The sequence below is a fragment of the Streptococcus sp. HMSC061D10 genome (assembly GCF_001808865.1).
Lineage (GTDB): Bacteria > Bacillota > Bacilli > Lactobacillales > Streptococcaceae > Streptococcus.
Map to the genome: position 1 here is coordinate 192,286 of NZ_KV795009.1, position 50,475 is coordinate 242,760.

The following is a 50,475-nucleotide window of genomic DNA, read 5'->3' on the forward strand; positions in this document are numbered from 1 at the left end:
TTTGCTCTTTGATTTTCATTGAGTATTAATCGATAAAAACTTATGGTTTTGCTTTAAAGTCCGGGTCTTTTAGGCTTTGAACACTGGCATTGATCACAGCACCGATAATTAATATCTTGGCAATAATTATAAACCAGAACATCATGACAACAACGATGATGGAACTAAAAAATCGAACGTCGACTAGATAGTTAACATAATTGTTGAAATAGGCTGCAAAGATGTTTAATAAAGCAATCGTCGTAACTAGTACAAAGAGACTTCCAGGTATGACGTAGCGAATCTTACTTACTTTAACATTTGGTAGGAAATAATAGAGCATGATTACGATTGCAAAAAGAAAGGCATAAATCAGCGGCCCCGTAAAATCTTGTAGATAAGAAAACAGAGCACTCTCAGATTTCCAGTAGTTTTTAAGCAAGTCCAATAACATATGGCCGAACATACTGAGGAATAAGGCAAGGGCAAAGAGAATTTGAAGGCCAAAGCTAACCAGGAGACTCATCAGCTGGTGTGAGATAATTCCTCTATTTTTTGCAACTCCATAGGCTTTATTAAAGGCCTTCTGAAGAAAATTCATGGATTTGGAGAAAGTCCAAAGAGCTGATAAGATAGCAAAACTTAGTAAACCTGTTGATGGTTGAGTCAGAACTTCTCTGACAATTTTTGCAACAACTTCATAGATTGTATCTGGTAAAAATTCCTTGATTGTTAATAGAAAGTTTGAGATGGGAATTTGAAAGTAGGGTAAGATATTGACCACTATCATGAGTAAAGGGAAGATTGAAATCAACCAATAGTAGGCAACAGCAACGCTAGTTAACTCACTATCGGAGGCTTGATAGTAGTGCAAAAAAGCTTTTAATAAGGGTCTATCAGTCAGCTGTTTCCACAACTTTTTCATTTTACAATCCTCCAGTTTTTCTCTTGTTTTCTATAGACTTTAATTTCTTCGAACTAATTCCATCATATCATAAGGTAGTGTGTTGGCTGCTTCTTTTAGAGAATAGGTTTCTAGGTTGTTTACATTTTGTCGTAATTTTTTGGCATACTGGGCTGAGATGAGTTTTTGTTTTTCGTATTCAAAGATAGACTTACGTTCTAGATAGTAGCCTCTCAACATTTCATCGATGTTATTGGGTTTGATACGATTGATAACCCGTTCTACAAAGGCACCACTGGTAATATGACTGGTTTCACGGAGACGCGATTCCTGCATGAAGCTGATCAGAGAACTCTTATAAATCCCTTTGAGGTTTTCTAAACTTTCGATGATGATTTCAGTGTTGGCTAGATAGAGCTCTGCAATCTGGTCATAATCGATGGCAAGAAGTCTTTGGTTTTCCTTGTCTCTCCAAGAACGAAAGGTTTTTCCAAATGTGATCAACTCATGAAGGAGAAAACGCACAATCCGTATAGAAACAAGGAAGTAATAGGTTAGGCGAGAAGCAAAGTTTCGCTTAATATTTTTCTCCATGCTTTTCAAGTACCGTTGATAAACACGATAACCTCTTTCACCGATTTTGCCCTCTTCATAGGCTTGTTCCAAGCCATCGCTTTCAACACTGAGAATCAAGAGTTTAAGAGCTTCCCAGTCCTCCTGAATTTCTTTGTTTTCTTGACTAAGAATAAGATTTTCAATACGTCCATGATAATTGTCAATAGCCGCATAGAGTGGAACCTTGTTTTTTGTGTTCTTTAAATCCTTCTCTAATTCCATGGCGACATCGTTTAAGATAGCGATGTGCATGAGCTGATCCTTAGATGGTTCTTTCTCTTCAGAAAGGTGTGGGAGTACTAGTAATCCCGTCAGGAAACTTACCAGGGTTACACCAGCTACGAGGAAGAGAAGAAGAGGGTATTCTTGTTCCAGATTAGACGGTATCAAAAGGATAGTGGCAATGGATACAGTTCCCTTAACACCAGAAAAGGTAAGGAGGAGCATGTCTTTGACATATTTGTCTAAACTTTTATGAAGCTTCTTAATCCGAAATGCGTAAAATCCATAGATCATGACAAAGCGGATAGCAAAAAGCAGGAAGGTCAAGAGAAAAACACTGAGTAAGAGAAGTACTTTATTGTAGAAAGCACTCTTAAGAATTGGTTCCGCGATCATTTCCAGTTCCATCCCAAGAATGACAAAGACTGAACCATTGAGCATAAAGGTTACAGTCTGCCAAACAGTCTCAGTAACTGTATCAACTTGCGCTTCAAGGAGATTTATTTTCTTGAAACGACTGGCTTTCAGAATCCCAGCAACAACAACGGCGATGATGCCTGAAACATGAATTTCTTCGGCTATGAAAAAAGTCAAGAGAGGTAAACTAAGTTCCAATAAGAGCTCACTTGCGATATCTGTTGCTCGGACACTGAGTAGAAAAGTATGGAGGAAGCGATTGATTAGGGCTGTTATAAAGCCGACTGCAAATCCTCCAACGATGGAAATGGCTAATGAAGTTCCGGCTTGGGTAAGGGAGAATGTTCCTGTTGTCCAAGCGATGAGAGCCATTCGAAAGGCTACTAGTCCAGAAGCATCATTCAGAAGACCTTCCCCTTTTAGGATATTAGAAACCCGCTTTGGGAATGAAAAGCGTTGAGAAAGGGATGCGAAGGCTACTAGGTCTGTAGGCCCTAAAGCGGCACCAACTGCTACGCAGGCGGCTAATGGAAGGCTAGCCCAAAGGACATGAGCGACTCCCCCCATGCTCAGAGCTGAGATAAAGATAACTGGAAAAATCAAGTAGAGGACAATCCGCCAGTGTTTTAGGATAGAAGTAATGTCTGCTTCTTGAGCCTCTCGGAATAGTAGCGGGCCAATGACTAAAGCTAGGAATAACTCAGTATCTAAATGATATTGGTTGTTGGGTAAACAAAGTCCAATTCCAATCCCTAACAAAATTTGAATCAGAGGCATGGGTAAAAAGGTCAGAAGCTTATTGGTCGTACTAGAAACAATAAGAACTAGTAAAAACACCAAGAGATAAAAAAGTAAATTCATTTTCCACCTCCCTATTTTTGTTTACGACAATTTTCAAAAAGTTCCTTTTGTTCTTGGATTTTTTGATCAATCTTTGAGCAGTCCTTATGCTCGATTTTCTTCTGACAACGCTCCATTTCAAGTGAAATCATTTTTTTCTTGATTTTTAGCATCTTCTTGCTCATATGAACTTCATCTAACATACCAACTGCCCGTTCGTGTTGGGTTGATTCGACAAAGTTGTGGCGGAGAGCTTCGATTTTATCTCGTAGGTATTGTTTATCCATGTCGATACCTTTCTAATTTTTCAATCATAACTAAAAATGGTGGATTGTTAATTTGGTTGAGAGTGCGATAGATCGCAGCAGTATATTCTTGTTGTGGTAAGTGACTGACATAATCCATGACTGCATCTCGTTCTATATCTCCGCCTTCATGCCCGTAATAAATCATGATGGCTATTCGTCCACCCTTAACCAGCATATGGCAAAGTTTATCCAGTGCATCAAGGGTTGTTTGAGGTTGGGTGATAATACTTTTATCAGCTGAAGGAAGATAACCAAGATTAAAGATGGCTGCCTTAACTTCCCTTACAAATTGATCTACGGTTTCATGACCTTGCAGGATTAATTCTGCATTGGTCAAACCAGCTTCTTGTAGACGTTGGCTAGTCTTTTCTAGAGCTTGTTTCTGTATATCAAAAGCGTAGACTTGTTTAGCTAACTTAGCTAGAAAAAGGGTATCATGACCATTTCCCATGGTCGCATCAACTACAATATCCTCTTGGGTGATGACTTGGGCAAGAAAATCATGCGCCATTTCAAGTGGTCTTTTCATTCATAAACTCCTGTTTTACAGCCTTGCATCCTTGAACACTACCTCGACGTCTCATTTCAGCCTCAATGCTATTTAGAACTTCCCATTTATTGAGACTCCACATAGGACCAATCAGCATATCTCTAGGCGCATCACCCGTAATCCGATGGATAACGATATGTTTGGGAATGATTTCTAGCTGATCACAGATGACCTTGACATATTCATCCTGACTCATGAGCTGCAAACGACCTTCATGATAATCACGTTGCATCCGAGTATTGGTCATGAGGTGAAGTAGGTGAAGTTTAATCCCTTGAATATCATTATCCGTCACACAGCGATGAACATTTTCCACCATCATGTCATGAGTTTCCCCTGGCAAGCCATTAATCAAATGAGCTACAATCTCAATCTTGGGATATTTTCTCAAGCGTTTAACTGTCTCCACATAGAGTTCATAGGAGTGGGCACGGTTAATCAATTCAGAAGTGGCTTCATATGTTGTTTGTAAGCCTAACTCTACGGTAACATGCATTCGCTCTGATAATTCTGCCAAGTATTCAATTGTTTCATCAGGAAGGCAATCTGGTCGAGTACCGATATTGATACCGACAACCCCAGGTTCGTTGATAGCTTGTTCATAGCGTTCGCGAATCACTTCCAGCTTTTCATGTGTATTGGTAAAATTTTGGAAGTAAACCAAATATTTTTTAACTTCAGGCCACTTACGATGCATAAAGTCAATTTCTTTATAGAATTGCTCACGGATAGGAGCATCAGGTGCAACGATTGCATCTCCAGAACCAGAAACTGTGCAAAAAGTACAGCCTCCATGTGCCACAGTCCCATCTCGGTTTGGACAGTCAAAGCCAGCATCAATAGGAACTTTAAAAGTTTTTTCTCCGAATAAATTTCGATAATAATCATTCAAGGTATTATAGGATTTCATAGCTAATATTATAACAAAAAATGGCAGTAAACTCAAAAATGGTCAGTAAGAGATAGCGTACCAGAAAGTGAAGTGAAAGAAAAAGTCAAATTTTTTTTATAAAAGCCTTTACAAAAAAATAAAAAGTGGTAAAATTAAAACATAAACATGCGCAAACGTTTTCGTAAAACGTTTGCCGAATAAATATAAAGGAGATTTGAATGATGAAAGATACATTCAAAAATGTCTTGTCTTTCGAGTTTTGGCAGAAATTCGGTAAGGCTCTAATGGTGGTTATCGCTGTTATGCCAGCGGCTGGATTGATGATTTCAATCGGTAAGTCACTTGCAATGATTGACCCAAACCTTGCTCCCCTAGTTATTACTGGTGGCGTACTAGAGCAAATTGGTTGGGGAGTTATCGGTAACCTTCATATTTTGTTTGCCCTTGCTATTGGAGGAAGCTGGGCTAAGGAACGTGCTGGTGGCGCTTTTGCGGCAGGTCTTGCATTTATCCTTATTAACCGTATCACTGGTACAATCTTCGGTGTATCAGGGGATATGTTGAAGGATCCTAACGCTATGGTTTCAACACTCTTTGGTAACTCTATCAAAGTTTCTGATTACTTCATTAGTGTACTTGAGGCGCCAGCCCTTAACATGGGTGTATTTGTAGGGATTATCTCAGGTTTTGTTGGAGCGACTGCGTTTAACAAATACTATAATTTCCGTAAACTTCCTGATGCACTTTCATTCTTTAACGGGAAACGTTTTGTACCATTTGTAGTTATTCTTCGCTCAGCAATCGCTGCAATTCTTCTTTCAGCTTTCTGGCCACTTATTCAGACAGGTATCAACAACTTCGGTATCTGGATTGCCAATTCACAAGAAACAGCACCAGTACTTGCACCATTCTTATATGGTACTTTGGAACGCTTGCTCTTGCCATTCGGACTTCACCACATGTTGACTATCCCAATGAACTATACAGCTCTTGGTGGTACTTATGATATTTTAACTGGTGCAGCAAAAGGCACTCAAGTATTTGGACAAGATCCACTTTGGCTTGCATGGGTAACAGACCTTGTTAACCTTAAAGGTACTGATGCTAGCCAATACCAAACATTGCTCGATACAGTTCATCCAGCTCGTTTCAAAGTTGGACAAATGATTGGTTCATTCGGTATTTTGATGGGTGTAGCTGCTGCTATTTACCGTAATGTTGAAGCAGACAAGAAACACCAATACAAAGGAATGATGATTGCGACAGCTCTTGCAACTTTCTTGACTGGTGTTACTGAGCCGATTGAATATATGTTCATGTTCGTTGCAACACCTCTTTACCTTGTCTACGCTGTGGTTCAAGGTGCTGCCTTTGCAATGGCTGATATTGTTCACCTTCGTGTGCACTCATTTGGTTCAATCGAATTCTTGACTCGTACTCCACTAGCAATCAATGCTGGTCTTGGTATGGACATCATTAACTTTATCTGGGTAACAGCACTATTTGCAGTTATCATGTACTTCATTGCTAACTTCATGATTCAAAAATTCAACTATGCGACTCCAGGACGTAACGGAAACTATGAAAATGCCGAAGGTTCATCAGAATCTGAAGCTGCTGGTGAGTCAAAAGTAGCAGAAGCTTCTCAAGCTGTTAACATCATCAACCTTCTTGGTGGACGCGCTAACATCGTCGATGTGGACGCATGTATGACTCGTCTTCGTGTAACTGTAAAAGACGCTGAAAAAGTCGGAACAGAAGTACAATGGAAAGCTGAAGGAGCTATGGGACTTGTCATGAAAGGACAAGGTGTCCAAGCTATCTACGGACCTAAAGCTGACGTTTTGAAATCAGATATTCAAGACCTTCTTGACTCAGGTGAAGTAATTCCTGAAACTCTTCCAAGTCAAATGGCAGCAGCTCAAAAAGATGCTGTTGTATATAAAGGTGTGACTGAAGAAGTTTACTCAGTTGCTGACGGTCAAGTGATTGAATTGGACCAAGTTAAGGATCCTGTATTCGCACAAAAAATGATGGGTGACGGATTTGCAGTGGAACCAGCAAACGGAAACATTGTATCTCCAGTATCAGGTACTGTATCAAGTATCTTCCCAACTAAACACGCTCTTGGTCTTGTGACTGAGTCAGGACTTGAAGTACTTGTTCACATTGGTTTGGACACAGTAAGTCTTGAAGGAAAACCATTTACAGTTCGTGTTACTGAAGGACAACAGGTTGCTGCTGGTGATCTTCTTGTCACAGCAGACTTGGGTGCTATTCGTGAAGCTGGTCGTGAAACTACAACTGTGGTTGTATTCACAAATGGTGATGCGATCAAATCAGTTAAGTTAGAACAAACAGGTTCTCTTGCAGCTAAAACAGCAGTTGCAAAAGTAGAATTGTAATATTTAGGAGGTTGGAAGCTGTTTCCAACCTCTTGTTTATAGGAGAAAAGCATGAAGTTTTTAACACTCAATACCCATAGTTGGATGGAAAAAAATCCTGAACAAAAGTTTCAACTTTTACTTCAAGATATCCTTGAAAACAGTTATGATTTGATTTGTTTTCAGGAAATCAACCAAGAAATTACTTCAGCGCAAGTAGAAACAGGCCCACTTTATCAGCCATTACCATCGGCTGAGCCGATTCATCAAGACCACTATGTGCGACTTTTGGTAGAGAAGTTGGCTGAGCAAGGTCAAAATTATTATTGGACTTGGGCCTACAACCATATCGGTTATGATCGTTACCATGAAGGTGTTGCAATCCTATCTAAAACACCAATTGAAGCGCGTGAGATCTTGGTATCAGATGTAGATGATCCAACAGACTATCACACTCGTCGAGTTGCTTTAGCAGAAACAGTAGTTGAAGGCAAAGAGCTTGCAGTTGCCAGTGTCCATCTCTCTTGGTGGGATAAAGGCTTCCAAGAGGAATGGGCGCGCTTTGAAGCGGTTCTGAAAGAATTGAACAAGTCACTCTTACTAGCAGGTGATTTCAATAATCCTGCTGGTCAGGAAGGTTATCAAGCCATTCTAGCTAGTCCACTAGTCTTACAAGATGCATATGAAGTTGCAAAAGAAAGAAGTGGAAGCTTTACCGTTCCGCCTGAAATTGATGGTTGGAAGGGGAACAGCGAACCACTTCGAATTGATTATGTCTTTACGACAAAGGATATTCAGGTAGAAAACCTTCACGTCGTCTTTGATGGTAAAAACAGTCCACAGGTGAGCGATCATTATGGTCTCCAAGCAGAACTAGTTTGGAAAGACTAAATAAGGTATTTTAGTAAAAACAAACCAGTCCCCCTTCTACTAGCAGAAGGGGTTGATTTATTTAAGGAGTTAATATAGTTAAAGTTTTTTATTGAATAACTTGTAAAAAAAGATAAAATCCTTTAAAATAAAAAGTGTTGGAGGAATTTATGATTGTAAATCAAATAAAGCGTATGATCCCGACGCTAAAGGTAAATAATAGAAATTTAAATGAATCATTTTATTTTGAGACTTTGGGGATGAAACCCTTGCTTGAAGAGTCTGCATTTCTATCACTTGGAGACCAGTCAGGCATTGAAAAGTTAGTTTTAGAAGAATCACCAAGTATGAGAAGCCGTAAAGTTGAAGGGATAAAAAAATTAGCTAGACTACTTGTAAAGGTAGAAAATGCATCTGAAATTGAAGCCTTACTAGCTAGAATGGAAAAACATCCTCGCCTCTACAAAGGAAACAAGGGCTATGCTTTTGAGGTTCTTTCTCCGGAAGGAGATTGTGTCCTTATCCATGCGGAAGATGATATCAAAGATTTGAATAAAGTTGAGGAAGAAGTCACTTTTTCAAAAGATGAGAAACTGAGATATTTGACAGCCTTTGAAATCTCTGTGGAAATTAACTTGCCAGAAAAGACAGCTAGTCTGCTTGAAAAAGAAGAAATCGAAAACCGACTAGCTTTTAATCAAGCTCAAGGTAGTGATTTGCTACTTGAAAATAATGTAACTTGGGACTTGTCCATGTTGAAATTTCAAGTAGAGAATCTGGATCTTGCTGTATTGCGTCAGCGTTTCGAAGAAGCTGGTTACTTTATTCCAAAATCTGAGAAGTTTTTCCTAAGTAAGGATACCAACAACATCGAATTGTGGTTTGAAGAAGTATGAAACAAGAAATCATTCAAAAAATAAAGCAACAAATTGAGGCAGGGATTTATCCTGGTGCCTCTTTTGCATATTATCAGGATGGCGCTTGGTCTGATTGGTATCTAGGAGAAGCAAATCCAGAAATTGGCGAGCTGACTCGTAAGGGTTTGGTCTATGATTTGGCCAGTGTGAGTAAGGTTGTTGGAGTAGGAACTGTCTTAATCTTCTTGTGGAAGGAAGGTAAGATTGAGCTAGATAACTCCATAAGAGACTATCTTCCAGAGGTAGATTACCCAGACATTACTATTCGACAACTCTTAACGCATGCGACGGATTTAGATCCTTTTATCCCAAATAGGGATCAGCTTTCAGCTGACCAGCTAAGAAAAGCTATGTTTCATTTGAATCGACGTGAGAAGAGAGCCTTTCTTTACTCGGATGTGCACTTTCTCTTGCTGGGTTTTCTCTTGGAAAGTTACTTCAAGAAAGATTTAGACCAGATTTTACAGGAGCAAGTTTTGGATCCGTGGAAGATGAAAGAAACACAGTTTGGCCCAGTTAGCAGTGCTGTTCCAACGGTCCGTGGACAGAAAGCAGGAGTGGTCCATGATCCCAAAGCTCGTTTGCTTGGGAAACATGCAGGTAGTGCAGGTTTGTTTTCAACAGTTCATGATTTAAAAATCTTCCTTGAGCATTATTTGCAGGATGATTTTGCCACATCCTTAAGTCAAAATTTTTCAGATTTGAGTGATAAAGAACGCTCATTGGCCTGGAATCTTGAAGGTGACTGGCTGGACCATACAGGCTATACTGGGACCTTTATCATGTGGAATCGTAAGAAGCAAGAGGCGGCAATTTTTCTATCTAACCGAACCTATGAAAAAGATGAGCGTGCTCAGTGGATATTAGATCGTAATCAGGTCATGGACTTGATTCGAGATAGAGACTAGGGGGAAGTATGTCAAAAGCTTTAAAAGGAACTCTTTTTACAGTGATTGCAGGTATTGCCTGGGGCTTGTCTGGCACCAGTGGTCAGTACTTGATGGCTCATGGGATTTCTGCTCTTGTCCTGACCAATATCCGTTTGATAATTGCTGGATTACTCTTGCTTCTTCTGGCCTATACTAAATCGAGGGATAAATTTATGGCCTTTCTGAAGGATAAATCAAGTCTGTTTTCTCTCTTGTTATTTTCTTTATTTGGTCTTTTTCTGAATCAATTAGCTTATCTATCGGCTATTCAGGAGACAAATGCTGGGACAGCGACAGTCCTCCAGTATGTCTGTCCAGTTGGAATTCTTGCTTACACTTGTATCAAGGATAAGGTGACTCCGACGCTTTCGGAAATCATCTCTATGTTTTTAGCTATAGGTGGTACCTTTCTCATTGCAACTCATGGACAGTTGGATCAGCTTTCTATGACACCAGCGGGTCTCTTCTGGGGCTTGTTCTCAGCCCTGACCTATGCTCTTTATATCATTTTACCCATAAAATTGATTCAAAAATGGGGGAGCATTTTGGTTATTGGTGTTGGAATGACCATCTCTGGTTTTCTAGCAGTACCTTTTACAGGCCTTATCGGTGCTAGTGTTCCCTTGTCTTTTGATATCTTTCTTGCATTTGCAGGAATCATCCTTATCGGAACGGTCTTTGCCTATACAGCCTTTCTTAAGGGAGCTAGTATGATTGGCCCAGTCAAGTCGAGCCTCCTTGCATCTATTGAACCTATTTCAGCAGTTTTTTTCGCCTTCATGATTATGGGAGATATCTTCTATCCTATAGACTTTCTTGGAATGGCTATGATTTTATTAGCTGTAACCATTATTTCATTAAAGGATTTAATGCTAGAAAAGAAACACCACTCAGTGTAATTTACTAGAACAGTCTTTTTACAAGGACTGTTTTTTGTGTTTACATCCATCTAAGTCTTTAAGCCCCTTAAAATGGTTTGATATTTTTATCGTGACTGTTTTAATGTTTGGAGAGTTCATCATTCGTCCTACCCAACAATTTATGGCAAGTTTATCACCTTCAACTCTTACTAACTTTACTGAAATTAGTATAAATGTAGCTAGTGATGGAGCAGCTTATTCTAGTAATTTTACTTTTCAATTGATGATGTTAGGGATTACTTTCCTTTATCTCTTGATTCGAAATTATGATTTTAAACAAGACCTATACGTTGGAGCTGGTCTGTTTTTATTTGGGTACCCCTTATTTTTGCTCTTGTTGGAATATTTGGTGATATTGTAACAACCCTTAGTGGTGAGTACAATTATTTAAACCTCAGTTGATCCCTTTTATTGATCCCATGGAAATCATTCGAAAATTTATGGTTTTGACGCCAATGGCCATTGGCTATGCTCTTCTAAATGGTTTTTATGAAGAATTTTTCTTCTTGGGATTGCTGACTTAAGTAAAAGAAAAGCATCAGTGGCTGGTTCTAGTATATTCTGTAATTATACGAATTTCTTTCCATACCTATCAAGACTTACTCTGGGCCTTGGTTATTGGGCTTGTTTATGGTCTCTTTTATTATTTCTTGTACAAGTATGTAGTCAAGAATTTACTCCCATTCTTTATCATGCATGCTCTTGCAGATATGTTTGGTTCAAGTCTCTTGTATCTCTTAATTGTTTGGGGAAATTAGGAATTTAGAACAGGAAATTGAGAAACCAAATTTTTTGACAAAAGCCCAATGGGTTACGGCACTGTCAAAGTCTTCTTTTTAATAAAAATTGAGGTCGGGATTTTGGTCCCGACCTCTTGTTGATTTTATATGGATTAGTCTTTGTTTTCGTATGGCAAGATCAAGTTTAGGATGATACCTGTCATAGCTGATAGGGCAGTACCTGAAAGGGTAACTGGACCAAGTTTAAGGATTGCTCCACCAAGTCCAAGCACCAACATAGCACTAGCGATGATAAGGTTACGCATTTGACTGAAGTCAACACGTTCTTTGATCAAGACTTTCAAACCGTTACTTGCGATAACCCCGTAAAGAAGGATAGACATACCACCAAGCACAGCGTTTGGAATTGTTGAAATCAAAGCAGTAAATTTACCAAGGAAGCTAAGGGCAATTGCAATAAAGGCAGCATTACGGATAACTGAGACAGAAGCGATACGAGTCATACCGATAACCCCTGTATTTTCTCCGTAAGTTGTATTGGCTGGTCCACCAAGGAAGGCAGAAACAGAAGTTGCGATACCGTCACCAAGAAGAGTACGGTGAAGACCTGGTTCTTTCAAGAATTGGCGTCCACAGATTTGACCTAGAACAGTGTGGTCTCCGATATGTTCTGAAATGGTTACGATTGCGATTGGTAAGATGGCAATCGTTTCAGGACCGAAGTAAAGGTCGTATTGTTTGAAGGCACCACCTGTATTGAACGGTAGGTAGAAACCAGGGATTTCAAACCAGTTTGCTTCAAGAACAGGAGTGAAATCAACCAATCCAAGTGCTAGGGCAAAGAGGTAACCACCGATAATGGCAAATAGGAATGGGATGATTCGTAGGAAGCCTTTTCCTTTTGTATTGATAAAGGCAGCAATCAAGAAAGTAACAACTGCTACAAGAGCGTTTTTCCAATTTCCGTCCGCTACAAGACCAGCGTTGGTAACAGCTGAACTAGCAAGTCCAAGACCGATAACGATGATCATAGGACCGATAATGATTGGAGGTAAGAGTTTGTCGATCCACTTTGTACCTGCAAAGCGAACACTTGCAGCAACAAGGACATAGACAAAACCTGTAAGAATAACCCCAGTTTGAGCGGCAGAAACATCGCCACCCATTTCTTTCATAGCAAGTGACATGGCTGTGATAAAGGCGAAAGAAGAACCCAGATAAACTGGAACTTTAAAGCCAGTACAAACCATGTAAATGAGTGTTCCTACACCTGATGCAAAAAGGGCAACAGATACAGGCATTCCCAAGATTAAAGGTACCAAGATAGTAGCACCAAACATGGCGAATACGTGCTGGAAGCTAAGAAGAATTCCCTTTCCAGCTGAAGGACGTTGGTCAACGTCTAAAAGCAAATCAACAGTTGATTCCTGTTTCATATTAACCTCACTTTTGGGCATCAAAAAAGAGCCCATTATTTTATAGCAATAGGCTCCCAGAGTAAGACCTCTCTAAAACAAGCTTTCTTCATCAAGTTTTAAAGAGTTTTATATAGATCTGCGCCTTTGTCACCTCACGGGATGACATTAAAAACCTTTGCTTAGGATAGTATAGCAGAAAAAAATGATTTTGTAAATCATTTTTTCCCGAGCCTTGAAATGGGAAAGCGAGGTATGATTTTGTAAATCATTTTTTCCTGAGCCTTGAAATGGGAAAGCGAGGTATGATTTTGTAAATCATTTTTTCCCGAGGCTTGAAATGAGAAAGCGAGGTGTGAGTTTGCAGATTTTTTAATCTTTCTAAAGCGGACGTTTGTTAGGCATCCCAGCTTTACGTGGATATTTGTTTGGAGTTTCCTTTTTCTTCTCAACAATAGTAATGTAGCGAGGGTCTCCGTTAGGAAGAGTGTAACTGAGATTTTCTTCAACCTTACTAAAGAGAAGATTGAGGGCATTTTTAGCTTCAGTTAATTCCTCAGGTGCATTGCTAGCCTTGAGTGCAAGCAATTTTCCACCAACTTTTAAGTAGGGAATAGTCAACTCGGATAAGACCTGCATACGGGCAACAGCACGAGCTGTAACAATATCAAACTGAGCACGGAAGTTCTTATCTTGGGCGAAGTCTTCGGCACGTCCATGATAGAAGTGAACATTTTCTAAACCTAGTTCTTGGGCTAATAGATTCAGAAAGTTGATTCGTTTATTGAGAGAGTCAATAATGGTTACATCTAGATGAGGATAGAGGATCTTCATAGGAAGGCTAGGAAATCCTGCTCCAGCACCGATATCTAAGAGTTTAATAGGCTGGTTTTCAATCAATCCCTGTGTAATAGGAGCGATGGAATCATAGAAGTGTTTGAGATAGACTTCTTCTTTTTCTGTAATAGCAGTCAGGTTGATTTTTTCATTCCATTCAACCAAGAGTTCAAAATAACGCTCAAATTGAAATTTTTGCTGGTCAGAAAGATGAATCTTGTGTTCAGCTAGCAAGTTATAAAATGTTTCTGGTTTCATAGTAGTTTCCTTCTTTAGTATCATCTTATTTTACCACAAAAAGATGGAAATTTGATATACTGGTACTAATCTAAAAGAAGAAAGGTATTATATGATGACTTGGATTATTCTTGGAGTTCTTGCTCTTATTGTTATTTTCGTAATTGTTAGTTATAACGGTTTAGTTAAAAATCGTATGCAAACTAAGGAGGCATGGAGTCAGATTGATGTTCAGTTGAAACGTCGTAACGATCTCTTGCCAAACTTGATTGAGACTGTAAAGGGATATGCAAAGTATGAAGGTTCAACACTTGAAAGAGTTGCAGAGCTTCGCAATCAAGTAGCCGCTGCAACATCACCTGCAGAAGCTATGAGAGCTAGTGATGCCCTTTCACGCCAAGTATCAGGAATTTTTGCTGTTGCAGAAAATTATCCAGATCTAAAAGCGAGTGGCAACTTTGCTAAATTGCAAGAGGAACTAACTAATACTGAAAATAAAATCTCATACTCTCGCCAACTCTACAATAGTGTTGTTAGCAACTATAATGTTAAATTGGAGACTTTCCCAAGTAACCTAGTTGCTGGACTCTTTGGTTTTAAAGTCGCTGATTTCCTTCAAACTCCTGAAGAAGAAAAGGCAGTACCTAAAGTCGATTTTAGTGGTTTAGGTGACTAGGATGTTGTATGATCAAATCGCTAGCAATAAGCGAAGAACTTGGATTTTACTACTAGTATTCTTTTTACTTTTGGCTTTGGTTGGCTATGCAGTTGGTTACCTCTTTATGCGGTCTGGGCTTGGTGGTTTGGTTATCGCACTGATTATCGGCTTTATCTACGCCTTGTCCATGATTTTTCAATCAACAGAGATAGTCATGAGCATGAATGGTGCGCGTGAGGTAAATGAGCAGACGGCACCAACCCTCTATCATGTTGTGGAAGATATGGCTATGGTGGCGCAAATCCCCATGCCACGTGTCTTTATCATCGATGATGCCAGCTTAAATGCCTTTGCAACAGGCTCAAATCCTCAAAATGCAGCTGTAGCCGCAACTTCAGGACTCTTAGCGGTTATGAATCGTGAAGAGTTAGAAGCGGTTATAGGCCATGAAGTCAGTCACATTCGTAACTATGATATTCGGATTTCTACTATTGCGGTTGCCCTTGCCAGTGCCATTACACTTTTATCAAGTATGGCTGGACGCATGATGTGGTGGGGTGGTGCAGGCCGTGGTCGTAGAAGTGATGACCGTGATAGTGGTGGACTTGAAATTATTATGCTAGTTGTTTCCCTCCTAGCAATTGTTTTGGCTCCCCTAGCAGCAACTTTGGTACAACTAGCCATCTCTCGTCAACGAGAATTTTTAGCAGATGCTTCCAGTGTAGAGTTGACTCGTAATCCTCAAGGGATGATTAATGCTCTACGTAAGTTGGACAATAGTAAACCCATGAGCCGTCATGTAGATGATGCTAGCAGTGCACTTTACATCAACGATCCTCAAAAACGAGGTGGGTTACAAAAACTCTTTTATACCCATCCGCCAATCTCAGAACGGATTGAGCGTTTACAACATATGTAAAAGAATCCAGAGATTTTCCTCTGGATTTTTGAGATTTTCTAGATTTATAAATCTTGTAAATCAACGACTTCCAAACCATGTTCTGTCAGACGATAGATATTCGTACAGACTTTTTTTAAGAAACGTCGATCATGCGAAACAGTAACCAGACCACCGGGATAATTGGCAAAGAGTTTTCTGATTTCTGGTTGAGAAGTTGGAGAAAAATTTCGTGTGGGTTCATCCAGAAGGAGAAAGTTTGGTTTTCGCAGAACTAAATTCAAAAGAAGGAGTTTACCTTGTTGACCACCAGATAAGGAGTGGATATGGTGGTGCATCTCTGGATAACTGAAATTGAGACTGGCTAAGTGAGATTGAATTTTCTGTAATTCCTCTTTGTGTCCAGTTTGGCTGAGAAATTCTACTGGAGATAGATCCAAATTCAATGTTTCTTGGTAATCTTGTGGCATAAATCCAAGCGAAATCTCTCTTTTGTCGCTTAGTAGTTGCTGCAACTTGGCTAACAGAGTGGATTTGCCAACGCCATTGGAACCGATAATGCCGATTTTTTCTTGACCACGGACAGTTAATTGTAGCCCTTGAGCTAAAACACGCTGGCCAATGGATAAAGTCTCATTTTCCAGTCGAACCAAGACTTTTGAAGCAGCTAATGGCTCTATATCTGAAAAGAAGAGTTGGATGTGTTCCTCTTCAAGTGGCTTTTGGGTCAGTGATTGAGCTACTTTTTCGTAGCGTTTTTCTTGAGAGAGAACATTTTTCATCTTTTTAGCCAGTAGTCGCCCGGCAGTACTGTCTTTGGTAGCTCGAAGTGCAGTTTCTACATTTTGCTTGACGCGACGATGCTTCTCCATGGTTTTGTCATAGGCTCTCTGGTCGTTAGCAGCTTGCTGGCTTTGTCTTGCAAAATTAGCCTTTCTCTGCTCACTATAGAGATCATAGTCTAAATGCTCGACTAGCGTTTCTGCTTCTTTCCGATGCTTGACCAGTCGCAAGTGGACAATAGTATCAGCCGTATGAGAAAGAAAGTCTTCATCATGGGAAATGAAAATAACAGTTTGCCTAATCTTTCGAATCTGAACTTTTAGCCAATCAACCGTCTCAAGGTCTAGGTCATTTGAAGGTTCATCTAAAAATAGAATTTCAAAAGGTTTTGCTAACTCGTGGATGAGCTGAATTTTCAAAGATTCGCCCCCCGAGAGGCTACCAATTTCTTGGTTGCTAGCAAAACGGTCGCTATCAAAGTGCAACTCCTCAGCTAAACGGTAGAGAATGCTGAAGTCCAAATCAGTAGACTCTAAAAAGAAGTAGTCCTGTAGAGATTTTTTCTTCAATTCTTCAGGGAGATGTTGGGGAATGTAGGCCAAGGACTGAAGGTCAGACTGGATTTCTCCACTGATTGAGAAATCAGCTAATCTTTCGCCCATTAAAGTTTTAAGCAAGGTTGATTTTCCATTTCCTTCTTCGCCGATAATAGCGACCTTTTCTCCGTCTTGGATAGTAATATTTAAATCGGAAATAAGGTCTCGTAAATCTTTGTTTTGAGTGATAGTTAGATGGTTAATTTTTATCAGATTAATGCCCTTTCTAGAATGTCTATATTGCATAACAAAAGCTCTACTTTACCTAGTAGAGCCAATCGTCTATGTCAAAAAATCCTCTTTTAAAAGGGCTGCAAAAAGCAGCAGAAAAAAGAGTACACAAAAAGAGACAAGAACAAGATCTACTAAATAAAGGTTCTTTATTTGATAGACTTAGTTGTTCATGTCTCCCTTACCTCCAAAAATTACTATGTTTATTTTATACCTTTTGGAACACTTTGTCAAAAGAAATGAGAAATTCAAATCTTTCTAGAAACCAAAAACAGGTCCATAGAGAGTCAAAACGTGTTTGACTTGATCGTAGTGGAATTTGTCATAGTTTCGCCAAGCTGTGCGAGCTTCTTCATTGAGTTTAAGGGTGCCAAGTCCAATCAAGAGACTGGTAAGTTGGTAAAATTTCTCCAGATCAATTAAGATAGAGTTATCTAGTTTCTCTGTCTTTTTAAGTTGTTTGAGTAGCTCGTCAATATTTTGCTGCAAGCGCAGATCATCAGGCAATCCTTGTTTACAAGTTTGGTAAGCTTTGTTTAACTCGGAAATGAGTTGATGTGCTTCTAAAATTAGTTCTTTGTCTTCCATATGAGCGTCCTCCTTTGCTCATGTATTGATGTCTATAGTATAGCACAAAAAGAAGAGTTGTCATAATAAATATATCAAAAAATAGTGAAAAATATTTAAAATGTTTAGATACCTTGTTTGAACTTTTTTCATGGTATAATCAAGATAGTAAATCTTTATGGAGGAAGTATGAAATTAAATATTCAAGAAATTCGTAAGCAGCCTGAAGGTTTGCACTTTGAGCAAACTTTAGACTTAGCAGCTGACTTGCGTGCCCGTAATCAAGAAATTTTAGATGTAAAAGATATTGTCGCTATTGGAAAAGTTCAGTATGAAGACCTTATGTTTTTCCTAGACTATCAATTGTCTTATACAATCGTCTTAGCCTCTAGCCGTAGCATGGAACCTGTAGAATTGAAAGAGTCTTATCCAGTAACAGAAGTCTTTATGGAAGGTGCTACCAATCAACTGGACCAAGAAGTTCTAGATGATGATTTGGTCTTGCCTATCGAAAATGGGGAAATTGACCTGGATGAAAGTGTTTCAGACAATATCTTGCTCAATATTCCAATCAAGGTCTTAACAGCTGAGGAAGAAGCTGGTCAGGGATTTGTTTCTGGAAATGACTGGCAAATCATGACAGAGGAAGAATATCAAGCTCAACAAGCAGTCAAGAAAGAAGAAAATAGTCCATTTGCAGGTTTACAAGGACTGTTTGACGGAGACGAATAGATGGTTTTATCCAAGAAACGTGCCCGTCATGTCATTGAGGAAATCATCGCTCTTTTTCCAGATGCAAAACCAAGTCTAGACTTTCGCAATCATTTTGAACTTCTGGTTGCTGTTATGCTGTCAGCTCAGACGACAGATGCAGCAGTCAACAAGGCTACACCTGGACTTTTTGCTGCCTTTCCAACCCCGCAAGCTATGGCAGATGCATGTGAGAGTGAGATTGCCTCGTATATTTCTCGTCTTGGGCTTTATCGAAATAAAGCTAAGTTCCTTAAGAAGTGTGCCCAGCAACTATTGGATGATTTTGATGGTCAAGTCCCTCGGACTAGAGAAGAATTAGAGAGTTTGGCAGGAGTTGGTCGTAAAACAGCCAACGTAGTTTTGAGCGTAGGCTTCGGTATTCCAGCTTTTGCAGTAGATACTCACGTAGAGCGAATCTGTAAACACCACGATATTGTTAAAAAATCAGCTACACCCCTTGAAGTCGAAAAACGTGTCATGGATGTATTGCCACCAGAAGAATGGTTGGCAGCCCATCAGGCTATGATTTACTTTGGTCGTGCTATTTGTCATCCGAAAAATCCAGAATGTGATCACTATCCACAGTTATACGATTTTAGTTCGTTATAAGGCTTAGCATTGAATGTTTTTACTTGCTTTGAACTAGGCTTTGTGATATAGTAATGACAATAAAATATTCCTTTAAACCTGTCCCGTGAGGCAGGCAAGGAGCTCGATTAAGTAGAAGGGTAAGTCTATACTGTTTACAGTAAGGCTCGCTTAGTTATACATTCTCAAGTCTCCTTGAAAAAGGAGACTTTTCTTTTTGGAGGTTTGTCATGAAGACAAAAGAAGTTGTAGACGAATTAACCGTCAAGCGAGCGATTACTCGGATTACCTACGAGATTATCGAGCGCAATAAAGATTTAAACAAGATTGTATTGGCTGGGATAAAAACACGTGGTGTCTTCATTGCTCACCGTATCCAAGAGCGTTTGGAACAACTGGAAAATATCTCTGTTCCCGTTGTAGAATTAGACACAAAACCTTACCGTGACGATGTCAAAAGCGGTGAAGATACTTCTATAATCTCTGTTGATGTGACAGAACGTGAGGTAATCTTGGTGGACGATGTGCTTTACACAGGTCGGACCATCCGAGCAGCTATTGATAACATCGTTACCCATGGCCGTCCTGCTCGTGTGAGTTTAGCAGTTCTAGTAGACCGAGGACATAGAGAATTACCAATTCGTCCAGACTACGTTGGTAAAAACATCCCAACCAGTCGTTCAGAAGAAATCATCGTAGAGATGACTGAACTTGATGGACAAGATCGTGTTCTTATTACTGAAGAAGCCTAGATAGCAAAAAGGAGTTAGCCATGTCAGAAAATCAACAAGCCATTCAACACGTAGTTTCTATGGAAGACCTTACTGTAGAACAAGTCATGAAATTGATTAAACGAGGAATTGAGTTTAAAAATGGAGCAAAAGCGTCTTACGTGGACCAACACATTGTCTCTAATCTCTTCTTTGAGAGTTCGACTCGTACCCACAAATCTTTTGAAGTAGCAGAGATTAAACTGGGACTTCACCTACTGGACTTCGATGTGAAGACAAGTTCAGTCAACAAGGGTGAAACACTCTACGATACAATTTTGACCTTGTCAGCCTTGGGAGTAGATGCCTGTGTCATCCGACATCCAGAGGTAGATTACTACAGAGAGTTGATCGATAGTCCGACGATTACGACTTCGATTATCAATGGTGGCGATGGTTCGGGGCAACACCCAAGCCAGAGCTTGCTTGATTTAATGACGATTTATGAAGAATTTGGACACTTTGAAGGACTCAAGGTAGCCATTGCTGGTGACCTTGACCATTCGCGTGTGGCCAAATCCAATATGCAAATCTTAAAACGCTTAGGAGCAGAACTCTACTTTGCTGGGCCTGAGGAATGGAGAAGTCAAGAGTTTGCAGACTATGGACAGTTTGTAAGCATTGATGAAATCATTGACCAAGTTGATGTGATGATGTTTCTCCGTGTTCAGCATGAGCGTCATGAAAGTGGAACAGTCTTTTCAAAAGAAGGCTATCATGCCCAGCATGGTTTGACTCAAGAACGCTATGATCGCTTGAAAGATAAAGCTATTCTGATGCATCCTGCTCCTGTAAATCGCGATGTTGAAATTGCTGATCACTTGGTCGAAGCACCAAAATCACGTATTGTTCAACAAATGACCAATGGTGTCTTTGTCAGAATGGCAATTTTAGAATCTGTATTGACTTACAGAAACGCAAAATAAGACACAAAACGTTAAAAGATGCCTGAGAGCATCCACGAGAGGTGAATTTATGACTAAACGACTTCTAGTTTTAGAAGATGGAACAATTTTTGAAGGAAAAGCCTTTGGGGCTGACATCGATGTAACTGGTGAAATTGTCTTTAATACCGGGATGACTGGCTACCAAGAATCCATTACAGATCAGTCTTACAATGGACAAATCCTAACCTTTACCTATCCCTTGGTTGGAAATTATGGGATTAACCGTGATGACTACGAGTCTATCAGTCCAACCTGTAAAGGTGTAGTAGTATTTGAAGAAGCTCGTAGAGCCAGCAACTGGCGCAACCAGATGACACTGGATGAATTTTTGAAGTCTAAGAAAATCCCTGGTATTTCAGGTATTGATACACGTGCTTTGACAAAAATCATTCGCAAACATGGGACTATGAGAGCGACTCTGACACATGTGGGAGATAGTATCGATCACATCACAGATCAGCTACAAGCAACTGTTCTACCAATTGACAATATCAAACAGGTTTCTACAAAAACTGCTTACCCAGCTCCAGGAGTAGGTTTGAGCGTGGTACTTGTAGACTTTGGTCTTAAGCATTCAATCTTAAGAGAGTTGTCTAAGAGAGATTGTAATGTAACGGTCGTTCCTTATACTACAACAGCAGAGGAAATCCTCCACCTAAATCCAGACGGAGTTATGTTGTCAAATGGACCGGGAAATCCAGAAGATGTACCAGAAGCACTCGAAATGATTCGTGGTATTCTCGGGAAAATTCCAATCTTTGGTATTTGTATGGGGCACCAGCTCTTTGCAATGGCAAATGGTGCCAAGACCTATAAGATGAAGTTTGGTCACCGTGGATTTAACCACGCTGTACGCGAAATTGCGACAGGGCGCGTGGACTTCACGAGTCAAAACCATGGATATGCAGTGAGCCGTGAAGATTTTCCAGACCATTTGATGATTACTCATGAAGAAATCAATGACAAGTCAGTTGAAGGTGTACGTCACAGATACCAACCAGGTTTCTCCGTGCAATTCCACCCAGATGCTGCACCAGGTCCGCACGATGCAAGTTATCTATTTGACGAGTTCATCGAGATGATGGAAGCCTTTAAACAAACAAATTAAAGACGAGTGAGAAATCGTCGGAGAATTTATGTAACTGAACACGAACGGAAAGCTCGGAATTTAGAGAACCCAACTCGGATTGTCAATCTTTCCTTGGTTTCCTAACATTCCATCGCTTTCTATTCGTCCTTTGTATCTTATTTAATGTCGCCCTGTGAGGCGACGAATAGAAAGGCAGGTCGTTTCTTTTAGTCGCTATCAGGCGAACTAAAAACTCCCTGCACTAGATTTTTTACCGAAAAGTATCGTTTCGTTAAAAAATCGTCGGAGAATTTATTTAATGTCGCCCTGTGAGGCGACGAATAGAAAGGAGAAGGGTGGTCCGTATTTGCTGAACTGAATACGGGTTACGGACGTTGCTAAAAAGGTAGTTATTCCTAGAACTGACAGTTCTTCGTCATAACTCCTATTTTAGCTTTGTCCACTTGACGCCCTTAATATCTTATAAATGCCTAAACGTACTGATATTCAAAAAATTATGGTGATTGGTTCTGGTCCGATTATTATTGGTCAGGCTGCTGAGTTTGACTATGCTGGAACTCAGGCTTGCTTGTCTTTGAAAGAGGAAGGTTATGAGGTTGTTTTGGTGAACTCAAACCCTGCAACTATCATGACGGATAAGGAAATTGCAGACAAGGTTTACATTGAGCCAATCACACTTGAGTTTGTAACTCGTATTCTCCGTAAAGAACGTCCAGATGCCTTGCTTCCAACTCTTGGTGGGCAAACAGGGCTTAACATGGCCATGGAATTGTCTAAAAATGGAATTCTTGATGAATTGGGAGTAGAACTTCTCGGCACTAAATTATCTGCCATCGACCAAGCGGAGGACCGCGATCTTTTTAAACAATTGATGGAAGAGCTGAACCAACCAATTCCTGAATCAGAAATTGTTAACACAGTGGAAGAAGCCGTAGCCTTCGCTGCAACAATTGGTTACCCAGTGATCGTCCGTCCAGCCTTCACACTTGGAGGTACTGGCGGTGGTATGTGTGCCAACGAGGAAGAACTGCGTGAAATTGCCGAAAATGGTTTGAAGTTGTCACCTGTTACCCAATGTTTGATTGAACGTTCTATTGCAGGCTTCAAGGAAATCGAGTATGAGGTCATGCGTGACTCAGCCGACAATGCCCTTGTTGTATGTAACATGGAAAACTTTGACCCAGTCGGGATTCACACAGGGGATTCCATCGTATTTGCCCCAGCGCAAACTATGTCAGACTATGAAAACCAAATGCTTCGTGACGCCAGCTTGAGCATTATCCGCGCACTCAAGATTGAAGGTGGATGTAATGTTCAGCTAGCACTTGATCCACATAGCTTTAAGTACTATGTCATCGAAGTAAATCCTCGTGTATCTCGTTCTTCAGCTCTTGCCTCTAAGGCAACAGGTTACCCAATCGCCAAATTGGCTGCCAAGATTGCGGTAGGGTTGACCTTGGATGAAGTTATTAACCCAGTTACAGGTTCAACTTATGCAATGTTTGAGCCAGCCCTTGACTACGTAGTTGCCAAAATTCCGCGCTTCCCATTTGACAAGTTTGAAAAGGGTGAGCGCCGTCTTGGTACTCAGATGAAGGCGACTGGAGAAGTTATGGCCATCGGTCGTAACATCGAGGAGTCACTTCTTAAAGCTTGTCGCTCTCTAGAAATTGGTGTCCATCACAATGAAATGCCTGAACTTGCAGATGTTTCAGATGATGCCTTGATTGAAAAAGTTGTTAAGGCTCAAGATGACCGTCTCTTCTACGTATCAGAAGCCATTCGTCGTGGTTATACACCTGAGGAAATTGCTGAGCTTACAAAAATTGATATCTTCTATCTGGATAAACTCTTACATATCTTTGAAATTGAGCAAGAATTGGTCTCACATCCACAAGATCTTGAAGTTTTGAAAACAGCAAAATTGAATGGATTTTCAGACCGTAAGATTGCTGAACTCTGGAATACTACAGCTAACCAAGTACGTCAACTACGTTTGGAAAATAAGATTGTTCCAGTTTACAAGATGGTTGATACCTGTGCGGCAGAATTTGAGTCAGAAACTCCTTACTTCTATTCAACCTATGGTTGGGAAAACGAGTCTATCAAGTCTGATAAGGAATCCGTTCTAGTTCTAGGTTCTGGTCCAATCCGTATAGGTCAAGGGGTTGAGTTTGACTACGCAACTGTTCACTCGGTTAAGGCTATTCAGGCGGCTGGCTATGAAGCTATCATTATGAACTCAAACCCAGAGACCGTTTCAACAGACTTCTCTGTATCAGACAAGCTTTACTTTGAGCCATTGACATTCGAAGATGTCATGAATGTCATCGATTTGGAGAAACCAAAAGGTGTTATCGTTCAGTTTGGTGGTCAAACAGCTATCAACCTTGCTGAGCCATTAGCAAAAGCAGGTGTGACTATCCTTGGTACGCAGGTTGCTGACCTAGACCGTGCCGAAGACCGTGACCTCTTCGAACAAGCCCTAAAAGATTTGGATATCCCACAACCGCCTGGACAGACTGCTACAAACGAAGAAGAAGCAGTACTTGCAGCCCGCAAGATTGGTTTCCCAGTCCTTGTTCGTCCCTCTTATGTCTTGGGTGGACGTGCTATGGAAATTGTAGAAAACGAAGAAGATCTCCGTTCTTACATGCGCACAGCCGTTAAGGCAAGTCCAGATCATCCAGTTCTTGTAGACTCTTATATCGTCGGTCAAGAGTGTGAAGTAGATGCTATCTCAGATGGACAAAATGTCCTCATCCCAGGTATCATGGAACATATCGAACGTGCCGGTGTCCACTCAGGTGACTCCATGGCTGTTTACCCTCCACAAACCTTGTCTCAAAAAGTGCAAGAAACGATTGCAGACTACACAAAACGCCTAGCAATCGGCCTTAACTGTCTTGGTATGATGAACATTCAGTTTGTCATCAAGGATGAGAAAGTCTACGTTATTGAGGTCAATCCACGTGCCAGCCGTACTGTTCCATTCCTATCAAAAGTAACCAATATCCCGATGGCTCAGGTTGCAACTAAGTTAATTCTTGGTCAAAGTCTTGAAGAACTTGGTTACCAAGATGGACTTTACCCAGAAAGTAGTCGTGTTCATATTAAAGCACCAGTCTTCTCATTTACCAAGCTAGCGAAAGTAGATAGCTTGCTTGGTCCTGAAATGAAGTCAACAGGGGAGGTTATGGGTTCTGATACGACTCTTGAAAAAGCTCTCTACAAGGCCTTTGAAGCTTCTTATCTTCACTTGCCAACCTTTGGAAATGTTGTCTTTACTATCGCTGATGATGCCAAGGAAGAAGCTTTGGATTTGGCTCGTCGTTTCCAAAATATTGGTTATGGTATCCTTGCGACTCAAGGAACAGCAGCTTTCTTTGAAAGTCATGGCTTGAAGGCTCAACTCGTTGGTAAGATTGGTGATGATGAACATGATATCCCAAGCTATGTTCGTAAAGGGAAAATCCAAGCTATCATCAACACAGTTGGTACTAAGCGAACTGCTGATGAAGATGGTGAACAAATCCGCCGTTCAGCTATTGAACACGGAGTTCCTCTCTTTACAGCTTTGGATACAGCGGATGCTATGCTTAAGGTACTTGAAAGCCGTAGCTTCGTTACAGAAGCCATTTAGTTTCTTGTTAAATGATCTAAGTAGCTTTTATCCAGCGTCAAAAGACGCTGGTTTTTCCTCTTTTATAGAGAAATCGAGTTAGAAATAATAGTTACAGTTCACCATTAAATGTCAAAGTTTATCAATAGATTTATCATTATCGTTAATGAGTAGACTTATTCTGACTTTCCCTAAAATTTTGTTGAATTTTCTTAAGTTTTTATCATATTTTTTATAATTAAGGTGCCTTAAGAAAAATAATGAAAAAACTAAATGTTTTTCATATAGTTTTCATTTTTTGTGTTATAATTAAGGTGCCTTAAGAAAAATATTAAGGTGACTTAAGAAAAATAATGAAAAAACTAAATGTTTTTCATATAGTTTTCATTGTTTTAATAGTTTAAAGTCAATCTTATTTTTCTCTAATAGAAAATAATGAAAAAGTAGGTTTAGAAAGAGGTAAGTATCTATGTCTTCTCATAAAAAAGTGTCACTCTCTGAGATTAATCAATCTATCGATACTCCAAATAACAATCATTTCTGGCAAAATTTAAAGGCCTTTTTAGGTCCGGGTGCTCTTGTCGCAGTTGGTTATATGGATCCAGGAAACTGGATTACCAGTGTAGTCGGTGGTGCTTCCTATAAGTATAGTCTCTTGTTTGTTATCTTGATTTCATCTCTCATTGCCATGCAACTTCAGCAGATGGCAGGAAAGCTTGGTATTGTAACCCAGATGGACCTGGCTCAAGCAACGGCTCATCATTCACCTAAATGGCTTCGTTATAGTCTATGGGTGATTTTAGAATTAGCCTTGATGGCGACAGATCTGGCAGAAGTTCTAGGTTCAGCGATTGCTCTCAATCTTCTCTTTAAGATTCCGATTATGATAGCCATCCTTTTGACGGTTCTAGATGTCTTTCTCTTATTGCTTTTGATGAAATTTGGCTTTAAGAAGATTGAAGCTATTGTGACAACACTGATTTTAACGATTTTAGCAATCTTTACTTATCTGGTAGCTTTGTCACATCCAAGCTTCCAAGGAATCGTTGAGGGTTATCTACCGAATGCAACCTTATTTGAAAGTCCTTTGCCAGGGCATGAAAGTCAATTAACCTTGGCGTTAGGTATCGTGGGTGCGACAGTGATGCCCCATAACCTCTATTTGCATTCTTCCTTGTCTCAAACTCGGAAAATCAATCACAAGGACAAGAATGATGTTCGAAAAGCCGTGCGCTTTATGACCTGGGATTCAAATCTCCAATTATCCTTGGCCTTTGTGGTTAACTCCCTTCTATTAATTCTCGGGGCGGCTCTCTTTTTCGGCCATGCATCTGAGATTTCTGCCTTCTCTCAAATGTATAATGCCTTGCAGGATTCTACTATTGCAGGAGCTATAGCTAGCTCGACCTTATCAACCTTGTTTGCCTTGGCTTTATTAGCCAGTGGTCAAAATTCGACAATTACGGGTACCTTGACTGGACAAATCGTTATGGAAGGTTTCTTGCATATGAGATTACCTCAATGGTTCATTCGTTTGGCAACTCGTCTCTTTGCCTTGTTGCCTGTCATGATTGTAGCGGTTCTGTTTGGTCATCAGGAAAAAACATTGGATCAGTTATTGGTTTATTCACAAGTCTTTCTTTCGATTGCTCTTCCATTTTCAATCTTCCCACTGATTTATCTAACTTCTAAGAAATCACTGATGGGAGAATTTACCAATGCCAAATGGAATACTATCCTTGGTTATATTGTTTCCATTATCTTAACTGTTCTCAATGTGAAATTGCTATTTGATATTTTTTAAGACCTTTTAACATGAAGTAGAAAAAATATCATTTTGATAATTAAAATTGAAGAAAAAAACACCCAAGATTCAATTCTTGGGTGTTTTTTTGGAATTCTCATCTTAGATGAAAAATCCATTATAAAAAGCTGCATGAAGATGCAGCTACACTATAGCAACGGAAGACATGGGATTCGAACCCACGCACGCTTTCACACGCCTACCGCGTTTCCAACACGGCCTCTTAAGCCTCTTGAGTAATCTTCCAATACTTACTAAGATAGTTTAACATAAAGGCAAGTATCTTGCAAATAAAATTCAAACAATTGGCAAAATGATAGAAAATGAAAGAAAATGACAAAATGTGCTTGACTTTGCTATTTTTTGTGATAGAATGATTATTGTAATCGTTAACAGGAGGTGAGTAAGTGCTAAAAACTGAGAGAAAAAAGTTGATTTTAGAGGAGCTGGGTAAACATAAAGTCGTTACTTTAGAGAAATTAGTAGGCTTGCTAGATACTTCAGAATCAACAGTTAGACGAGATTTAGATGAATTGGAATCGGAAAATAAACTTCGCCGAGTTCATGGAGGAGCAGAGTTGCCTCACTCCTTGCAAGAAGAAGAAACCATTCAAGAGAAATCTGTCAAAAACCTTCAAGAGAAAAAATTGATTGCGCAAAAAGCAGCTTCCCTCATCAAAGAAAAAGATGTTATCTTTGTGGATGCAGGAAGTACAACAGCCTTTCTCATTAAGGAATTGGAGCGAAAAGACATTACTGTTGTGACTAACTCCATTCACCATGCAGTACAATTAGTGGATAAGCAAATTCCAACTGTGATTATCGGTGGTGGGGTTAAGATGACGACTGATGCCAGCATCGGTGGTGTCGCGCTTAATCAGATTAACCAATTACACTTTAATCGTGCCTTTATCGGAATGAACGGTGTAGATGAAGGTTATTATACAACTCCAGATATGGAGGAGGGAGCTGTTAAGCGAGCTATCTTAGAAAATGCCAAACAAACTTATGTTTTGGCGGATTCATCCAAGATAGGTCAGTCTTGTTTCGCTAAGGTTGCGCCTATAAAAAGAGCTATTGTCATTACAAGCAAGGGTCACGAACTCTTGCCAGCTATCAAAGAAAAAACGGAGGTTATCGAAGTATGATTTATACAGTCACGCTAAATCCATCTATTGACTACATTGTTCGTCTGGATAAAGTGGAAGTTGGTAGTGTTAATCGTATGGATAGTGATGATAAGTTTGCTGGTGGTAAGGGAATCAATGTTAGCCGTGTCTTGAAACGCTTGGATATTCCAAATACAGCGACTGGATTTATCGGAGGTTTTACTGGTAAATTTATCACAGATACTTTAGCTGAAGAGCAAATTGAAACACGATTTGTCCAAGTGGCAGAAGATACGCGTATCAACGTCAAGATTAAAGCGGATCAAGAAACTGAAATCAACGGAACTGGTCCTACTGTTGAGCCAGAACAACTTGAAGAATTAAAAGCTATTCTTTCAAGTCTAACAGCAGAAGATACAGTGGTATTTGCTGGTTCAAGTGCTAAAAACTTAGGCAATGTCATCTATAAGGATTTGATTGCCTTGACTCGTCAAACGGGTGCTCAAGTGGTCTGTGACTTTGAAGGTCAGACCTTGATTGATAGTTTGGATTATCAACCACTTTTGGTCAAACCAAACAATCATGAACTTGGAGCTATCTTTGGAGTCAAGCTCGAAAGTTTAGATGAGATTGAAAAATACGCTCGAGAATTGTTGGCTAAAGGTGCTCAAAACGTTATTATCTCTATGGCTGGAGATGGAGCCCTTCTGGTAACATCAGATGGAGCCTACTTTGCTAAACCGATCAAGGGAACAGTGAAAAACTCAGTTGGGGCTGGTGACTCTATGGTTGCTGGATTTACTGGTGAATTTGTTAAATCAAAAGACGCAGTAGAAGCCTTCAAATGGGGTGTGGCTTGTGGAACAGCAACTACCTTCTCTGATGACTTGGCAACTGCAGCATTTATTAAAGAAACTTATGAAAAAGTTGAGGTAGAAAAAAGATGAAAATTCAGGATTTATTGAGAAAAGATGTCATGTTGCTTGATTTGCAAGCAACTGAAAAAACAGCAGCTATCGAAGAAATGATTCATAGCTTGGTAGAGCACGGATATGTGTCAGATTTTGAAACTTTTAAAGAAGGAATCTTAGCGCGTGAAGCTTTGACTTCTACAGGTTTGGGTGATGGTATTGCAATGCCACACAGTAAAAATGCTGCTGTAAAGGAAGCAACTGTTCTATTTGCTAAGTCAAACAAGGGTGTTGACTACGAAAGTTTAGATGGACAACCAACTGACCTCTTCTTTATGATTGCGGCTCCAGAAGGTGCCAATGATACTCACTTGGCTGCCTTGGCAGAATTGTCTCAATACTTGATGAAAGACGGCTTTGCTGACAAACTTCGTCAAGTAACATCAGCTGATCAAGTTATTGACCTCTTTAACCAAGCTTCAGAAAAAGCTCAAGAACCAGTACAAGCTCCTGCGAATGAATCTGGTGACTTTATTGTTGCTGTAACTGCTTGTACAACCGGAATTGCCCACACATACATGGCACAAGAAGCTCTTCAAAAAGTGGCCGCGGAAATGGGTGTCGGTATCAAGGTTGAAACCAATGGTGCTAGCGGTGTTGGCAACAAATTGACAGCAGAAGATATCCGCAATGCCAAAGCTGTTATCATCGCTGCAGATAAAGCAGTTGAAATGGATCGTTTTGATGGCAAACCATTGGTGAATCGTCCAGTAGCAGACGGTATCCGTAAGACAGAAGAGTTGATCAACTTGGCTCTTTCTGGTAATGCTGAAGTATATCGTGCTGCTAATGGAGCACAAGCTTCAACGGCATCTAACGAAAAACAAAGTCTCGGTGGTGCTTTCTATAAACACTTGATGAGTGGTGTATCACAAATGTTGCCATTCGTTATCGGTGGTGGTATCATGATTGCCCTTGCCTTCTTGATTGATGGTGCAATGGGTGTACCAAACGATAGCCTCGGAAATCTTGGATCATACCATGAACTCGCTTCTATGTTCATGAAAATCGGTGGTGCGGCCTTTGGTTTGATGCTTCCAGTATTTGCAGGATATGTTGCTTACTCAATCGCTGAAAAACCAGGTTTGGTAGCAGGTTTCGTAGCTGGAGCTATTGCCAAAGAAGGTTTTGCCTTTGGTAAAATCCCTTACGCTCAAGGTGGTGAAGCAACTTCAGCTCTTGCAGGTGTATCATCAGGTTTTCTAGGAGCCCTTGTTGGTGGATTTATCGCTGGTGCCTTGGTACTTTTGGTTAAGAAATACGTGAAGGTTCCTCGCTCACTTGAAGGTGCTAAATCAATCCTTCTCTTGCCACTTTTTGGAACAATATTGACAGGATTTGTTATGCTGGCTGTGAACCTCCCTATGGCTGCAATCAACACTGCTATGAATGACTTCCTCGCAGGTCTTGGAGGTGGTTCGGCTGTCCTTCTTGGTATCGTTCTTGGAGGAATGATGGCTGTCGATATGGGTGGACCTGTCAATAAAGCAGCTTATGTCTTTGGTACAGGTACTCTTGCAGCAACAGTGTCAACAGGTGGTTCAGTAGCCATGGCAGCAGTTATGGCTGGAGGAATGGTTCCACCACTTGCAATCTTTGTCGCAACTCTTCTTTTCAAAGATAAATTCACCAAAGAAGAACGTAACTCAGGTTTGACTAACATTGTTATGGGCTTGTCATTCATCACTGAAGGTGCGATTCCGTTCGGTGCAGCTGATCCAGCTCGTGCTATCCCAAGCTTTATCCTTGGTTCAGCAGTAGCAGGAGGACTTGTCGGTCTTGCAAATATCAAACTCATGGCTCCTCACGGAGGAATCTTCGTTATCGCCCTTACAACAAATGCCCTTCTTTACCTTGTCTTTGTCTTGGTAGGAGCACTTGTTAGTGGTGTAGTTTATGGTTACCTTCGTAAACCATTAGAAAAATAATTACAAATAGATTCAAATGACTGAACACGAAAGTGGACAGTCATTTTTTTAATAATGAAGTTAGGGAGACCGATCTTTAAAGTGATATAATAGAAGTAAATATTAGAGAATTTTTCTTCATCCAAATGATAGAATGCTAAAGTTCTACAAATACCTTAGAGGAGATAAGTGTCATGAGTGATTCTAGAAAAGAAGGAATCGACAAACTAAAGAAAGCAAAGATCTCTCACCAAAATCTTGCAAAAGAAGAGTTACAAGAGACCTATGCCAGCTTGCTGGAGGAGAATTTTCATGATTCTGAACGAATTCATTTTATAGCTGATTTAGGTAGGAGTCCGGAAATTGCCTTTCATTTTGAGCTCATTTGCAAAGATTGGGAGGAAGAAACTGACCTGAATTTTGAAGCGAGTTTTGACCAGCATGGGCAGGAGGGAATAGACTATCTGTTGGAACTTCTCGATCAAGAGAAAGCAGAGAGTCAACGCGTTTTGATTGTATATCTTCTAGCGAAAATCCTTTCCAAAGTAAGACATAGAGATTTTTATGCATCTTCTTGCAAGCAAGTACTTCCTGTTCTAATCTCTCTTTTACCTAGTTCAGAAGCTTCGAATCGTAGAAAGTTAATCATTGCCCTAGGTTGGATTGGTTCAATAAGTGAGATAGAAATCTTAGGACAACATCTCTGGACTGACAAAGATGCACTTTGTCGTGCCTGGTCTGCCAGTAGTTTGATGCAATTATCTTTTCATCAAGTTGAAAAAGAAGTCTTGATGGAGAAAACGAAGGATTTGTTTTGTGAAGCAATTACAGAAGAAAAGGACTTACAGGCTTGCGCTCTGATTGTAGAAGCAGCCCAGGTATTGTTTGGGAAAAAATGGATCCCTACATCTGCTGTAGAGAAGTTGGAAATCGAAAAGATTGAGAAAGCAAGAAAATCAGCAATTAGATTTTTAAAGAAATAGTGAGACAAGGTTGTTGAAAAATAATCGTAAATAGATTCAAATGACTGAACACGAAAGTGGGCAGTCATTTTTTTGATTGTTCTAGATGTTTCTGAAATATGGTATAATAGAAGCATGGCAAACAAAAATACAAGTAAAACAAGACGGAGACCGTCAAAAGCTGAATTAGAAAGAAAGCAAGCTATCCAACGAATGTTAATTTCCCTGGTCATAGCTTTTTGCTTAATGTTCGCTGCTTTGAGATTAGGAGCAGTTGGACTCACCCTCTATAATCTCATTCGTCTATTAGTAGGAAGTCTGGCCTATCTGGTCATTTTTGTCGTTCTAGTCTATCTTTTTTTCTTCAAATGGATTCGGAAGCAAGAAGGTCTGATCTCAGGTTTTCTTTGCATTTTTTCAGGCTTATTGTTGATTTTTGAAGCTTATCTTGTATGGCAATATGGCATCGAGCAATCTGTCTTAAAGGGGACTTTAGCCCAAGTTTTGACAGATTTGACAGGCTTTCGTGTGACTAGCTTTGCTGGGGGAGGGCTTCTAGGTGTTGCCCTTTATATTCCAGTCGCCTTTCTCTTTTCAAATATTGGTACTTACTTTATCGGAGCTATCTTAATCTTAATCGGTGCTCTTTTAGTTAGCCCCTGGTCTGTCTATGATGTCGCTGATTTTCTTGGAGCACGTTTTGCCCTTTGGATGGAGCGACGTGAGCAGAAAAAACAAGAACGTTTCATCAAACGAGAAGAAGAAAAAGCTCGTAAGGAAGCAGAGGAACAGGAAAGACTAGAAAAAGAACAGGCAGAGCAAGCCTTGTTGGATATATCTCCTGTTGATATGGAAACTGGCGAGATTTTAGAAGCTCCCCCTGTTCACTTTGATGATTTACCACCCCTTCCAGAGGAAGAATGGGTAGAACCTGAAATTATTCTCCCTCAAGCAGACTATGAAGTTCCTAGCGAAGTTGACATTCCAGAGGAAGATGAGTTCTTAGAGGATGAGGATGTTGAGGTAGATTTTTCTGCTAAAAAAGCTTTAGAGTACAAACTTCCAAGCTTGCAACTTTTTGCACCCGATAAGCCAAAAGACCAGTCCAAGGAAAAGAAAATCGTTCGCGAAAATATCAAGATTTTGGAAGAAACCTTTGCAAGTTTCGGTATTAAGGTAACGGTTGAACGTGCTGAGATTGGTCCATCAGTTACCAAGTACGAAGTCAAGCCAGCCGTTGGTGTGCGGGTCAATCGTATTTCCAATCTAGCAGATGATTTGGCTCTGGCCTTGGCTGCGAAAGATGTCCGTATCGAAGCTCCAATTCCTGGGAAATCCTTAGTCGGGATTGAAGTGCCTAACTCTGAAATTGCGACCGTATCTTTCCGAGAACTCTGGGAACAATCGCAAACTAAACCTGAAAATCTGCTAGAAATTCCCCTTGGGAAAGCTGTCAATGGTACAGCTCGCAGTTTCGACCTTGCTAAAATGCCTCACTTACTTGTGGCTGGTTCGACAGGTTCTGGTAAATCTGTTGCAGTCAATGGTATCATTGCAAGTATTCTCATGAAGGCGCGTCCAGACCAAGTCAAGTTTATGATGGTGGATCCGAAGATGGTTGAGCTGTCAGTCTATAATGATATTCCTCACCTCTTGATTCCAGTTGTGACGAATCCTCGTAAGGCCAGCAAGGCCCTTCAAAAAGTCGTGGATGAGATGGAAAATCGCTATGAACTCTTTGCCAAAATTGGCGTTCGTAATATTGCTGGTTTCAATGCTAAGGTAGAGGAATTCAACGCTCAATCTGAGTATAAACAAGTACCTCTTCCTTTGATTGTCGTGATTGTCGATGAGTTAGCTGACCTCATGATGGTAGCCAGCAAGGAAGTAGAAGATGCTATTATCCGTCTTGGACAGAAGGCGCGTGCAGCTGGTATTCATATGATTCTTGCAACGCAGCGTCCGTCGGTTGATGTTATCTCTGGTTTGATTAAGGCCAATGTACCGTCACGTGTAGCCTTTGCTGTATCTTCTGGAACGGATTCGCGAACTATCTTAGATGAAAATGGTGCTGAGAAATTGCTTGGTCGAGGGGACATGCTCTTCAAGCCAATCGATGAAAACCATCCTGTTCGTCTGCAAGGTTCTTTTATCTCGGATGATGATGTGGAGCGTATTGTTAGCTTTATCAAAGCTCAAGCAGATGCTGATTATGATGAAAGCTTTGATCCCGGAGAGGTTTCTGAGACAGAAGGTGAGTCTGGCACAGGAGATGAAAGTGGAGATCCGCTCTTTGAAGAAGCTAAGGCTCTGGTCATTGAAACTCAAAAAGCGAGCGCATCCATGATTCAACGTAGATTATCAGTTGGTTTTAACCGAGCAACTCGCTTGATGGAAGAATTAGAGATAGCTGGAGTTATCGGACCTGCAGAAGGAACGAAGCCGCGAAAGGTTTTACAACAATAAAAAACGTAAAAATAGTATAAAAATGCATGGAAACTTTATTAAAAAGTTAGTCAAAATTGGTCTAACTTTTTAGATAGAGTTTCCTTTTTTATAGCGATTTCTTTAGAAATAAGGCCATCTGAAAATCGTTTCAGACTTGCCAACTAATTGGATTTTACTTTTACTAGTTTTACCTATTAAACTATTGATTTTTTAAACTGTTTTTGATATATTAAGTTGGTATAGAAAAAATTATATGTTTATTCAGAAGTGTTTAAAAATTGAGGAGGATATTTTTTTAAAACAAAATGCAAACGCTTACTTGATAAACTGAAAGGAACAAAAAAACCGATGGATAAAGGATTATTTGAAAAACGTTGCAAATATAGTATTCGGAAATTTTCATTAGGGGTTGCTTCTGTTATGATTGGTGCAGCTTTCTTTGGAACTAGCACTGTTCTCGCAGATTCTGCACAAACAGGTTCAACAGCGAATATGCCAGCTGATTTGGCGGCAGCTCTTGCCAATGCTAAAGAGGATGATGGGCATGACTTTGAAGCACCAAAACCTGGTGAAGATCAGGGTTCTCCTGAAGTAACTGAAGGACCAAAGACTGAAGGAGAATTGCTGGCAAAAGAAAAAGAAACTGCAACTGCAACAAGCTCAGCAGCTTCAGATACTCTTCCTGAAGAACTACGTGGAAAACTTGATAAGGCTGAAGAAAATGGCCGCACTGCCTCAAAAGAAGAACTAGAAAAAGAAGATAAAAGCTTAGTTCCAGAAGAAGTAGCTAAAACAAAAAATGGAGAATTAAACTACGGTGCGACTGTCGAAATTAAAAGCTCTGCTGGGCTCGGTAGTGGTATCGTTATCGGGGAAAATCTCGTTTTGTCTGTTTCTCATAACTTTATCAAGGATGTTCCAGATGGCAATAATCGTAAGGTCGCTGATAATGTTGAAAGTGATGACGATGTTTATACAATTTCTTACCAAGGCGCTCCAGACGTCAAATTCAGTAAAAATGATGTAAAACACTGGGATCGTGAAGGATTCCTCAAAGGATATAAAAATGACTTGGCAATCGTTAAGCTTCGTACACCTCTTGCAAATGCACCTGTTGAAGTGACTGACAAGCCTGCTACAACTAAGGTAGGAGATAAGGTCCATGTATTTGGCTATCCAAAAGGCGAACTTGATCCGATTCTGAATACGACTGTTGAGGACATTAATAATCACGGAGAAGGTGTTCGTGGAATTAGCTATCAAGGAAGTGAACCAGGTGCTAGTGGTGGCGGTATTTTCGATGAAAATGGGAAATTGATTGGTATTCACCAAAATGGTGTATCTGGTAAACGTAGTGGAGGTATTCTCTTCTCACCTGCTCAGCTGGAATGGATTCAAAACTATATCAAGGGCATTGAAACAACAAAACCAGCAGGTCTAGATGCACTTGATAAACAAGTTGAGGACAAGGACGATAAACCAAAAGAAGATAAGCCGAAAGAAGAAAAACCAGCTGAGAATAAACCAGCAGAAAATAAACCAGCTGAAAACAAGCCAGCTGAAACTAAACCGGCTGAATCAAAAGAAGTTACTCCAGAATGGAAAACGGTTGAGAATAAAGACCAACAGGGAACTGTAACGATCCGTGAAGAAAATGGAGTTCGTTACAACCAACTAGCTTCAACTGCTCAAAATGACAATGGTAAGAAACCAGCCTTGTTTGAAAAAGATGGTTTGACAGTCGATGCTAATGGGAATGCCACAGTTGATTTGACCTTTAAAGAAGAATCTGAAACAGGTAAATCTCGCTTTGGTGTCTTCATGAAATTCAAAGACACTGATAACAACGTTTTTGTAGGTTATGACCAAGGCGGATGGTTCTGGGAATACAAGTCAAATGGCAGTGGACTTTGGTACCAAGGTGGACGTGTTGCAGCACCGGTAAATGGTTCTGTTAACCACTTGACGGTCAGCCTTAAATCAGATGGACAACTCAATGCAACTAACAATGATGTCAAACTCTTTGACACAGTGACCTTGCCATCTGCAGTAAATGACAAACTCAAAGATGAGAAGAAAATTGTTCTTAAAGCTGGAACTTATAACAGTAGCGAACGAACAATTGTCAATGTCAAAACTGATGACCAAGAAGGTGTGAAAAACAATCAAGAAGCCGCTGAAAAAGAAAAGGGAAATACAGTGGATGATAGCAATGTCAAGTACGATACTATCGAATCTACAGTCTTAAAAGCAGTCATCGACCAAGCCTTCCCACGTATTAAAGAATATGTCCTTAATGGCAATAAACTTCCAGGTCAAGTGCAACCAATTAATCAAGTGGTGATTAACAAGCACGCTGTGACTCCTGAAGTTACCTATAAAAAGGTCAACGCAACGACTGCCGAGTATGACATGAAACTCCGTGATGAGAAAAACCTCATCAATGCAGATATGACCGTTCGTTTGCAAGTAGTGGACAACCAACTTCACTTTGATGTGACTAAGATTGTCAACCATAACCAAGTGACACCAGGACAAAAGATTGATGACGAACGTAAATTACTTTCTTCCATCAGCTTCCTAGGAAATGCCTTGGTATCTGTTTCTAGCGAGCAAGCAGGAGCTAAGTTTGATGGGGCAACCATGTCAAACAACACTCACGTCAGTGGTGATGACCATATCGAAGTAACAAATCCAATGAAAGAATTAGCCAAAGGCTACATGTACGGATTTGTTTCAACAGATAAACTCGCTGCAGGTGTATGGAGCAACTCACAAAATAGCTATGGTGGTGGTTCTTACGACTGGACACGTTTGACAGCTTACAAGAATACGATTGGCAATGCCAACTATGTGGAAATTCATAGCTCTGAATGGCAATGGGAAAAAGCCCACAATGGAGTTGTTTTCCCAGCATACACTCAAGAACTTCCAAGTGCAAAAGTTGTCATCACTGAAGATGCCAATGCTGACCATAAGGTTGACTGGCAAGATGGTGCCATTGCTTACCGTAGCATCATGAACAACCCTCAAGGTTGGGAAAAAGTTAAAGACATTACAGCTTACCGTATCGCTATGAACTTTGGTTCACAAGCGCAAAACCCATTCCTCATGACCTTGGATGGTATCAAGAAGATCAACCTCCACACCGATGGTCTTGGTCAAGGTGTACTTCTTAAGGGATACGGAAGTGAAGGACATGACTCTGGACACTTGAACTACGCGGATATCGGTAAACGTATCGGTGGTGTTGAAGACTTTAAGACTCTTATTGAGAAAGCTAAGAAATATGGTGCCCATCTCGGTATCCACGTCAACGCTTCAGAAACCTATCCAGAGTCTAAATACTTTAATGAAGATATTCTTCGTAAAAATGCAGATGGTAGCTATAGCTACGGTTGGAACTGGCTTGACCAAGGTATCAATATTGATGCTGGTTATGACCTCGCTCATGGGCGTTTAGCTCGTTGGGAAGAGTTGAAGAAGGAATTGGGTGAAGGTCTAGACTTCATCTATGTCGACGTATGGGGTAACGGTCAATCAGGTGACAACGGTGCCTGGGCAACTCACGTTATTGCGAAAGAAATTAACAAACAAGGTTGGCGCTTTGCTATTGAGTGGGGCCATGGTGGTGAATATGATTCTACCTTCCAACACTGGGCAGCTGACTTGACCTACGGTGGCTATACAAATAAAGGTATTAACAGTGCCATCACTCGCTTTATCCGTAACCACCAAAAAGATTCTTGGGTTGGTGACTACAGAAGTTATGGTGGTGCAGCTGACTACCCACTTCTAGGCGGTTATAGCATGAAGGACTTTGAAGGATGGCAAGGACGAAGTGACTATAACGGTTATGTAACAAACTTGTTTGCTCATGACGTTATGACTAAGTACTTCCAACACTTCACAGTCAGCAAATGGGAAGATGGCAAACCAGTAACCATGACTGACAATGGTAGTACCTATAAATGGACTCCAGAAATGAAAGTCGAGTTAGTCGATGCTGCAAATAACAAGGTTGTTGTAACTCGTAAATCTAATGATGTCAACAGTCCACAATATCGTGAACGAATTGTTACGCTTAACGATCGTGTGATTCAAGATGGTTCAGCCTACTTGACACCTTGGAACTGGGATGCAAATGGTAATAAGCTTGAAAGTGACAAGGAAAAAATGTACTACTTCAATACTGAAGCAGGTGCAACAACTTGGACACTTCCTAGCGACTGGGCAAATGGTAAGGTTTACCTTTATAAACTAACTGACCAAGGTAAAACTGAGGAAAAAGAAGTTGCCGTGAAAGATGGTAAGATTACCCTTGACCTCACTGCAAATCAGCCATATGTTCTCTATCGTTCTAAACAAACAAATCCTGAAATGTCATGGAGTGAAGGAATGCATATCTATGACCAAGGATTTAACAGTGAATCTTTGGATCATTGGAAGATTTCGGGAGATGCTTCTAAGGCTGAAATCGTGAAGTCTCAAGGTGCAAACCAAATGCTCCGCATCCAAGGCAACAAAGAAAAAGTTAGTCTCACTCAAAAATTGACTGGCTTGAAGCCAAATACTAAATATGCAGTCTATGTCGGTGTAGACAACCGTAGTAATGCTAAAGCAAGTATTACCGTTAATACTGGTGAAAAAGAAGTAACCAACTACACCAACAAGTCACTCGCCCTCAACTATGTAAAAGCCTATGCTCACAATACTCGTCGAAGCAATGCAACAGTTGATAACACAAGTTATTTCCAAAACATGTATGCTTTCTTCACAACAGGTTCAGATGTATCAAATGTAACCTTGACCTTGAGTCGTGAAGCAGGCGATGAAGCAACTTACTTTGATGAAATTCGTACCTTTGAAAATGAATCAAATATGTACGGGGACGGTCACGATACTGCAACAGGCGTCTTCAAACAAGACTTTGAAAATGTTGGTCAAGGTATCTTCCCATTTGTTATCGGTGGTATCGAGGGTGTTGAAGATAACCGTACTCACTTGTCTGAAAAACATGGTCCATACACTCAACGTGATTGGAACGGCAAGAAAGTTGATGACGTTATCGAAGGAAATTGGTCACTCAAGACAAATGGTCTCGTAAGTCGTCGTAACTTGGTTTACCAAACAATTCCACAAAACTTCCGCTTTGAAGCAGGCAAGACCTACCGTATTACATTTGACTATGAAGCTGGTTCTGACAACACTTACGCCTTTGTAGTCGGTAAGGGAGAATTCCAATCTGGTCAAACGAGCAATATGGAAGTGCATGAATTGCCAAATACATGGACAGATTCTCAAAAAGCGAAACGAGCAACCTTCCTCGTGACAGGGGCTGAAACTGGCGATACATGGGTAGGTATCTACTCTACAGGCAATGCAAGCAACACACGTGGAGATTCTGGTGGTAATGCTAACTTCCGTGGTTACAATGACTTCATCATGGACAGACTTCAAATCGAAGAGATTGTCTTGACTGGTAAGATGATGACAGAAAATGCTGTCAAGAACTATCTTCCAACTGTAGCCATGACTAACTACACCAAAGAAACAATGGATGCTTTGAAAGAAGCAGTCTTCAACCTCAGCCAAGCAGACGATGACATCAGTGTAGAAGAAGCTAAGTCTGAAATTGCTAAGGTCAATGCTCTTAAAGACGCTTTAGTGATGAAGAAAACAGCTCTTGTAGCAGATGACTTTTCAAGTCTTACAGCTCCTGCTCAGGCTGGTGAAGGTCTTGAAAATGCCTTTGATAGCAACGTGTCAAGTCTATGGCATACATCATGGAGCGGAGGAGATGTTGGTAAACCTGCAACTATGGTCTTGAAGGAACCAACTGAAATTACTGGCTTCCGTTACGTTCCACGTGGTTCAGGATCAAATGGTAACTTGAGAGATGTTACTCTTGTAGTAACGGATGAAACAGGTAAGGAACATACCTTCAATGCAACCAATTGGGCTAACAATAATAAACCAAAAGATATTGACTTTGGTAAGACTATCAAGGCTAAGAAGATTGTTCTAACTGGAACAAGAACCTACGGTGATACAGAAAACCAATATCAATCAGCTGCAGAATTGATCTTTGCTCGTCCGCAAGTTGCTGAAACAGGTCTTGATACAGCAGCCTATGAAGCGGCCTTGGCTAAAGCTCAAAAATTGACTGATAAGAGCAATCAAGAGGAAGTAGCAAGTGTTGTTGCCAGCATGAAATTTGCAACAGATAATCATCTCTTGACAAATAGAATGCTTGAATTCTTTGCAGATTATCTCGACCAGTTGAAAGACCAAACACCTACCCCAACTCCAGATCCAGAACCAACTCCAGAACCTAAACCTGAAACTCCAACATCAAGCAAGGGTGACGAAGCTGCGCCAGTTGTTGACCTTCCAGAATTCACAGGTGGTGTAAATGGCGCTGAAGCAGCTATCAATGACCTTCCAGAGTTTACTGGAGGAGTGAACGCAGCTGAAGCCGCCGTTCATGAAGTTCCAGAGTATAGTGAAGTTGAAGGAACAGCAGGAAATGAAGTAGCTATCCATGAAGTTCCAGAATTTACTGGAGGTGTGAATGCAGCTGAAGCCGCTGTATACGAAGTTCCAGAGTATACAGGTGCAATCGGAACAGCAGGTGACCAAGCTGCACCTACAGTAGACAAACCAACTGAAGGTGTTCGTGTCTTATCAGATAAGACTACAGGAGTTGTAGTTGCAGGACTTGCAAGAGATTTGGCTACAGATCTTAATATTAAAGTTCAAAAAGTAACAGACCAAAGTTTACAAGGTGTGAAATTTGATGCTTATGCTCTTCATTTAGTTGATAAAGATAAGCATGAAGTTCAAGCGAAGGGTGTAGTGCTCGTTCGACTTCCAGTTTCTGGTGAAGTAGCTGGAGTATATTACACTGCATCAGGTGAGGCAGTAAGCTTTACAAATGGTCAAGGTACAGTTGAGTTTACAACTAGTCAGCTAGGACATTTTGCCGTAGTTTATAAACAAGTTTCTAAACCACAAACGCCATCAGTAGGAGAGCCAGGACATAAACCACAAACTCCATTAACTGAGGAACCTGGAAGTCGAGTACAGACTCCATCAACAGAGAAACTGGATCATAAACCACAGGATGCTGCAGTACAAAATCTTGATCAGAAATCAGTTGATACTGCTAAACCAGAAATGAAGGAAGTAGCAGCTAAACAAGAAGCGAAGGATAAACTTCCAGAAACTGGTACTAGCAAGTCAGAGCATCTCTTCTTCCTTGCCAGTCTCAGTCTAGCAGTGTCTGCTCTATTTCTTGCAAAAAGAAAAGAAGATTAAAATACAAAAAAGTTTTCATTAAAAGAGAGCTTAAACTCCACAATCATTGTCGTGGAGAAAAAGAAAACCCAGAGAGGACCCTCTAGGTCCTCTCTTTTTCTAGAGGAGAATGAGAGCGCTTACCACTTGTGAGCGTATGAAAGGAAATAGGAAAAAATGGGAAAACATTTTTTTGAGAAACGGTGTCATTACAGTATACGTAAATTTACAATCGGCGCAGCTTCTGTTATGATTGGTGCCAGTATCTTTGGAGCTGGTATGGTTCAAGCTGCTGAAACAGAAGGAACTGCTGAGACAGAAGGAACAATAACACAGGCTCAGCCTCTGGATAAACTGCCAGCAGATATAGCAGCAGCTATTGAAAAAGCAGAAGCGAGTGCTGGAAATGTAGATGATCAACCTGCAGCGTCAGAAACTGAAGCAACTGCAGCTGAAACAACTACTCCAAAACCAGCTGAAACTCCTGCTCCTAAGGAAGAAGTGGCTTCAAAACTAGCTACAAATCCAAAAGAGGAAGTAGCTTCTGAGGCGAAACCAGCTGCAACTCCTGCGACTAAAGACGTAGTAGATACATCAGATGTCAATCATTTAGAAAAAGCTTCTGCTACAGCATCAAACCATGAAGCCAACACACAATACACAGCAGAAAAGGCAATTGACGGAAAACCTGACACTCGCTGGGCTACTGACCAAAACGTTGAGAAACCAACAATCGAATTTACTCTTGAAAAGACAACAGTGATTAAGCATGTGGAGATTGATTGGGACCGCCGCGTTCGTGGTGAACAAAATGATCCAAATATCAAATCATGGAACCTCTATTATGCTGGCCAGGATGATGTGAATGGATCAGGAGTTAAAGAATGGAAGTTGGCCTATCAAAGAACAGGGAATCCTCTTCTTGATGAAAAAATTGACTTGAAAGAAGCTATCCAAGCCAAATACCTTAAACTTGAAATTACAGATTATCAAGCAGGTACAATGAACTGGAAAAATGTTGGAATTCAAGAAATTCGAGCTTACTCAAACATTCCAGACGCTAGCAAACCAACAGATATTCGCCAAGTGACAGAATTAGCTGTTGCTGAAGATGGGAAATCACTTGTCTTGCCTAAATTGCCAGGTCAAGTCAGCTTGATTGGTAGCAACAAACAGGGGGTTGTCGACCTAAATAACAAAATCTATAAACCCTTAACAGATCAAACTGTTAAGGTCATGGTCCAACAAGTCAAGGATACTCATACTTTCACAAAAGAATTTGAAGTAGTCATTAAAGGCTTGCATGCAGACGAAGGTGTTGGCACTAAACCAGCAGTTGCTCCAGCAGTTCAACAATGGTATGGAACTGAAGGCAAAACTTCTATTACAGCTGATACCGTGATTTCAGTTGGCGATTCTGGATTTGGTCAAGAAGCTAAATTCTATCAGACTGACCTTGAAAGTCGTGGGCTAGAAATCGCTACAGGTGATCAAACAGCTCAAAAACGGATTGAATTTAAAAAGGTTGAAGATAAGGGTTATGGTAAAGAAGGCTATGGTATCACTGTTAAAGATGGAGTTATCACCGTAGAAGCTGCGACCAATGCAGGAGCATTTTATGCTACACGTACTCTTCTTCAAATGGGCGAAAATGATTTGCAAAATGGAGAAATCCGTGACTTCCCAAGCTTTAGCCATCGTGGTTTTATGCTAGATACAGGTCGTAAGTTTATCCCTTATGATACGCTTGTAGATATCATGCTAAACATGGCCTACTACAAGATGAACGACTTGCAGTTGCACTTGAATGATAACTATATCTTCTTAAAAGATCATTTAGCAGGGAAAAATCTTACTCCTCAAGAGGAACTGGATTATGTTCTTAAAAATGCTAAGACAGGTTTCCGTGTAGAGACTGATGTTGTCGGTGAAAATGGTGAAAAATTAACATCAAAAGAGCACTACACCAAGGAAGAAATGCAAGAAATCATCAAGTTGGCAAAAGCTTTGCATATCAACCTTGTTCCTGAAATTGACACACCAGGCCACGCCCTTTCATTTGTTAAGGTCCGTCCAGACTTGATGTACAAGGGGCAACTTAGTGCGAGAAAACACAATGTAGAACGTGTAGCTATGTTGGACTTAGATAACAAGTACGAAGAAACGCTCGCTTTTGTTAAATCAGTCTATGATAAATTGCTCGATGGTGAAGACGCACCGCTCCATGGTGTATCAACAGTTCATATCGGTACAGATGAGTACTATGGAAGTCCAGAAAGCTATCGTCGCTATGTCAATGATATGATCCAGTACATCAAAGGTAAAGGCCTAACACCGCGTATTTGGGGTTCACTCTCTGCCAAACAAGGAACTACACCTGTTGATTGGAAAGATGTAGAAGTGGATATCTGGAGTATTGGTTGGCAACGACCAGCAGCGGCCATTGCTCAGGGTGCTAAGATTATCAATATCACAGATATTCCAACCTATAGTGTTCCAAGTGGAAGCAATAGTCAAGGTGGTTATGGGGATTATGCAAACTATGAAACTCAATACAACCGCTGGACACCAAATGACTTCTCAACAGGTGGAGGACCACGCCTAGAAGCCTCTAATCCAAATATCCTTGGTGGTGGTCATGCAGTCTGGAATGATAATATTGACCTCCATGAAACTGGACTTACTTCTTACGATATCTTTAAACGTTTCTTCAAGAGTATGCAGTCTACTGCAGAACGCACCTGGGGTTCAGATCGTGCAGCAAAGACCTATGCAGAACGTGTTCAACCAGCAAGTGTTTATGCACCTCAATCTAATCCAGATAAGACCGTAGCTGAAGAAGACTTGTTCAAGATTAATCCTGAGACTGTCAAAGATTATCTTGCTAAGAAAGTACAGAAAACTGAAGCAGGTTTGAACTTCGAAAAAGATAGCACTATCGAAGGCCTAGTTGGTGATGCTGGACCAAGTCATGTCTTGAAATTGGATGTGACTGTGACTGGTGATGGCCAACAAACCTTCTCAACAAGTGGAAACAACCAACTTTACCTTGCGGATAAGGATGGTTATCTTGCCTATACTTTTGAACAATTCCATATCCAATTCAACAAGAAACTTGAAAAGAACAAACGCTATCAAATTTCTGTCGTAACCAAACCGCAAGTAACAGAAGTTTATGTGGACGGTGAAAAGGTTGAACGGATTGCAAATCCAGCCAATCCACGTTTGGCTCATAATAGCTTAGTCTTACCACTTGAAACAATCGGTGGCTTCAAAGGTATCTTGCATAGTGCTGAGTTGTCAAATGAAGCATTCGTAAATCCACGTTTGATTCCAAATGATCATTTTACAGTTTCTGCAACTAGTCAAGAATTACCAGGAACCAATGCAGAAGGTCCAGTAGAAAAAGCTTTTGACAATGATCCAAATACCTTCTGGCATTCAAAATGGTCTGGACATCAAGCCCCATTCACAGTTGCAATGAACTTGAAAGCAAGTGAAACAGTCAATGGTTTGACCTATCTTCCACGTCCAGGTGGTGGTAACGGAGTCGTGACATCTTACGAAATCTATGCTCAAAAAGATGGTCAAATGGTTAAAGTTACTTCAGGAACTTGGGAAAACAATGCCAAAGAGAAAACAGTTAACTTTGATGCCATTGAAACCGATAAGGTAGAATTTAAAGTTCTAGAAGGTGCTGCAGGATTTGGTAGTGCTGCAGAAATTCAACTTCTGAAACCAGTTTCTACTAACAAAGCAGAAGAACCAGTTAGTCCAGAAAAACCTGTGACACCAGAAAAACCTGAAACTCCAGAAAAACCTAAAGTTGAGGAAATGGGCGATGGGACAACTGAACTTGCTGATAGCTTTGTAGCTACGAAACCTACAAGCGACGAGGCAGTTGCTGCAGCAGCTCAAAGTCAAGATTATCTCAAGAAAGAGTACAAGGTCTTCCCAACACCACAAAAAGTAACTTACGATGAAGGTGTTACTAAACTCCATAAACAAGTCAATCTTGTCATGGGCGATCAATTAGATATCTATACTCGTAACCGCTTGAAGAGTGTCCTACAAGATCATCAAATCTCTTACACAAGCAGTCAAACAGCAGTGGCAGGTGCTACCAACATCTACCTTGGTGTTCATGGTCAAAATTCACAGGCTGAAAAAGAAGTATCTGGAATTTCTCAAGGACTCTTTGATAAGATTGATGCCTATGCCTTGTCAATCAAGAACAATACAATCTCTATCGTCGGTAAGGATACAGATGCTGTCTTCTATGGTTTGACGACTCTCAAACACATGCTTAATGAAAGCGAAGCTCCAGTCTTGCGTAATGTAACAGTTGAAGACTTCGCTGAAATTAAGAATCGTGGTTTTATCGAAGGTTACTATGGAAATCCATGGAGCAATGCTGATCGTGCTGAATTGATGCGCTATGGTGGTGACTTGAAGTTGACTCAATACTTCTTTGCACCAAAAGACGATCCATACCACAACAAGAAATGGCGTGAACTTTATCCAGAAGAAAAATTAGCTGAAATCCGTGAATTGGCACGTGTCGGAAACCAAAACAAGACTCGTTATGTTTGGACCATCCACCCATTCATGAACAACCGTATCCGTTTTGGCAACGATGCTGATTACCAACAAGATTTGGAAACCATTAAAGCTAAGTTCACTCAATTGATGGATGTCGGTGTTCGTGAGTTCGGTATTCTAGCCGATGATGCACCAAGTCCAGTTGGTGGCTACAATAGCTACAACCGCTTGATGAAGGACATGACAGATTGGTTGACTGAAAAACAAGCAACTTATGTTGGCCTTCGTAAGGAAATGATTTTCGTTCCAGGTCAGTATTGGGGTAATGGTCGTGAAGATGAGTTGAAATCACTCAACGAAAATCTTCCAAGTTCAGCATCAATGACCCTTACTGGTGGTAAGATTTGGGGTGAAGTGTCTGAAAGCTTCCTCTCTAACCTTAAGAATAACTTGACTGCAGGAGGTAAGACATACCGACCAGTTTCTCTATGGGTAAACTGGCCTGTTACAGATAACTCTAAACAACACTTGATTTTGGGTGGTGGTGAGAAATTCCTTCATCCAAATGTGGACCCAAGCCTCCTTTCAGGTATCATGCTGAATCCAATGCAACAATCTGAGCCTTCTAAGATTGCCCTCTTCTCTGCAGCTCAGTATGCATGGAAACAATGGAAGTCTGAAGAAGAAGCTAAGAAAGTAAATGACATCGCCTTCAACTTTGTTGAAACTGGTAAGTTTACAGATAGCGAAGCATCAGTTGCCTTCCGTGAGCTTGGTAAACATATGATCAACCAAAACATGGATGGTCGTGTTGTGAAGTTGGAAGAATCTGTTGAACTTGCACCGAAATTGGCGGCCTTCATGTCTAAGTTGAAAGCTGGTCAAGATGTTGGTGCAGAGCGTGAAGGCTTGCGTGCAGAATTTGCAAAACTAAAAGCAGCAGCTCAACTTTATAAAGCATCTGGTGATGAAAAGATGCGTGCTCAAATCCACTACTGGTTGGATAATACTATTGACCAAATGGACGCCTTGAGTGCTCTTCTTGATGGTACAGAAGCTATCGAAAAGAACGATTCTGCAAAACTTTGGGATAGTTACTATAAGGGCTTGAAACTCTACGAACAATCACAAACTTATACCTTCCACTATGTAGACCATGATGAAAGAGCTGAGTTGGGTGTTCAACATATCCGTCCATTCTTGCTTGGCCTTCGTGAAATCCTTGCAACAGAAGTCCAAAAAGCCTTGCATCCTGACCAAGTCATTAGTACCTTTATCACTAACCGTACAGGTGTAGAAGGTGGACTTGCTGAAGTGACTGATGGAGATTTAGGAACACATGCCCTTATCAAGTCACCAAATAGCATTCAAACTGGTGACTACATTGGCTTGAAATTTAATAAGGCTGTTTCAGTTCAAAATTTGACCTTTGCAATGGGAACTCAAGCAAATCCTCGTGATACCTTCAACAACGCTAAGGTTGAGTATCTCAATGAAAATGATGAGTGGGTAACCCTTTCAGAACCAAGCTACACTGGTAATGAGCCTCTGCTTAAATTTGAAAACCTCAACATCAACGCTAAAGCTGTTCGCATGATTGCAACTTCAGATCGTGGAAACACTTGGTTTGCGGTAAGAGAAATTGCTGTTAACCGCCCTGTAGAAGTTACTCGTGCTAAACAGTCAGCGACTGTGACTATCAGTCCAAATCTTATGTACAAGTACAACACAACAGTTGGACAGATTACAGATGGACGTGATAATACTGAAGCCATGCTTGCAAATGCTGATAGAACAGACACAACTCCGGTCAATGGTTGGGTACAACTTGACTTGGGTGAAGTCAAACCTGTGACCAAGGTTCGTCTGGTTCAAGGATCAGGAGATAAATTGGCAGAAGGTGTTTTTGAATATTCTGCAGATGGTAGCTCATGGCAAGAGTTGGATCGCTTGACTGGTGAACAAACAAAAGAAATCGAAACTCCAATTTCAGCTCGCTACGTTCGTGTTCGCAATACTAAGAACATCAACCTATGGTGGCGTATCGCTGACTTCTCAGTTGAAACACGTGCAGGCAATAGCGAATTGACTGATACAAACGTTGAGAGCTTGAAGTCAACTCCAGTTTATGACAGCCTAGGCCGTTATGACCTTCAAATTCCAAGCGGAACTAAGCTTCCAGCTAATAGCTACTTGGGTATGAAACTTGATCGTCTTCACCAAGCTGAAAGCATTCAAGCACTTGGTACAGAAAATCCATCTCTCAATTTGGAATACTCTCCAAATGCTCAAGAATGGTATCCAGCTGATCAAGTGACAGATAAGTCCTTGGTACGTTATGTTCGTTTGGTTAATAAGACTGACCAAGAACAAGCAGTGACAGCAACTTCTCTACTTGTTCAGACAAAAGAAGTTCAGCCAACCACACTTGATTCTACATCAATGGGAATCCACCAAACATACGGTAGAAACGACGTTCGTAAGATCAAGAACTTGGATCAGTTGTTTGACGGTGTCTACAATAACTTTGTAGAGTTCTCAGACTATGCTCGTAAAGACGGTCATATTACCTTGAAACTTGGTAGCGAACGTGATATTAAGAAGATTAGAGCTTACATCCAAGACGGCACTCAAAACTATCTCCGTGATGGTAAGATTCAAGTCAGTCAAGATGGCAAGACTTGGACGGATGTTGTGACAGTTGGTGACGGCCTTGCTAATGAAACACGTGATGACTCCTTGACAGATGGCTGGACACATGATTCTAAGATGCCAGGAAATCGCTATATCGAGGGTGAACTTTCAAGCCCAGTTAAAGCTAACTATCTCCGTGTTCTATTTACAGCAGACTATGATGCTCGTTTTGTAGGATTCACTGAGTTGGTGATCAATGATGGCGAATTCGTGAAACCAATCAATGACCCAACTGTAGAAGGAAACAGTGGTGAAAGCCAAGGCAACCTTTACACTAACCTCGTGGATGGTAAAGTATTGACAAGCTACAAGGCTGAGAAAGAACAAGGTGAGCTTGTCTACCACTTGTCAGAACCAACAGACGCAAACCATATTCGCCTTGTTTCAAGTCTTCCACAAGGAGTGAAAGCGCGTGTGCTTGCTCGTACTCTTAAAGAAGATAAAAAAGATGCTTGGACAGATCTAGGAGCAATTACCTCAAGCTTCCAAACATTTGCAGTGAGAGAAAAAGCGCCATTGTTAGATGTCAAAGTTGTTTGGGAAGGTGGCAAACCTGAGTTTTACGAAATGACGACCTTCCACCAAGAGCTTCCAGAAGAACCAGAGAAACCAGCTTTAACTACAAGCAAGGGTGATGAAGCAGCACCAGTAGTAGAAGTCCCAGAATTTACTGGTGGCGTAAATGGTGTTGAAGCAGCTGTTCATGAAGTTCCAGAATACACTGAAGCTATTGGCACAGCAGGTGATGAAGCAGCACCAGTAGTAGAAGTTCCAGAATTCACAGGCGGCGTAAATGGTGTCGAAGCAGCTATCCATGAAGTACCAGAGTATACTGAAGCTACGGTAGAAGCAGACAAGATTCCAGCACCAGTAGTAGAAGTCCCAGAATTCGCAGGTGGCGTCAATGGAGCAGAAGCAGCTGTCCACGAAGTCCCAGAATATACTGGTGGTGTGAATGGTGTTGAAGCGGCTGTCCATGAAGTCCCAGAGTTCACTGGTCACGTAAATGGATCAGAAGGAACTACTCACGAAGTTCCAGAATTTACTGGAAGTGTGAATGGTTCAGCTCCAACTACACGTGAAACTCCAGCATACACAGATGAGCAGTCTCTTGTAGCTCTTGCTATGTCACAAGATAAGACCTACCAAGCATCTGCAAGTCATCCATACAAGCTCCCAGAGACAGGTACTAAAGAAAATGCCGGCCTTGCAGCCGTTGGTGTTGTAGGTGCACTTCTTGGTATGTTTGCTATGGGAAAG

30 protein-coding genes, 1 tRNA gene and 1 pseudogene are annotated in these 50,475 nt (G+C 40.7%); 22 read left to right on the top strand and 10 right to left on the bottom strand.

The genetic code is table 11. The features are described 5' to 3' along the window. Window positions 1–40 precede the first annotated feature (40 nt). From HMPREF2728_RS04615 to HMPREF2728_RS04635, 5 genes are read right to left on the bottom strand one after another with little or no spacing between them, the layout of a single operon-like run. Entirely contained in the window at window positions 41–904 is an 864-nt protein-coding gene (locus HMPREF2728_RS04615) for a YihY/virulence factor BrkB family protein (protein WP_075227192.1), read from the bottom strand. Window positions 905–943: 39 nt separating this feature from the next. Next, window positions 944–2,998, bottom strand: a complete 2,055-nt coding sequence (locus tag HMPREF2728_RS04620; RefSeq protein ID WP_075227193.1) for a cation:proton antiporter — start codon at window positions 2,996–2,998, stop codon at window positions 944–946. An 11-nt stretch (window positions 2,999–3,009) separates the two neighbouring features. After that, entirely contained in the window at window positions 3,010–3,264 is a 255-nt protein-coding gene (locus tag HMPREF2728_RS04625) for a hypothetical protein (protein WP_075227194.1), read from the bottom strand. Continuing rightward, window positions 3,257–3,814 (bottom strand): tRNA 5-(aminomethyl)-2-thiouridylate-methyltransferase MnmM, encoded by a 558-nt coding sequence (locus HMPREF2728_RS04630; RefSeq protein WP_075227195.1) that lies wholly within the window; start codon window positions 3,812–3,814, stop codon window positions 3,257–3,259. Before HMPREF2728_RS04630 ends, HMPREF2728_RS04625 begins: the two co-directional genes overlap by 8 nt. Continuing rightward, window positions 3,798–4,745: a tRNA modification radical SAM protein MnmL/YtqA gene (locus tag HMPREF2728_RS04635; protein WP_075227196.1), complete on the bottom strand. Its 948-nt coding sequence runs from the start codon at window positions 4,743–4,745 to the stop codon at window positions 3,798–3,800. Before HMPREF2728_RS04635 ends, HMPREF2728_RS04630 begins: the two co-directional genes overlap by 17 nt. 200 nt (window positions 4,746–4,945) lie before the next feature. On the opposite strand from HMPREF2728_RS04635, the gene HMPREF2728_RS04640 reads away from it, so the two are divergent. From HMPREF2728_RS04640 to HMPREF2728_RS04665, 6 genes and pseudogenes are all read left to right on the top strand, one after another. Further along, window positions 4,946–7,132 carry a PTS transporter subunit IIBC gene (locus HMPREF2728_RS04640; protein WP_148130258.1) on the top strand — a complete coding sequence of 729 codons (2,187 nt, stop codon included), beginning with the start codon at window positions 4,946–4,948 and terminating at the stop codon, window positions 7,130–7,132. A gap of 51 nt (window positions 7,133–7,183) precedes the next feature. After that, window positions 7,184–8,002, top strand: a complete 819-nt coding sequence (locus tag HMPREF2728_RS04645) for an endonuclease/exonuclease/phosphatase family protein (protein WP_075227197.1) — start codon at window positions 7,184–7,186, stop codon at window positions 8,000–8,002. Window positions 8,003–8,151: 149 nt separating this feature from the next. Continuing rightward, window positions 8,152–8,877: a CppA N-terminal domain-containing protein gene (locus HMPREF2728_RS04650; protein ID WP_075227198.1), complete on the top strand. Its 726-nt coding sequence runs from the start codon at window positions 8,152–8,154 to the stop codon at window positions 8,875–8,877. Beyond that, on the top strand, window positions 8,874–9,806 hold the full coding sequence (locus HMPREF2728_RS04655; protein ID WP_075227199.1) for a serine hydrolase domain-containing protein: 933 nt from the start codon (window positions 8,874–8,876) through the stop codon (window positions 9,804–9,806). Before HMPREF2728_RS04650 ends, HMPREF2728_RS04655 begins: the two co-directional genes overlap by 4 nt. Before the next feature lie 8 nt (window positions 9,807–9,814). Further along, window positions 9,815–10,726 (top strand): DMT family transporter, encoded by a 912-nt coding sequence (locus HMPREF2728_RS04660; protein WP_075227200.1) that lies wholly within the window; start codon window positions 9,815–9,817, stop codon window positions 10,724–10,726. Window positions 10,727–10,760: 34 nt separating this feature from the next. Further along, a pseudogene (locus HMPREF2728_RS04665) lies at window positions 10,761–11,505 on the top strand (CPBP family intramembrane glutamic endopeptidase). Between the two features lie 134 nt (window positions 11,506–11,639). Here the strand turns inward: HMPREF2728_RS04665 and HMPREF2728_RS04670 are convergent. After that, entirely contained in the window at window positions 11,640–12,923 is a 1,284-nt protein-coding gene (locus HMPREF2728_RS04670; RefSeq protein WP_075227232.1) for a uracil-xanthine permease family protein, read from the bottom strand. Window positions 12,924–13,283: 360 nt separating this feature from the next. After that, window positions 13,284–13,997 (bottom strand): 16S rRNA (guanine(527)-N(7))-methyltransferase RsmG, encoded by a 714-nt coding sequence (rsmG, locus tag HMPREF2728_RS04675; protein ID WP_049504222.1) that lies wholly within the window; start codon window positions 13,995–13,997, stop codon window positions 13,284–13,286. A 94-nt stretch (window positions 13,998–14,091) separates the two neighbouring features. On the opposite strand from rsmG, the gene HMPREF2728_RS04680 reads away from it, so the two are divergent. After that, window positions 14,092–14,652, top strand: a complete 561-nt coding sequence (locus HMPREF2728_RS04680; RefSeq protein ID WP_075227233.1) for a LemA family protein — start codon at window positions 14,092–14,094, stop codon at window positions 14,650–14,652. Between the two features lies 1 nt (window position 14,653). Beyond that, on the top strand, window positions 14,654–15,553 hold the full coding sequence (htpX, locus tag HMPREF2728_RS04685; RefSeq protein WP_000965043.1) for a zinc metalloprotease HtpX: 900 nt from the start codon (window positions 14,654–14,656) through the stop codon (window positions 15,551–15,553). A 44-nt stretch (window positions 15,554–15,597) separates the two neighbouring features. On the opposite strand, the gene HMPREF2728_RS04690 is transcribed toward htpX, so the two are convergent. Continuing rightward, window positions 15,598–17,157: an ATP-binding cassette domain-containing protein gene (locus HMPREF2728_RS04690; RefSeq protein ID WP_075227201.1), complete on the bottom strand. Its 1,560-nt coding sequence runs from the start codon at window positions 17,155–17,157 to the stop codon at window positions 15,598–15,600. A gap of 243 nt (window positions 17,158–17,400) precedes the next feature. Next, window positions 17,401–17,730: a helicase BlpT gene (locus tag HMPREF2728_RS04695; RefSeq protein WP_075227202.1), complete on the bottom strand. Its 330-nt coding sequence runs from the start codon at window positions 17,728–17,730 to the stop codon at window positions 17,401–17,403. Between the two features lie 168 nt (window positions 17,731–17,898). Between HMPREF2728_RS04695 and HMPREF2728_RS04700 the strand changes: the two genes are divergently transcribed. From HMPREF2728_RS04700 to HMPREF2728_RS04730, 7 genes are all read left to right on the top strand, one after another. Next, entirely contained in the window at window positions 17,899–18,441 is a 543-nt protein-coding gene (locus HMPREF2728_RS04700; RefSeq protein WP_075227203.1) for a YceD family protein, read from the top strand. Then, complete coding sequence (gene nth, locus HMPREF2728_RS04705; RefSeq protein ID WP_075227204.1) at window positions 18,442–19,071, top strand: endonuclease III; 630 nt, start codon at window positions 18,442–18,444, stop codon at window positions 19,069–19,071. 209 nt (window positions 19,072–19,280) lie between these two features. Further along, on the top strand, window positions 19,281–19,802 hold the full coding sequence (pyrR, locus tag HMPREF2728_RS04710) for a bifunctional pyr operon transcriptional regulator/uracil phosphoribosyltransferase PyrR (RefSeq protein WP_075227205.1): 522 nt from the start codon (window positions 19,281–19,283) through the stop codon (window positions 19,800–19,802). 20 nt (window positions 19,803–19,822) lie between these two features. Further along, window positions 19,823–20,746, top strand: coding sequence for an aspartate carbamoyltransferase catalytic subunit (locus HMPREF2728_RS04715; protein ID WP_075227206.1), 924 nt, complete (start codon window positions 19,823–19,825; stop codon window positions 20,744–20,746). Between the two features lie 49 nt (window positions 20,747–20,795). After that, window positions 20,796–21,875 (top strand): carbamoyl phosphate synthase small subunit, encoded by a 1,080-nt coding sequence (locus tag HMPREF2728_RS04720; RefSeq protein ID WP_060955955.1) that lies wholly within the window; start codon window positions 20,796–20,798, stop codon window positions 21,873–21,875. A 448-nt stretch (window positions 21,876–22,323) separates the two neighbouring features. Next, window positions 22,324–25,500, top strand: coding sequence for a carbamoyl-phosphate synthase large subunit (gene carB / locus HMPREF2728_RS04725; RefSeq protein WP_075227207.1), 3,177 nt, complete (start codon window positions 22,324–22,326; stop codon window positions 25,498–25,500). A gap of 448 nt (window positions 25,501–25,948) precedes the next feature. Next, entirely contained in the window at window positions 25,949–27,283 is a 1,335-nt protein-coding gene (locus tag HMPREF2728_RS04730; protein WP_000094598.1) for an Nramp family divalent metal transporter, read from the top strand. A 158-nt stretch (window positions 27,284–27,441) separates the two neighbouring features. Here HMPREF2728_RS04730 and HMPREF2728_RS04735 read toward each other — a convergent pair. Further along, a tRNA-Ser gene (locus tag HMPREF2728_RS04735) sits at window positions 27,442–27,529 on the bottom strand. Between the two features lie 161 nt (window positions 27,530–27,690). Here HMPREF2728_RS04735 and HMPREF2728_RS04740 point away from each other — a divergent pair. The 7 genes from HMPREF2728_RS04740 to HMPREF2728_RS04770 all read left to right on the top strand — a co-directional run. Continuing rightward, window positions 27,691–28,431 (top strand): DeoR/GlpR family DNA-binding transcription regulator, encoded by a 741-nt coding sequence (locus HMPREF2728_RS04740; RefSeq protein ID WP_075227208.1) that lies wholly within the window; start codon window positions 27,691–27,693, stop codon window positions 28,429–28,431. Beyond that, the gene (gene pfkB / locus HMPREF2728_RS04745) at window positions 28,428–29,339 is read left to right on the top strand and encodes a 1-phosphofructokinase (RefSeq protein ID WP_000640771.1); all 912 of its coding nucleotides are present in this window, start codon (window positions 28,428–28,430) and stop codon (window positions 29,337–29,339) included. The genes HMPREF2728_RS04740 and pfkB overlap by 4 nt, the downstream gene beginning before the upstream one ends. Further along, window positions 29,336–31,291, top strand: coding sequence for a PTS fructose transporter subunit IIABC (locus HMPREF2728_RS04750; RefSeq protein ID WP_075227209.1), 1,956 nt, complete (start codon window positions 29,336–29,338; stop codon window positions 31,289–31,291). Before pfkB ends, HMPREF2728_RS04750 begins: the two co-directional genes overlap by 4 nt. A gap of 173 nt (window positions 31,292–31,464) precedes the next feature. After that, window positions 31,465–32,253: a HEAT repeat domain-containing protein gene (locus tag HMPREF2728_RS04755; protein ID WP_075227210.1), complete on the top strand. Its 789-nt coding sequence runs from the start codon at window positions 31,465–31,467 to the stop codon at window positions 32,251–32,253. A 114-nt stretch (window positions 32,254–32,367) separates the two neighbouring features. Next, a complete protein-coding gene (locus HMPREF2728_RS04760; RefSeq protein WP_075227211.1) occupies window positions 32,368–34,698 on the top strand; it encodes a DNA translocase FtsK in 2,331 nt (776 codons plus the stop codon). A gap of 330 nt (window positions 34,699–35,028) precedes the next feature. Next, entirely contained in the window at window positions 35,029–42,000 is a 6,972-nt protein-coding gene (locus HMPREF2728_RS04765) for a SpGH101 family endo-alpha-N-acetylgalactosaminidase (protein ID WP_083280549.1), read from the top strand. A 156-nt stretch (window positions 42,001–42,156) separates the two neighbouring features. Next, window positions 42,157–50,475 (top strand): SIALI-17 repeat-containing surface protein (locus HMPREF2728_RS04770; protein ID WP_075227212.1); only part of this gene is annotated, 8,319 nt, incomplete at its 3' end.

Excerpts from the sequence above, each read along its gene's own strand:
- pyrR (WP_075227205.1), top strand. The coding sequence starts at position 19,281 with ATGAAGACAAAAGAAGTTGTAGACGAATTAACCGTCAAGCGAGCGATT.
- htpX (WP_000965043.1), top strand. The coding sequence starts at position 14,654 with ATGTTGTATGATCAAATCGCTAGCAATAAGCGAAGAACTTGGATTTTA.
- pfkB (WP_000640771.1), top strand. The coding sequence starts at position 28,428 with ATGATTTATACAGTCACGCTAAATCCATCTATTGACTACATTGTTCGT.
- HMPREF2728_RS04700 (WP_075227203.1), top strand. The coding sequence starts at position 17,899 with ATGAAATTAAATATTCAAGAAATTCGTAAGCAGCCTGAAGGTTTGCAC.
- HMPREF2728_RS04760 (WP_075227211.1), top strand. The coding sequence starts at position 32,368 with ATGGCAAACAAAAATACAAGTAAAACAAGACGGAGACCGTCAAAAGCT.
- HMPREF2728_RS04695 (WP_075227202.1), bottom strand. The coding sequence starts at position 17,730 with ATGGAAGACAAAGAACTAATTTTAGAAGCACATCAACTCATTTCCGAG.
- HMPREF2728_RS04750 (WP_075227209.1), top strand. The coding sequence starts at position 29,336 with ATGAAAATTCAGGATTTATTGAGAAAAGATGTCATGTTGCTTGATTTG.
- HMPREF2728_RS04650 (WP_075227198.1), top strand. The coding sequence starts at position 8,152 with ATGATTGTAAATCAAATAAAGCGTATGATCCCGACGCTAAAGGTAAAT.
- HMPREF2728_RS04730 (WP_000094598.1), top strand. The coding sequence starts at position 25,949 with ATGTCTTCTCATAAAAAAGTGTCACTCTCTGAGATTAATCAATCTATC.
- HMPREF2728_RS04655 (WP_075227199.1), top strand. The coding sequence starts at position 8,874 with ATGAAACAAGAAATCATTCAAAAAATAAAGCAACAAATTGAGGCAGGG.
- HMPREF2728_RS04680 (WP_075227233.1), top strand. The coding sequence starts at position 14,092 with ATGACTTGGATTATTCTTGGAGTTCTTGCTCTTATTGTTATTTTCGTA.
- HMPREF2728_RS04765 (WP_083280549.1), top strand. The coding sequence starts at position 35,029 with ATGGATAAAGGATTATTTGAAAAACGTTGCAAATATAGTATTCGGAAA.
- HMPREF2728_RS04670 (WP_075227232.1), bottom strand. The coding sequence starts at position 12,923 with ATGAAACAGGAATCAACTGTTGATTTGCTTTTAGACGTTGACCAACGT.
- rsmG (WP_049504222.1), bottom strand. The coding sequence starts at position 13,997 with ATGAAACCAGAAACATTTTATAACTTGCTAGCTGAACACAAGATTCAT.
- nth (WP_075227204.1), top strand. The coding sequence starts at position 18,442 with ATGGTTTTATCCAAGAAACGTGCCCGTCATGTCATTGAGGAAATCATC.
- HMPREF2728_RS04715 (WP_075227206.1), top strand. The coding sequence starts at position 19,823 with ATGTCAGAAAATCAACAAGCCATTCAACACGTAGTTTCTATGGAAGAC.
- carB (WP_075227207.1), top strand. The coding sequence starts at position 22,324 with ATGCCTAAACGTACTGATATTCAAAAAATTATGGTGATTGGTTCTGGT.
- HMPREF2728_RS04620 (WP_075227193.1), bottom strand. The coding sequence starts at position 2,998 with ATGAATTTACTTTTTTATCTCTTGGTGTTTTTACTAGTTCTTATTGTT.
- HMPREF2728_RS04720 (WP_060955955.1), top strand. The coding sequence starts at position 20,796 with ATGACTAAACGACTTCTAGTTTTAGAAGATGGAACAATTTTTGAAGGA.
- HMPREF2728_RS04660 (WP_075227200.1), top strand. The coding sequence starts at position 9,815 with ATGTCAAAAGCTTTAAAAGGAACTCTTTTTACAGTGATTGCAGGTATT.
- HMPREF2728_RS04690 (WP_075227201.1), bottom strand. The coding sequence starts at position 17,157 with ATGCAATATAGACATTCTAGAAAGGGCATTAATCTGATAAAAATTAAC.
- HMPREF2728_RS04645 (WP_075227197.1), top strand. The coding sequence starts at position 7,184 with ATGAAGTTTTTAACACTCAATACCCATAGTTGGATGGAAAAAAATCCT.
- HMPREF2728_RS04755 (WP_075227210.1), top strand. The coding sequence starts at position 31,465 with ATGAGTGATTCTAGAAAAGAAGGAATCGACAAACTAAAGAAAGCAAAG.
- HMPREF2728_RS04630 (WP_075227195.1), bottom strand. The coding sequence starts at position 3,814 with ATGAAAAGACCACTTGAAATGGCGCATGATTTTCTTGCCCAAGTCATC.
- HMPREF2728_RS04640 (WP_148130258.1), top strand. The coding sequence starts at position 4,946 with ATGATGAAAGATACATTCAAAAATGTCTTGTCTTTCGAGTTTTGGCAG.
- HMPREF2728_RS04615 (WP_075227192.1), bottom strand. The coding sequence starts at position 904 with ATGAAAAAGTTGTGGAAACAGCTGACTGATAGACCCTTATTAAAAGCT.
- HMPREF2728_RS04625 (WP_075227194.1), bottom strand. The coding sequence starts at position 3,264 with ATGGATAAACAATACCTACGAGATAAAATCGAAGCTCTCCGCCACAAC.
- HMPREF2728_RS04635 (WP_075227196.1), bottom strand. The coding sequence starts at position 4,745 with ATGAAATCCTATAATACCTTGAATGATTATTATCGAAATTTATTCGGA.